Here is a 56,310-nt window from a genome sequence, read left to right as displayed (position 1 = left end):
GGCGCGGTCGGGTGCGCAGCGCCTCGTCGGCGGCGACCGGAGCCGCATCGAGGCTGGCGAGCAGCGCGGCCTCGGCCGGGCCGAGGCCCGGTGCCTCGGCAGGACCCACGCGCAGGAGGAAGCGACCGTCGAGCTCGCCCGGCACCGCCCGGCTCAGCTGGCGTTCCAGCGCCGCCGGCACCGCGGCGCCATGCTCGGCCCCCAGGAGCGCGAGCGGCACCAGCCGGCGCGGCCCAAGCAGGACCGCGGCGCCCGTCTGCCGCTCGTCGAGCGCCACCTCGCTGTCGCCGCCCAGGCCATGCGTGGTCATAGCAACCGCCTCGACCATGGTGCGCAGACCGCCCACCTCGGCCCCCGCGGGGTCGAGGCGGGGCCGGCCGCCATGCAGCACAGCGATGTCGGTGGTGGTGCCGCCGATGTCCGAGACGATGGCATCCCCCAGCCCCGTGAGGAACGAGGCGCCTACGAGGCTCGCGGCGGGGCCCGACAGAATCGTCTCGATCGGCCGGAGCCGCGCGAACTCGGCCGAGACCAGCGCGCCGTCGCCGCGCACCACCATCAGGGGCGCCGCGATGCCGCGCGCCGCCATCATCGCCTCGGCCGAGGCGACCAGCCCCGCGATCATGCCGACGAGCCGCGCGTTCAAGAGCGCTGTGAGCGCGCGCCGCGGCCCGCCGACCTGCGCCGAAAGCTCGTGCGAGCAGGTCACCGGCAGCCCCGTCAGGGCGCGCACGATGTCGCGCGCCGCAAGCTCGTGCGCCGGGTTCCGGACGCCGAAATGGCCGCAGATCGCGACCGCCTCGACCGCGAGGCCGTCGAGCGCGGCCGCTAGCCCCTCGCGGTCCAGCGGCGCGCGCTCGGTGCCATGCGGGTCGTGGCCGCCGGCGACGGCGATGAGGGGGTCCTGCCCGATCGCCTCGGCGAGGCCCTGCCGGCCGAGATCGGCGGGATCGAAGCCGATCATGATCAGCGCCGCGCGTCCCCCCTGCCCTTCGACGAGGGCGTTCGTGGCCAGCGTCGTCGAGAGCGAGACGAGCCCGATGCGCCCGGGCGGGACGTGTCCCGCCGCCAGCACCGCGTCGACCGCCGCCGCGATGCCGCGCCCCAGGTCGTCGCGCGTCGTGAGCGCCTTGGCCTTGGCGATGACGGCCGCCGCCCCCTCGGGCAGGCGCGCGGCGTCGAGGAGCGCCGCGTCGGTGTAGGTGCCCCCGGTGTCGACGCCAAGCAGCAGCGCGTCGCCCCCCGCGGGGCGTGGGACGTCAGCCCCCCCTGCGAAGCCTGTGGCGGCAGCGGTCCCGGTCGTCGGCTCGGACATTGATCGCCTCCGGCATGCAATCCGCTCGCGCCGCGCGGACGCGGCGGGCGCGGGCTTCTCGTAGGACGTGACGCACCGACCCGCAACGCGGTTTGCGACGCCGCGCCCGGTTTCCGCGCCGGAAATGGCGGCGGGGGCGATCCGGCCCACCAGGGCCAGCCGGGGATGGCTCAGGCAGCGGCCCGGGCGGCGATGCACATCTCGCGCTTGGCGCCGAAGCCCGGCCGTTTGCCGACCACGAGCCCCGCCGCCGCCAGCGCGCGGCGCACCGCCCCCGCGGCGCTGTAGGTTGCAAGCGTCGCGCCCGGCGCCATCCGGGCGGCCACGGCGGACAGGAGCGCGGGCTCCCACATCTGCGGGTTACGGGAGGGCGCGAAGCCGTCGAGGAACCACGCGTCGGCGCAGCCCGTCCAGCGTGGCACGGTCCGGCGGGCGTCGCCCTCGACGACCTCGAGCGCAAGCCCGCCGAGGTCGAACACCCCGCCCCTGCCGTCCCATACCGCGAGGAGCCGGGCCGCGAGGTCCGACAGCTCGGGGAATGCAGCAAGCGCGCGGGCCATGTCGGCCGGCGCGAGCGGCGCGAGCTCGAACGACGTGACCGTGAGCACGGCCCCAGGCGCGGCCCGCTCTCGCCACAGGTGCCAGGCCGCGAGGACATTGAGGCCAGTCCCGAAGCCCAGCTCGGCGATGCGGAAGGAGCGCAGCCCCCCGTGCCAGCGCCCGGGCAGGCGATTGCCGTCGAGAAAGACGTGGCGGGCTTCGGCGAACCCGTCGGTGCGCGCGTAGAAGGGATCGCCATGGCGGCGCGACACCGGCACCTCGCCGCGCGGCCCCGGCTCCCACAGAAGATCGTCACTGGCCTTCGCGGTCGTCATGTGGTCGGTTCTTGCGCGCCGGCGGTCGGCGATCAAGAGCAGGCGAGGCAAGGAGAACGCGTGGCCGAGACGACGGACGTTCTGGTGATCGGCGCCGGGGTCTTCGGGCTCTGGGCGGCACGCGCCGCGGCGTCGGCCGGCCTGCGCGTGATCGTGGCGGAGGCGTCCGCACCCGGCGCGGGGTCGAGCGGCGGCCTCGTCGGCGCCCTGACCCCGCATCTCCCGACCCGGTGGCGGCCGTTCAAGGCGTTCCAGATGCGGGGGCTCGAGACCCTCGGCGCGCGGCTTGCCGAGCTTGCCGGCGAGACGGGCATCGACGCTGGCCACGCCCGCTGCGGCCGCATCACGCCGATCGCCGACGCCGCGGCACGCGGGCGGGCGCTCGCGCAGGCCGCGGCGGCGCATGACGCCTGGGGCGGCCGCGCAACCTTCGAGGTCCTCGACGCGCCGCCGGGCGAGGCGGATGGGCTGCTCGACCCGGCGGCGGCACCTTTCGGTGTGATCCGCGACACGCTTTCGGGACGGGTCGAGCCGCGCGGGGTAATCGCCGCGCTCGCCGCCTCGGTCGCGGCGCGGGCCGAGCTGCGGACTGGCTGGCGGCTCGCCGGGCTCGACCATCGCCGCATGGTGGCCCGGTTCGACCGTGGCGAGATCACCGCGGGGCATGTGGTCGTCGCGGCGGGCTGGCACAGCCTCGGCCTACTGCCCGCGGGCTGCCTGCCGCCGGGGGCGCTGTCGGGCGCGGGAGTGAAGGGACAGGCTGCGCTGCTGGCCGCGCGCGCCGAAGCAGGTGCGCCACTGGTGCAGGCGGGTGGCCTCTTCATCGTGCCCCACGCTTCGGGCGGGATCGCGGTCGGCTCGACCACCGAGAAGACCTGGGAGGACGAGAGGCCCGATGCCGCCCTCGACGCCGTGATCGCCGAGGCGCGCCGTCTTGCCCCGGCACTTCGCGCCGCGCCGATCCTCGAGCGATGGTCCGGCATCCGCCCGCGGGCACCCGGGCGCGAGCCGCTTGCAGGCCCGCTGCCCGGCGCGCCAAGGCTCCTGCTCGCGACCGGCGGCTACAAGATCGGCTTCAGCGTGGCGCATCTCGTCGGCGACGCGCTTGCCGCCATCGCGACGGGCGCGGATTCCCCCGACCCGCTGCCGGCAAGCTTCGCGCCCGAGGCCCACGGCCTGCGCGCGGACGTCTAGCGAATCTGCCACCCCGCGCCCGCGCCAAGGGCCGCGCGCCGCGGCTCGCCAAGCCCCGTCGAGGCGGCAACCTGCCTCACGACGGCGCCGATCTCATGAAATTTTCGTCAAGACTCGTTAATGTGGTCAAAATATTTTGCCAAACCCTCTCGCCTTTCCCCGTCGCATGGGTATTGTGCCTGCGGCTGGCACGGACGCGGCGCCTCGGCGCGGCGGGGTGCCGGCGAAATCGCCCGCGCCCCCAAAAGCGTTCCGGCGAGCAACGAGAAGTCGCCGGCGGCCCCACGAGGCCGACCAGTCCGACAGATGGCCGAAACGCCCGGCAGCGTGAGACGCCGGGATGTGTTCCAAGGGAGGACCCCAATGAAAGACACAGCCGAGACCAGAACCTCGCGCCGCAAGTTCCTCAAGGGCGGCATCGTGGCCGGCGGCGCCGCCGTCGCGACGCTCGCGGCGCCCCAGGTCAGCCGTGCCCAGACGGTCAAGATCAAGATGCAGGGCGCCTGGCCCGACGCCAACGTGTTCTCCGACTTCGCCAAGCAGTATGTCGAGCGCGTCAACAAGATGTCGGGCGGCCGGATGGAGATCGAGTATCTCCCCGACGGCGCGGTCGTGAAGGCCTTCCAGATCCAGGACGCGGTCAACGACGGCGTGCTCGACGCGGGCCACCACGTCACCGCCTACTGGTACGGCAAGAACAAGGCGGCCTCGCTGTTCGGCACCGGCCCGGTGTTCGGCTCGAACGCGTCGCAGATCCTCGCCTGGATCCACTTCGGCGGCGGCCAGGCGCTCTATCAGGAGCTGATCCAGGACATCCTGGGCCTCAACCTTGTTGGCTTCTTCGCCCTGCCGATGCCGACGCAGCCGCTCGGCTGGTTCAAGAAGAACGTGAACTCGATCGACGACATGAAGGGCCTGAAGTGGCGCACCGTCGGCCTCGCCGCGGACGTCATGCAGGCGGCGGGCGTCAACGTGACCCAGCTTCCGGGCGGCGAGATCGTCCCGGCGCTCGAGCGCGGCGTGATCGACGCCTTCGAGTTCAACAACCCGACCTCGGATCGGCAGTTCGGCGCGCAGGACGTGGTGAAGGACTACTACATGTCCTCGTACCATCAGGCGGCCGAGTTCTTCGAGATCATCTTCAACAAGGATCTCTTCGACAGCCTGTCGCCCGAGCAGCAGGCGATCCTCGAATACGCGGCCGAGGCGGCGAACACCGCCAACTACGGCCTCGCGATGGATCGCTACTCGGCGGATCTCCAGACCCTGATCAACGACGACGGCGTGAAGGTCCACCGCACCGACCCGTCGATCCTCAAGGCTCAGCTTGCGGCCTGGGACACGGTGCTCGAGGACCTCAACAAGGATGCGTTCTTCAAGAAGGTCGTCGACAGCCAGAAGGCGTGGTCCGAGCGGGTTGCCTACTACGACATCCTGAACGCGGCCGATTACAAGCTGGCCTACGACCACTACTTCCCGGGCAAGCTCCCGTTCTGATCCAGCGAGCCCGCGGCAGGGCGTCGCGGGCCCAATGGCACGCCAAGCGGGCGGGGGGGAATCTCCCCGCCCTTGTCGCAGCACCTTCCCCGGACAGGACATGGAACGAACAATCCGCTTCATCGACCGCCTGACCGCCTGGTTCGGCAAGGCGTTCGCATGGTGCATCCTGGGCATGACCTTCGGCATCGCCTACGAGGTGTTCGTGCGCTACGTCCTCAACTCGCCGACCTCGTGGGCCTTCGACATGAGCTACATGATGTATGGCGCGCTCTTCATGATGGGGGGCGCCTACACGTTGAGCCGCAACGGCCATGTGCGCGGCGATTTCGTCTACCGGCTGTGGCGGCCTCGGACGCAGGCGCGGGTCGAACTGACGCTCTACTTCCTGTTCTTCTTCCCCGGCGTGCTGGCGCTGATCTTCGCCGGCGCGAAATATGCCGAGCGCTCGTACCGCTACACCGAGGTGAGCGTCATGAGCCCCGCCGGCGTGCCGATCTTCCAGTTCAAGATGCTGATCGTCGCCGCGGGCATCCTGCTGTTCCTGCAGGGCATCGCGCAGGTGCTGCGCTGCCTCCTGTGCATCCGCACGGGCGAGTGGCCGCGCGCGGACGCCGATGTCGAGGAGATGGAGCAGATCCTCCTGAAACAGGCCGCCGAAGAGAAGGCGAAAAGCGGAGCCTCCGCATCATGACCGACCCGCAGATTGCCATCCTGATGCTGGCGACGTTCATCCTCAGCATCTTCCTCGGCTTCCCGATCGCCTTCACGCTCATGGCGATGGGCGTGGGCTTCGGCTACTATGCGTATTTCGATGCCGGCCGGCAGTGGCGGGCCTACGAGAAGCTGATGGCCTCGGACGACCCCGGCACGTTCGACATCGTCTCGACCTGGTTCGAAGGCTTCTTCAACAACCGCATCTTCGACCTGTTCGTGAACCAGACCTATTCGGTCATGTCGAATGACGTGCTCACGGCGATCCCGCTGTTCCTGTTCATGGGCTATGTCGTCGAGCGCGCGAACATCGTGAACGCGCTGTTCGACACGCTCTATGTGTCGGCCAAGCGGCTGCCGGGCGCCATGGCGGTGGCGGCGCTCACGACCTGCGCGCTGTTCGCCACGGCCACGGGCATCGTCGGCGCCGTGGTGACGCTGATGGGGATGCTCGCCCTGCCTTCGATGCTCAAGGCGCGCTACGACACGTCGTTTGCCTCAGGCGTGATCTGCGCGGGCGGCTGTCTCGGCATCCTGATCCCGCCCTCGATCATGCTGATCGTCTATGCCGCGTCGTCGAACGTCTCGATCGTCAAGCTCTACGCTGGTGCGCTGATCCCGGGCTTCATGCTCGCGGGCCTCTACATGGTCTACGTGGTCACGCGCGCGACGCTGAACCCGCGCCTCGCGCCGAAGCCCACCGTCGACGAGACCGGCCATCTTTCGACGGGAAAGATCGTCGTCATGCTGCTGACGTCGTTCTTCCCGCTGGCGCTGCTGATCCTGTCGGTTCTGGGCGCGATCCTGTTCGGGCTGGCGACGCCCTCCGAGGCGGCGGCGCTCGGCGCGCTGGGCGGGCTCCTGCTCGCGCTGGCCTACCGCTCGCTGACCTGGGACCGCCTTCGCGAGTCGGTCTATCTCACCGTGCGCACCTCGGCGATGGTCTGCTGGATGTTCGTGGGCTCGTGGACCTTCTCGTCGGTGTTCAGCTACCTGGGCGGCGAGTCGGTGGTCGAGGAGTTCGTGCTCGGCCTCGACATGTCGCCGATCATGTTCCTGATCATGGCGCAGATCATCATCTTCCTGCTGGGCTGGCCCCTGGAATGGTCCGAGATCATCATCATCTTCGTGCCGATCTTCCTGCCGCTGCTGCCGCATTTCGGTGTGGACCCGCTGTTCTTCGGCATCCTGATCGCGCTGAACCTGCAGACCTCGTTCCTGACACCGCCGATGGCCATGTCGGCCTACTATCTCAAGGGCGTCTCGCCGCCGGGGGTCGAGCTCACGCACATCTTCTCGGGGGTCATGCCCTATCTGGCGCTGATCCTGATCGCGATGGTCATGATCTACGTCTTCCCGTCGCTCGTGTTCTACCTGCCGGAGCTGGTCTATGGCTGATGCCATGGCGCAGACGTCCGGCAGGGGAAACCCGGCCGATCTCGGCGCCCGCGACGCCGCGCGGGCGGTGGCCGAGGGCGATGTGACCGCGACCGCGCTGGTCGAGGCCTGCATCGCCCGCATCGACGCGGCCGACGGCGAGATCGGCGCCTGGGCCCATGTCGACCGCGAGGGGGCACTGGCCACGGCCGAGGCGCTCGACGCGCACCGGCGCAAAGGGCTGCCCTGCGGCCCGCTGCACGGCGTGCCGGTGGGGGTGAAGGACATCATCGACGTGGCCGGAATGCCTGGCGAGAACGGCGCGTCCTCGGATCGCGGGCGGCGCCCGCGCGAGGATGCGACCGTCGTGCGGCGCCTGCGGCGTGCCGGGGCGATCATCCTCGGCAAGACCGTGACGACGCCGCTCGCGCAGGGCGCGCCAGCCGCGGCCACGCGCAACCCGCACGATCTCGGGCGCTCGCCCGGCGGCTCGTCGGCCGGCTCGGCGGCGGCGGTCGCGGCCGGGATGGTACCGATCGCGCTCGGCACGCAGACCAACGGCTCGGTGATCCGGCCGTCGAGCTTCTGTGGCGTCGTCGGCTTCAAGCCCTCGTTCGGCGCGATACCCCGCAGCGGCATCCTGCCGGTCGCGCCGTCGCTCGATCATGTCGGCCTGATGGGGCGCAGCGTCGAGGACATGGCGCTCGCCGCGCTGCTGATGGGCGAGGACGGGCGCGACCCCGACTGCCGTGGCTTCCGCGGGCCGCTCGCCGAGGTCGCGGCAGGCCGCCCGCCGGTGCGCCCGGCGCTTTGCTGCATCATGGGACCCGCCGAGCCCGAAGCCGCCACGCGCGAGGCCTTTGCCGAGCTTTGCACGGCGCTGGCCCCGGTCGACGAGATTGCTCTGCCCGAGGTGTTCGCCGAGGCGTTCCGCTGGACGCGGACGCTGATGGCGGCCGAGGGCGCGCATCACCTCGGCGGCTATCTCGACCGGATGCCCGACGCGGATCCGGACCTGCGTGCCCTGATCGAGGAGGGCCGCGCGACGCCCGCCCCCGACTACCTGATGGCGCGCCGGATGCGCGCCTCGCTCGCGGCGGGCCTGGCCGAGCTCACGTCGCGCTACGACGCCATCCTGACCCCCGCCGCACCCGGCGAGGCGCCGGCCTTCGGCAGCACCGGGGACCCCGCCTTCTGCACTTTGTGGTCCTACACGGGCCTGCCGTCGCTCACCCTTCCGCTCCTGACCGGTGGCGCGGGGCTGCCGCTGGGCGTGCAGGTCGTGGGCGCCGCCGATGACGACGCGCGCCTTCTGCGCACCGCGCGCTGGATCGTCTCCACCCTGTCCGAGCATGGAGAAACCGAATGAGCGACTGGATCATCGCCTTCCTGGCAGTCGGAACCCTCGCGGCGTTTCTCGGCATTATCGCGGTCTTCGTCCCCGTGCCCGACCTGATGATCGTGCTGGTGGCGGTGGTCGTCTTCGCCGCGATCGACTTCCTCCGCGACCTCCGTAACGGCACGACGAACGGCAAGTAAGCCGTGCCGGTGCCGGGCGGGCGAAGACGGAAGGACTGACGAAATGAAGCCGGTGGTGCTGGTGACGCGGCGGCTGACCGATGCCGTCCACGAGCGGGTGAGCCGCGACTACGACGCGATCCTCAATCCCGAGGACCGCGTCTTCACCCGCGACGAGCTGATCGAGGCCTGCCAGTCCGTCGACGCGGTGCTGCCCTGCCATTCCGAGATCTTCTCGGCCGAGGTGATCGCCCGCCTGCCGGCGCGGCTCAAGGTGATCGCGAACCATTCCGTGGGGGTCGATCATGTCGACCTCGCAGCGGCGAAGGCGCGCGGGATCGTCGTCACCAACACGCCCGACGTCCTGTCGGACGCGACGGCCGAGATCGCGATCCTGTGCATGCTGGGCGCCGCGCGGCGCGGCTCGGAAGGCGACCGCATGGTGCGCGAGGGGCGCTGGACCTTCTGGAGCCCGGCCTTCATGGTCGGCCGGCAGGTCAGCGGCAAGCGCTTCGGGGTCGTCGGCATGGGCCGCGTCGGACAGGTGACGGCCGAGCGCGCGCGCGGCTTCGGCATGGAGATCCACTACCACAACCGCCGGCGGCTGGAGCCGGCGCTCGAGAAGGGCGCGATCTTCCACGAGACGCTCGAGAGCCTGCTCGGCGCGGCGGACGTCGTCTCGCTGCACTGCCCGTCGACGTCCGACACCACCGGCATGATGAACGATGCGGCCTTTGCCCGGATGAAGCCCGGCGCGATCCTCGTCAACACCGCACGCGGCGCGCTGGTCGACGAGGAGGCGCTGGTGCGGGCGCTGACCTCGGGGAGGCTGTTCGCCGCCGGCCTCGACGTCTTCCGCACCGAACCGGGCGGCAATCCCGCGCTCGCCGCGCTCGACAACGTCTTCCTGCTGCCCCATATCGGCTCGGCGACCACCGAGACGCGCGACGCGATGGGCTTTCGCGCGCTCGACAACATCGACGCGGTCTTCGCGGGGCGCGAGCCGGGCGACCGCGTCGCCTGAGCCGGGAGGCGCCCCATGCGGATCGGACGGCGGCAGTTCCTCGCGGGCATGGGCGCCGGAGCGGCGGCGGTGGCCGGACCGTGGCGCATTGCGGCGGCGGCCGGGACGCCGATCGTCCTCTCGGCGGCGCCGGGCCGGGCGCAGCTCGCACCCCCGGACATGGCGCCGACCGCCGTCTGGGCCTATTCCGGCACGACGCCCGGCCCGGTGATCCGCGTGCCGCAAGGCGGCCGGGTGAGGGCGCTCCTGCGCAACGGCCTCGCGCAGCCGACCACCATCCACTGGCACGGCATCCGCATCGCTCATGCAATGGACGGCGTGCCCGGCGTCTCGCAGCCGCCCGTCGAGCCGGGGGCCGAGTTCCTCTACGACTTCACCGTCCCGGATGCGGGCACCTACTGGTATCACCCCCATCGGCAGAGCTGGGAGCAGCAGGCCCGCGGTCTTGCCGGCGCGCTCATCGTCGAGGAGCCCGAGCCGCCCGCGGTCGACCACGACATGCCGGTGCTGCTCCAGGACTGGCGGCTGGACGAGACCGGGGCCTTCGACGCCCGCGGCCTCGGCTCGATGCACGATTTCAGCCATGCCGGGCGGATGGGGAACTGGACCACCGTGAATGGCGAGGGCGAGGCGACATGGGCCGTCCGCCGCCACGAGCGCCTGCGCCTGCGCCTGATCAACGCCGCGACGGCGCGGATCTACACCCTGGCCGTGGACGGGCTTGAGGGCTGGATCATCGCTGAAGACGGGATGCCGTTCGCGCCACAGCCGTTGCCGCCGCGGCTGGTGCTCGGGCCCGCGCAGCGGATCGACCTGATCGTGGACGTGACTGCCCCCGAGGGCGAGGACGCGGCGCTCGCGATTCTCGATCGGCAGGGCGCCTATGCGGCGGTGCTGATGCCGGTCTCGGGCGTCGCGCGCCCGGCCCCTGCCCTGGCGCCGACCGCGCTCGCGCCGAACCCCGTCAACCTGCCCGGCTCGCTCGCCGGCGCCGCCACCGCGCGCCTGCGCATGGAGGGCGGCGCGATGGGCGGGCTTTCAAAGGCGCGCCTGGGCGAGCAGACGCTCGACATCCGCGAACTGGTCGCGCAGGGCATGGCCTGGGCGATGAACGGCGTTGCCGGCATGCCCATGGAGCCCCTTCTCGCGCTCGAACGCGGGCGCACCGCGCGCATCGCGCTGGTCAACGACACCGCGTGGCCGCACGCCATGCACCTGCACGGCCACCACTTCCAGGAGGTCCGGGACGGCCGGACCGGCGGCCCCCTGCGCGACACGCTGCTGATCGGGCCGCGCGAGTCGGCCGAGATCGCCTTCGTCGCCGACAATCCCGGCGACTGGATGCTGCATTGTCACATGGCCGAGCACATGGCCGCGGGCATGATGAGCTGGATCCGGGTCGCCTGACCAGCGCGAGCGCGCCGCGCGCCGCCGGACTGCGCCCCGTCAGCCGTCGCGATCGGGTGCGTTCTCGGCGCCGCAGGGCTTGATGGTCAGCCCTTCCGGCAGCCGCGTCGCCGCGTCGCCGCAGGCAAGATCGAGCCGCCCCTGATCGAGCTTCTTCACCCCGGAGAGATCCGCGCCCGACAGGTTCGTGCGGCGCAGATAGGCGTCCTCGAGATCCGCGCCGGTCAGGTCGGCGCCCGTGAGGTCCGCGCTGGCCAGCCGCACCGAGCGAAGATCGGCCCCGCGGAAGATGGCGCCGGGCGCCTTTACGCGGTCGAGATCGGCCCCGCTGAGCCGGGCGCCGGTGAAGTCGGCGCCGTCGAGGGTCATCCGCTCGAGGTCCGCGACCTCGAGCTTCGCGTCGCGGAACACCGCCCCCTTGGCCGAGCCGCGGCGCAGCAGCGCCGAGCGCAGATCCGCGTCCCGCAGATCGGCGCCGTCCAGAACCGTGTCGGCAAGGTCCGCCTCGCGCAGGTCGGCCGATACGAGGATGGCGCCGCCGAGATCGGATTTCTCGAGATCGACGCCCCGCATGTTCGCCCTGGTGAAATCGCCGCGCGGGAGCGTCGTGTTCTCCATCTCGGTGCGGCGCAGGTCGGCCTTGGCGAAACGGGCATCGGGAAGGGTGGCGTATTTCAGGTCCGCCTCGCGCAACACCGTGCCGGTGAAGTCGGCGCCTTCGATCTGGATCGAGCGCAGCGTGGCCAGCCGAAGGTCGCAGCCAGGGCAGCCGCCACGCGCAACCAGCTCGGCAACATCGTCAGCCGCCGGCGCCACGCCGCTCCAACCGCCGGCGATGAGCGCCGCGGCCAGAATCCAGCGCGCGCGGGCGGCGCTCAGGGGTATCAGGCGAACGGTCGGAATCAGAGCTTCGGGCATGGCGATCCCTCCGGGTGACACGGTCGGCCGGCTCCACCTTAGGCGCGGCGCCGGCGCGACGCCAGAGCGGCGCAGCCCTCCAGCGCTCAGCCGCGCCGCGATGTGGCATAGCGCTCCGACGCCTCGTAATAGGCATCGAAGCCGATCCGGCGGCGCAGTTCGGCGAAGTCCATCAGGTGATGGTCGCGCGGCACCCCGCGGCTCAGGCAGTCGAGCGTCTCGACCATCGCCTTCATGGCCGCCGCCATCAGGCTGAGCGGATAGGCGGCGATCCGGTAGCCGATCTCCTCGAGCCGGGCGGGCGGCAGGTCGGGCGTCTCGCCGCCCTCGACGATGTTCGCCATGTTCGGCAGCGGCAGCTCGGCGCAGATCGTCCGCATCTCGGCCTCGGTCTTCGGGGCCTCGACGAACAGGATGTCGGCGCCAAGCTCGGCAAAGCGCGCGGCGCGGGCGATCGCCTCGGAAAGGCCCAGCGTATGGCGCGCATCGGTCCGGGCGAGGATCAGGATATCGGCGCCCTCCTCGCGCGCATCGACAGCGGCGCGGATGCGGTCGAACGCCTCCTCGCGGCCCACCACGTCCTTGCCGGGGGTATGGCCGCAGCGCTTGGGCGCAAGCTGGTCCTCGATCATCACCGCGGCGGCGCCCGCGCGCGCCATGCCGGTCACCGTGCGGCGCACGTTCATCGCGTTGCCATAGCCGGTGTCGCCGTCGGCGATCAGCGGAATGGTGATCGCGCCCGCGATGTTGCGGGCCTGGTCGAGCACCTCCGCATAACTCATCAGCCCGAGGTCGGGCGCCCCGATCCGGCTGGCCGAGGCCGCGAAGCCCGACATGAAGGTGAGATCGAAGCCTGCCTGCTGGATCAGCTTCGCGCTGAGCGCGTCGAAGCAGCAGGGCATGGTGAGCAGGCGTTCCTCGGCGAGCAGCGCCCGCAGGCGGTTGGCGGGGGTCATTCGGTCCTCCGGTCGGCTTCCGGCCATCACAGCCGGAACGGGATGTAGAGCGCGAGATCCGGCCAGATGTAGATCAGCGCCACCGTCAGGAACATCAGCGCGAGGAACGGCAGCACTCCGCGCGCGACATCGGCCAGCGCAACCCGCGCGACGGCCTGAATGACATAGAGATTGAGCCCGACCGGCGGGGTGATCAGAGCGCATTCCACCATGATGACCATGAACACGCCGAACCAGATGGGATCGAGGCCAAGGTGCTGCGCGGCCGGCAGCAGGACCGGCGTCATGATCAGCACCATAGACAGCGCCTCGAACACCAGCCCCATCAGCAGCAGCACCGCCGCGACGAGCACGATGAAGGCAAGCGGCGTCTCGACCGCCTGCCCGATGAAGGCCGAGATTTCCTGCGGCAGGCGATAGAGCGCGATGGCCTTGCCGAAGATCTTCGCCCCCGCGACGATCAGCAGGATCGCCGCCGTGGTGGCCATCGACTCGACCGCCGCCTCGCGCAAGCCCTTCCATGTCAGCGTGCGCAGCAGCGGGCCGGTGATCACCAGCGACGCGGCGAAGCCGATCGCCGCCGCCTCGGTCGGCGTGGCCGCGCCCGAGTAGATGGCGCCGATCACGATGACCGCGAGCAGGATCGACGGCAGCGCGCGGATCGTCGTCGCCCGACGCTCCGCCCAGCCCGCCGCCTCGGCCCGCGCCATGCCGCGGATGCCCGCGTAGAGCATCGAGTAGACGATGAAGAAGCCCACCAGCGCGAGCCCCGGCCCTACGCCCGCGAGGAACAGCGCGATCACCGATTCCTCGGTCACGAAGCCGTAGACGATCATCGGGATCGACGGCGGGATCAGGATGCCCAGCGTCCCCCCCGCGGCCAGCAGGCCGTAGACGAAGCGCCGCTCGTAGCCGCGCGCCAGCATCTCGGGGATCGCGACGGTGCCGATCGTCGCGGCCGTCGCGACCGACGAGCCCGAGATCGCCGCGAAGATCCCGCAACTCAGGATCGTCGCCACGGCAAGCCCCCCCGGCCAGTGGCCCACCCAGGCCTGCACCGCCGCGAACAGGTCGCGCCCTACGCCGCCTTTCAGGAGGATGTTGGACATCAGCAGGAACAGCGGCACCGCCAGCAAGATGAAGCCGTCGAGCGTGGACAGCACCGCCTGCGGCGCCATCAGGGACGAGAAGCCGCCCGCGATCAGCATCCCGAGCCCCAGCCCGCCCAGCGCGAAGGCCACCGGCACCCCGGCGAGCAGCAGCGCGAACAGTGCCGCGAGGATCAGCGCCACCGTCATTCGCCATGCGCTCCTTCAGCCCGAAGCTCGCCGCGCAGCGCGCCCAGCGCCTCGATCAGCGCCTGCGCGGCCAGCAGCGCGAAGCCCGCGGGTACCGCCGCCTCGGACAGCGCTGCGGGAAGGTCGAGCATGGTCCCGCTGGTCCGCCCGCGGGAGAAGCTGTCCCAGAAGATCTCCCACCCCTTCCACGTCACCACGACCGCGAAGCCGGCGACCGCCAGCATCGCGCCTGCCTCGGCCAGCCGCTGCCCGCCCTCGCGCATGAGGCCGGTGAGTGCCGTGATGCGGATGTGGCGCCGCTCTCGCAGGCACCAGGCCATCGCCATCAGGGTGCCCCAGATCAGGCAGAGCTGGCTCAGCTCGGCCGCCCAGATGGTGGGGCGCGTGAAGAAATAGCGCGCGGCGACCTCCCAGCTCAGCATCGCGCCGGCGGCCACGTAGAGCACGGCCGCAAGCATCGCGAGCGAGGTGACGAGGAAAGCGAAGGCGCGCATGTCTGCCCTGGGCTCGCGCCCGCCCGCCGCGAGGCCGGTGGCGCATGGGGAAAGCGGGGAGGGGATGAAGCGAAGGGCGCCGCCGCCCTTCGCGGGGTTCGGATGCGGCGCGTCAGTACGCCGAGGCCGCCTCGACCAGCTTCGCGCCCAGCTCGCCCGTTTTCGCAAGATAGGCGTCATAGACCGGTTGCGCCGCGGCCTTCCAGACCGCGATCTCGTCGGCCGTGGGCTCGTAGACGGTCATCCCGTTCTCCTTCGCCGCCGCATAGGCGTCGGCCTCGATCTGGGACATCCGGCCGCGCACGTCGAGCTCGGCCTTGCGCGCGGCATCGACCATGATGCGCCGCTGCTCGTCGGTGAGGCCGTTCCACCATTCGGTGTTCGCGATGACGAGGAACTCGATATCGGCGTTGTTGGTCACGGTGATCGTGTCCATCACCTCCCAGAGCTTGCGGCTCTGCACGCCCGACACGCCGGTCATGCCGATGTCGACGGTCCCGCGCTGGTAGGCGAGATACTGCTCCGAGCCCGACACCATGGTCGCGGCGCCCCCGGTCGCCTCGACGAAATCGCCCAGCGTCTTTCCGAAGACGCGGACCTTCTTGCCCTTCATGTCCTCGGGCGTTCGGATCGGGCCGCCCTTCGAGAGGAAGACCGACCCGCCATAGGCCTGCCACCAGAGCACTGTCGAGCCGGTGCCGGCGATCGCCTCGTCGATCGGCGCGCGCACCGCGCTGCCGGGCTCGACGGCCTTGCGCACCTTCTCCTCGGTGTTGAAGAGGAAGGGCAGGTAGAAGACGTCCACCGCCGGGATGTCGCCGACATAGCGCGTGAGCGAGGCCACGCCCATCTCGATCGCGCCCGAGCCCACGGCCTGAGGGACTTCCTTGTCCTGGTAGAGCTGGGCCGAGTCGTAGATCTCGACCGCGATCGTGCCGTTCGAGTTCTTCTCGACCTCCTCCTTGAACAGCAGGAGGTTCTGGCCGAGATGGCTCTTGAGCGGCAGTTGCAGCGTGATCCTGGCAGTCAGATCCGCCGCCTGGACCTGGGCGACCGCGGCAAGCAAAAGGGCCGCGCCCGCAAGCAATGCGGTTGGCTTCATGGTTGCTCCTCCCCTGGAACTGTTCTGATTGACGAACAGCTTGCATCGCAGGCGCGCCGCGTCAAGCAAAGGCGATCCAGGCGCCACGCCGGGCGTGCCGAAAGGTGCATCCCTATCCGCTTGTTATGTCGCGGTTTCGGCACGCAAACGGGACTCCACATTCGCGCAAAACCCTCTAGCATCGGCGCGACGCGCACCGAGGGAGGCGGCGATGGGCCATGTGATCCTGCTGGCGCAGCAGAAAGGCGGCGCAGGCAAGACAACCCTGCTCACCCAGCTTGCGGCCGAGCGGGCGGCCGCGGGCGCGAACGTCGCGATCCTCGACCTCGACCCGCAGCGCTCGACCACCGGCTGGTTCCGCGAGCGGCTCGCGCGGCGCGGCGACGGTGGCGGCATCGCGCTTCTGGAGAGCGCGGAGTGGCGCGCCCGCAGCGACATCGACAAGGCCGCGAAATCGGCGGACTGGGTGTTCGTCGACGCCCCCGGCTCGGCCGACACTCTGGGGCGCATCGCGATGCGCGCGGCCGATCTCGCGCTCATACCCTGCCAGCCCTCGATGGCCGATGTCTGGGCGAGCGAGGCGACGCTGGAGATGGCGCGGCGCGAAAAGCTCGCGCATGCCGTCGTGCTGAACCGGGTGCCCCCGCGCGGCCGGGCGGCGGACGAGGCGGCGGCGCGGCTCGCCCGCTCGGGCGCGCCGATGATCGATGCGCGGCTGGGCCAGCGCTCGGCCTTCGTCGAGGCGTTCATGCGCGGCGCAGGCGTGAACGAGCTGGCGCGCGCCGGCAAGGCGGCGGCCGAGGTCACGGCGCTGGCGCGGGCCGTCGAGGCCCTGCTCGCGCCGCGGTGAACTGCGGCCGCGCCGGCGGCCGGATGCGGCAAGAGGGAGGACCGGAGATGAGCTTTTCCGACAGGCACGACAGGGTCAGCCGAATTCTCCGGCTTTCGGCGCCCCCGGCCGAGGTCTGGGCGGCGGTCGGCGACTTCGGCGCGCTGGCGGACTGGCACCCGGTGGTCGCGAAATGCGAGATCGACGAGATCGACGGCGACACCTACCGGGTGCTCACGACCGCGGACGGCGGGCGGCTGCTCGAGCGGCTGATCGAAACCGGCCCGCACCACTACACCTACCGCATCGAAGAGAGCCCGCTTCCGGTCGACGACTACCGCGCGACGCTGAGCGTGGTGGCCGAGCCCGATGGCGGCTGCCATGTCTACTGGGGCTCGACCTTCGAGCCGCTCGACCCGTCGGCCGACGACGTGGTCGGCGGGATCTACGACGCGGGCCTCGAGGCGCTGCGCGCCCGCTTCGGCTAGGGCGGGGACGCGGCCCGCTCAGGGGGCGACGAGGATCGAGCCCGCGACCTCGACCCCGCCCCCCGGCAGCCGGTGGACGACGACGATCTCGCCCGACCGCGGCACCCGGCCGGTGAGCGCGGTGATGTTTACCTGATGGGTGACGAGGATCAGCCGCGCGCCGGTCGGCTGGGCGGCGATGAAGGCCGCAAGCGCCGCCGTCTGCGCATCGCGCCGGCCGCGCTCGGCGAAGAACGAGTCGAGCGCGGGCAGGTCCTCGACCTGGCCGAGGGCGAGGAGTTCGGCGGTCTCGCGCGCCCGGCACCAACGGCTGGTGAAGACGCCCTCGATCTCGATCCCGCGCGCGCGGATCGCCGCGCCCGCAGCGCGGGCCTGCGCCCGTCCGCGCGCGTCGAGATTGCGCTGGGTCGCGCAGTCGTCCAGCCGGAAGCCGGGCGGGTCGCCCGTGCCGGGCGCGATGGCGTGGCGCATCAGCCCGACGGCGCCGGGTTGGCGCAACGCCTCCCAGCCATCGGCGGCGGCCTGCGGCGCGGGCATGGCGACGACCACCGCCAGGGCAAGCGCCGCGCACAGGCGCCGAGCAAGCCGGCCGAGCGCGGACCGCCGCAACGGGGACCAAGTGGCCGCCGCGCCAGTCCCGCCGCAAGGCGCAGGACCCCATGAAGGGGGGTGTCCCGGCTCCGGCGGCGCAGCCGCGGCGCAATCCGTCATCGTCACCTCCTCGTGCACCGCAACGTCGAACCGGGCTCCCGCGGCATTCGTCCCCACCAACGGAAAGCCGTTCGCGCGAAGTGGCAGGTAGACCCGGACCGCGGGCGGGCGAGCCCCCATGCGCCGGATTTCGCACCTCGGCAGGCGCTTTCACGACATGGACCGCGAGGCCGAATGCCCTGCCCCACCCACACGCTTTGCCTTGCCCGCGCGATCGGCTATGCACGATCCCCATCCGGCCGGCCGGGCCGGAGGTCATCCGAGGTGGAACGATGAGCGACAGGCTGCCGCACGAGAAGGGGTTTCACGTGTCGTGGGAGCAGATGCACCGCGACAGCCGGGCGCTGGCCTGGCGGCTCGACAAGCACGGGCCCGGGCCGGATGGCGCATGGAAGGCGGTCGTGGCGGTCACGCGCGGCGGCATGGTCCCCGCCTGCATCCTCGCGCGCGAGCTCAACATCCGCATCGTCGACACGATCAGCGTGAAGTCCTACGACCATCAGAGCCAGCTCGACGCCAAGGTGCTGAAGGCCCCCGACGCCGACCTGATGGGCGACGGCGAGGGGGTGCTGGTGATCGACGACCTCGTGGACACCGGCCGCACGCTCGACGTGATCCGCCGGCTCTACCCCAAGGCGCATTTCGCCACCGTCTATGCCAAGCCCAAGGGAAAGCCGATGGTCCAGACCTATGTGACCGAGGTGAGCCAGGACACCTGGATCTTCTTCCCCTGGGACATGGCGCTCATGTATGTCGAGCCCTATCGCGGCACGAGCTGAGCGGCGGGCAGCTGAGGGGCGGGCATGGCCTATGTGGACGGCTTCATTCTGGCGGTGCCGCTGGAGAACCTCGACGCCTACAAGCGGATCGCGCGGAAGGCCGGCAAGCTGTGGATCGAGCACGGCGCGCTCACTTACGTCGAATGCCGGGCCGAGGACACGCCACATGGCAAGACGACCTCGTTCCCGCGCGCGGTCAAGCTCAAGGCCGACGAGACCGTCATCCTCGCCTGGATCACCTACCGCAACCGCCGCCATCGCGACGCCGTGGTCAAGAAGGTGATGGAGGACCCGCGCATGGCCAGGATCATGGAGAGCGAGGCCATGCCCTTCGACGGCCGGCGCATGATCTTCGGCGGCTTCACCACCATGATCGAGATGACCTCGGCGTGATCGCGGCGCGCGGGGCTTGCGGGCCGGCGGGCGGCGCGCTTTCATGGCCCGTCCGTGCCCGATGGATGGAATGGCGCGTCCGCGCCGCGGGGGGCCGCCGCCGATGACCGATGCCGCAGTGCCGCTTCTCGAGGCGCGGGGGATCACCCGGCTGTTCGGGAGCTTTGCCGCGAACCGCGACGTGAGCCTCGCCATCCGGGCGGGCGAGCGGCACGCGCTCCTGGGCGAGAACGGGGCGGGCAAATCGACCCTCGTGAAGATGATCTACGGCGTGCTGGCCCCAAGCGCGGGCGAGTTCCGCTGGGAGGGGCGCGCGGTCGAGATCGCCTCGCCCGCCGCCGCGCGCGACATGGGCATCGGCATGGTGTTCCAGCATTTCAACCTGTTCGACGCGCTCACGGTGGCCGAGAACATCGCGCTGGCATTGCCGGGCGAGAGGATGCGGGGCCTCGGCGCCCGGATCGCCGAGGTGTCGCGCGCCTATGGGCTGGCGATCGACCCGAACCGCGCTGTGCATTCGCTCTCGGCCGGCGAGAAGCAGCGGGTCGAGATCATCCGCTGCCTCTTGCAGGCGCCCCGACTTCTGATCATGGACGAGCCCACCTCGGTGCTGACGCCGCAGGAGGGCGCGCTTCTGTTCGCCACGCTGAGGCGCCTCTCGGACGAGGGGGTGGCGATCCTCTACATCTCCCACAAGCTCGACGAGGTGCGCGCGCTCTGCGAGGCCGCGACGGTGCTGCGCGCGGGCGAGGTGGTGGCCGAATGCGACCCGCGCGCGGTCAGCTCGGCCGAGATCGCGGCGCTGATGGTCGGGCGCGACGTGGCGCAGGTGGGGCGCGCGGACGGGGCGGCGGCGGGGCCGGTGCGGCTCGCGATCCGATCCTTGAGCCTGCCCGCCCCCTCGCAGTTCGGCACGGCGCTGCATGAGGTGAGCCTCGACGTGCGGGGCGGCGAGATCCTCGGCATCGCGGGCGTCGCGGGCGAGGGACAGTCGGAGCTGATGCAGGCGCTGATCGGCGAGCGCCGCGCGCCCCGACCCGAGGCGATCGCCGTGGACGGCCGCGCGGTCGGGCATCTCGGCCCCGACGCGCGGCGGCTGGCGGGTGCCGCCTTCGTGCCCGAGGAGCGCGCGGGCCACGCCGCGGTGCCCGAGATGGGGCTGCCCGAGAACGTGCTGCTCTCGCACCACCGCGCCGAGCGGCTGTCGGGGCCCGCGGGCTGGATCAGGGCCGGGCGAACGGCGGCGTGGGCCGCGCGGGTGCGGACGGCGTTCGATGTCCGCGCGGGCGGGGCGCATCCCCGGGCGGGCTCGCTCTCGGGTGGCAATCTCCAGAAGTTCGTGGTCGGCCGCGAGATCCTGCGCGAGCCGGGCGTGCTGGTGGTCAACCAGCCGACATGGGGGGTGGACCCGGGGGCGGCGGTGGTGATCCGGCAGGCATTGATCGACCTCGCTCGGCGGGGTGCGGCGGTGCTTGTCATCAGCCAGGATCTGGAGGAACTGTTCGCCATCGCCGACCGGGTCGCGGTGATCCACACCGGGCGGCTGTCGGCCCCGCGGCCGGTGGGCGAGCTCGACGCCGAGACGGTGGGCCTGCTGATGGGTGGCGCCGACCCGGGCGCCGACCGCGACGACCGCCATCCCGCGGAGGCGCACGCATGATCCCCCGGCTGGAGGCGCGCGCCGAGCCCTCGGCGCTGATGACGCTGGCCTCGCCGGTGATCGCGATCGGGCTCACGCTGGTGGCGGGCGCGGTCATGTTCGCGCTGATGGGGCGTGATCCGGCCGAGGCGCTGTGGGTCTATTTCGTCTCGCCCTTCATGGATGGCTATTCGCGGGCCGAGCTGGTGGTGAAGGCGGTGCCGCTCGCGCTGATCGGCGCGGGGCTCGCGGTCTCGTTCCGGGCGAATGTGTGGAACATCGGCGCGGCGGGGCAATACGTGGCGGGCGCGATGGCGGGGGGCCTGGTCGCGCTGGGCGCGCCTGAGGCCACGGGGACGGCATGGTTCCTGCTCTACCTTGCGGCGGGCGTGACCGGGGGCCTCGTCTGGGCGGCCGTGCCGGCGCTGTTGCGGACGCGCTTCAACGCGAACGAGATCCTGGTGTCGCTGATGCTGACCTATGTCGCGGCGCTCATGCTGGACTGGGCGGTGCGCGGGCCCTGGCGCGACCCGCTGGGCTTCGGCTTTCCGCAGAGCCGGGATTTCACGGCGACCTTCCAGATGCCGGTGATCCTCGAGGGCACGCGGCTGCATGCCGGGGTGATCGTGGCGGTCGTCGTGGCGGTCGCGCTGATGCTGATGATGGGCCGCACGATGCGCGGCTTCGAGCTCAGGGTGATCGGCGCGGCGCCGCGCGCCGGGGCCTTCGCGGGGTTCTCGCAAGCGGGCGCGGTGTGGTTCGCGCTGCTGCTCTCGGGCGGGCTCGCGGGGCTTGCGGGCGCCATCGAGGTCTCGGCGACTGTGCACCAGCTGCAGCCCGACATCTCGGCGGGCTATGGCTTCGTCGCGATCATCGCGGCGTTCCTTGGGCGGCTCAACCCTGCGGGTGCGCTGTTCGGCGGGCTGGTGCTGGCGGTCAGCTACATCGGCGGCGAGAACGCGCAGATCCTGCTGAAGCTGCCCAAGAACGTGACCGGCATCTTCCAGGGCATGCTGCTGTTCTTCCTCTTGGGCTGCGACACGCTGATCCGGCACCGCATCATCTGGCGAAGGAGGGCCGCGGCATGACCGCGAAGATCGCACTGGGCGAGAAGTTCGGGCTGATCGCCGAACACTGGCGGCCCAAGGTGGTGGCCGAACTGAACGGGCAGGAGGTCAAGCTCGCCAAGCTGAAGGGCGCCTTCCCGTGGCACCGCCACGACGAGGTGGACGAGATGTTCCTGGTCTGGCGCGGCACCATCCGGCTGGAGTTCCGCGACCATGCGGTGACGCTGGGGCCCGGCGAGGCGCTGGTGGTGCCGAAGGGTGTCGAGCACCGCCCGGTCGCCGCGGAGGAAGCCGAGGTCCTGCTGTTCGAGCCCGCGGGCGTGAAGAACACCGGGAATGTGGACGACCCCGACTTCACCGCGCCGCAGGGCGTGCGGATCTGACAGGCGGCGCAGCGCGATGGAAGCCTTCCTCATCTCGGTCCTGATCGCGGCCACGCCCTTCCTGCTGGCGGGGCTGGGCGAGCTGGTGGCCGAGCGCGCAGGCGTGCTCAACCTCGGCGTCGAGGGGATGATGCTGATGGGGGCGGTCGCGGCCTTCGCGGTGGCCTTCTCGACCGGCTCGTCCGCGGCGGGAATGGTGGCGGGGGCGGCGGCGGGGGCGGCGCTCGCGGCCGTCTTTGCGCTGGTGGCGCTGGGCCTGCTCGCGAACCAGGCGGCCACGGGGCTCGCGCTCACGATTTTCGGGGTCGGAGCGTCAGGGCTGATCGGACAGGGCTTCGTCGGCCAGACGATCCGGCCGCTGGGGAAATTCGGCATCCCCGGCGTCAGCGACACCACCATGCTGGGGCGCATCCTGCTGGGGCACGACGCGATGGTGTACCTGGCGCTCGCGCTCGCGGCGGCGGTCGCGTGGTTCCTGGGGCGGACGCGTGCGGGCCTGATGCTGCGCGCGGTCGGCGACAACCCCGAGGGCGCGCATGCGCTGGGCTTCCACGTCGTGCGGGTGCGGGTGCTCGCGACCCTCTTCGGCGGTGCCTGCGCGGGGCTCGGCGGCGCGTATCTGAGCCTCGCCTACACGCCGATGTGGGGCGAGAACATGACCGCGGGGCGCGGCTGGATCGCGCTGGCGCTGGTGGTGTTCGCGACCTGGCGGCCGGGACGGCTGGTGGCGGGGGCCTACCTGTTCGCCGCGGTCACGCAGTTGCAGTTCTACGGGCAGGACTGGGGCATCCGACTGCCCTCGCAGATGCTGGCGATGGCGCCCTATCTCGCCACGATCGTGGCACTGGTCGTCATCTCGCGCGACGTGAACCTCACCCGCGCCAACGCCCCGGCCGCGATCGGCCGGCCCTTCCGCGCCGAGCGCTGAGCGCCCGGCGCGGCCGGCGCGCTGGGGGATGCGCGCCGAGAACGCGGGATGCGTGGCCCGTTCCGGGCTCCGGCACCCCGCCCCCGCCGTGCGCCGCGTTTCCGTGGCGCGCGCGGCGGGGAGCCCGCTGTCCCTCGTTCGGGCCGGATCAGGCGTTGGCGATCAGCTCGACCGCCTGCTCGGTGGTCCAGACGGCGTTGGCCATGTAGCGGAAGTTCACCAGCGCCGCGAGGTAGCCATCGCCCTCGGGCAGCATCGCCGCAGCGGTCGCGTCCTTGACCACGGCAACCTCGAAGCCCTGCTCGAGGAACTCGCGCATGTGCGATTCCGTGCACAGGTTGGCCGACATGCCAGCCAGGATGATCTGGTCCACCTTCTGCTTGCGAAGCTGGAGGATCATGTCGTTCGATTCCGGCCCATAGACCTTGTGCGGCGAGGTGACGATCGTCTTGCCGTCGTTGATGTAGGGCTTGTAGAGCTCGAGGAAGTCGGCGCCCGAGCCCTCGAAGCCCTCGAGGCTCAGCGCCCCCTTGCGGTCGAACATGCCGATCTTGTGCATCAGCTTCTCGAGCGCGCCCTCGAACTTCCAGCCGTGATCGGTCGGGTAATAGTAGTGCGGCGAGACCGCGACGGTCATGTCGCGCGCCTTGGCTGCCTTGAACAGCTTCTCGATGTTCGCGACCGTGTTGTGCTTCTCGACCGAGGGGCCGACCACGCCCCAGGTCACGCCGTTCGGGCTAAGGAAGTCGTTCTGCGGGTCGGTCACCACGAGTGCCGCCCGGCTGAGGTCAAGCTTCATGTCGCTGGGCGGCAGCGCGGGCTCGGCCGGGTCGGCGTAAGGATCGGCGGCCTGGGCCATTGCAGGCCGGGCGGCGGCAACGGCCGCAGCGGCGGCCGCAACACCGCCGGTCAGCGCCGCGCGGCGGCTGATGCCGTGGTTGCAGCAATCATCACTCATCGTCGTCTCCTCCGTGGATCGGGTGCCCGCCGGGGCTTTCCCCGGGGCTTCCCCCAAGCCGGACGATGGGCGATACGATGTGCCCTTGCGTCTCAAATATGGCCTTGAAGGGGGAGAATTGGTATCCGATCGCCACTCGGGCCGGCAGGATGGCAGCATGTCGTTCGAGCATGTCTTCGATGCCATGGAGCTGGGGGCCGAGCCCTTCGCGCTCTGCACCCTGCACGGGCGCTGCACCCTGCCGCTGGGCCGCCCGGCGGGCACGACGCTGCAATACATCCTGGGCGGGCGGGGCGAAATCCGAATCCCCGACCGACCTGCGCTTCGAGTTGGCCCCGGCAGCCTCGTGCTGATGCCGGCGCTGATGCCCCACGCGCTCCACGGCGCGGGCGAACCGGGGCCGCCACTGCCGGACTGCCGGCCCGCCGAGGTCGAGCTGGTCGAGCACATCGGCGGCGAGCCGGCCGACGCCGGCGCGGGCAGCCTGCGCGCGATCTGCAGCCATGTTCAGGTGGCGCTCAGGGGCACCTCGGGGCTCGTGGACCTGATCCGCCAGCCGATCGTGCTGGACGTGGCCGAGGACGCGGTGGTGGCGGGGACGGTCGAGCGGCTGCTCGCCGAGCTTGCCGCGCCGGGGCTCGGCAGCCGGGCGATGATCCGGGCCCTGCTGCTGCAATGCATGATCCAGCTGATCCGCCGTCGCCTCGCCGCGCGCGACCGGGCGCTCGAGTGGATGGCGGCATTGGCCGACGAGCGGCTCTGGGCGGCGCTGAGGCGCATGCTCGACGCGCCGGGCGCCGCGCACAGCGTCGAGGGCCTGGCGCGCGAGGCCGGGATGAGCCGCGCCTCCTTCGCCCGGCATTTCGCCGCGGCCTATGGCAGCGGGCCGATGGAGCTGCTGCGCGAGCTCAGGATGCGTCACGCGGCCGACCTGCTCGCCAACAGCGGACTGCCGGTGAAGCGGATCGCCGAGCAGGCGGGCTTCGCCAGCCGCAGCGCCTTCGCGCGCGCCTTCACGCAGCACAGCGGAGTCTCGCCGCGCGGGTTTCGCGGCGGCATCGACGGGGAGGCCGGCTGAAGCCTCGCAAGGCGTGGACTTTTCACGCAATCCGCGAAACATGGGCGCGAGAGGAGGCATGCCCGACTCGCCGGGCGGGCCGCACACAACTGGCGCATGACCACGAACAGGGAGTCTCCGATGATCCGCAGAACATTCCTCGCCCTCGGCGCGCTGGCGCTGGCCGGGCTCGGCCTGCCCGCCCAGGCGCAGGACAAGCTGAAGGTGGGCTTCATCTATGTCGGACCGATCGGCGACTTCGGCTGGAGCTATCAGCACGACCAGGGGCGGCTCGCCATCGAGAAGGAGTTCGGGGACAAGGTCGAGACGACCTATGTCGAAAGCGTCTCGGAGGGCCCGGACGCCGAGCGGGTGATCCGCCAGCTTGCCGCCTCGGGGCACGGGCTGATCTTCACCACCTCGTTCGGCTTCATGGACCCCACGCTGAAGGTGGCCGAGCAGTTCCCCGACGTGAAGTTCGAGCACGCGACCGGCTACAAGCGGGCGCCGAACCTCTCGACGTACTCGGCCCGGTTCTACGAGGGGCGCCACGTGATCGGCACCATCGCCGGGCACATGACGAAGACCAACAAGATCGGCTACATCGCCTCGGTCCCGATCCCCGAGGTGGTGCGCGGCATCAACGCGGCCACGCTGGCGGCGCGCGCGGTGAACCCGGACATTACCACGCAGGTGATCTGGGTGAACTCGTGGTACGACCCGGGCCGCGAGGCGGACGCGGCCAAGGCGCTGATCGCGCAGGGCGCCGACATCATCATGCAGCACACCGACAGCCCGGCCCCCGTGCAGGTGGCCGAGGAGACGGGGGTCAAGGCCTTCGGGCAGGCGTCCGACATGGCCAAGTTCGGACCGAACGCGCAGCTGACCGCGATCATCGACGACTGGGCGCCGTATTACATCGAACGCACCCGCGCAGTGCTGGAAGGCACCTGGGAGAGCCAGGATTCGTGGAAGGGCCTTGCCGCCGGCGAAGTGGTGATGGCGCCCTACGCGAACATGCCCGACGACGTGGTGGCCGCCGCCAAGGCCGCCGAGGCCGCCGTGGCCTCGGGCGCCGTGCACCCCTTCACCGGGCCGATCAAGGACCGTGACGGGGTCGAGCGCATCGCCGCGGGCGCCGTGGCCGACGATGGCATGCTACTGGGCATGGATTGGTTCGTAGAGGGCGTCGAGGGCGACCTGCCGAAGTGAACCCAACGCAACTCGGGCAATGCGCTTGGCGTGGCGATGCGCGAGGAATGACGCCGGCCCCCTACAGGGCCGGCGTTCGCGCCCGAACCGATCAGAAGCTGAGGATGCGGGTGTTCTCCTTCAGCAGTTCGGCCGCCATCGCGTCGGGTCTGGCGGCGGTAACGCCCTCGATCAGCGCCTCGGGGCCCACGCCCTTGCCCGGCAGGTAGATCGCGCAGACCTCGACCGGGGCGCCGGTCTCCATGATCTTCCTCATCAGGCCCTGCGGGCTCATGTCGCGCGGCGGCTGGGGCGCGGTGGCGCCCGCAGGCGCATGCTTCAGCGCGATGTCTCCCGCCGGGCCGCAGAGCAGGATGCGCGCCCGTGCGCCCTGCTGGACCGCCTGCATGGTCAGCACCATGGCCATGAGTTGGGTCTGCGGCTCGGGCGCGGTGAGGATGGTCACGAGCCGCGCCATATCGTCGGCCGCAGCGGGAAGCGCGGGCAGGGCGAGGGCGGTTGCGGCGGCGAGGGCGAGGGCGGTCTTGCGCATGGGGCTTCTCCTTTTCGTCGCGGAACGGGCCAGAGCGCGAGCCATGCGGCTCGGCCTGCAGCACGCGCCTGTGTTCTCCCGATCCTTGCATCGGGCCGCCGGGTGCGTCTGTGACGAGGTCACCGAAGGCTGCGAGCAGGCGCGCGGCATCCGCGCGCAGGCGGCGCCCGCCGAGCAAAGCGGCGTGCGCAAGGTGACGGTAAAAGGGCTGGCGGCAGACTGCGCCGGTGCTAGGGTCTGGACGCGGGCGCTGACGCCGCACCCGTTCGCGTCGGATCAGCCGGAGAAGGATCATGAGCCGCTTCAACCAGCCCTTGGGCGGCAACGAGATGCCGCGCTTCGCCGGACCTGCCACGATGATGCGCCTGCCCGCGGCAGTCACCGCCGCGGGGCTCGATGCCTGCTTCGTCGGCGTGCCGCTCGATATCGGCACCTCGAACCGGCCCGGCACGCGGCTGGGGCCGCGCCAGATCCGGGCCGAGAGCTGCATGATCCGGCCCTACAACATGGCGACCGGTGCCGCGCCCTTCGACAGCCTTCAGGTCGCCGACGTGGGCGACGTGGCGATCAACACCTTCGATCTGAAGAAGTCGGTCGGGATCATCGAGGCGGCCTTCGACGCGATCCTCGGCGCAGGCGCGATCCCGCTGACGCTGGGCGGCGACCACACGCTGACGCTGCCGATCCTTAGGGCAATGGCAAGAAAGCACGGCCCCGTCGCGATGGTCCATGTCGATGCCCATGCCGACATCAACGAGCACATGTTCGGCGAGGCGATCGCCCACGGCACCCCCTTCCGCCGCGCGGTCGAGGAGGGGTTGCTCGCCACCAACAAGGTGTTCCAGATCGGCTTGCGCGGCTCGGGCTACAGCCCCGAGGACTTCGACTGGCCGCGCAAGCAGGGCTTCACGGTGGTCACGGCCGAGGAGTGCTGGCACCGCTCGCTCACACCGCTGATGGCCGAGGTGCGTGCGAAGATCGGTGGCCACCCGGTGTACCTGACCTACGACATCGACAGCCTCGACCCCGCCTTCGCGCCGGGGACGGGGACGGTGGAAGTGGGCGGGCTTAGCACCTGGCAGGCGCTCGAGATCGTGCGGGGGATGCGGGGGCTCAACCTCGTCGGCGGCGACCTCGTCGAGGTGAGCCCCCCTTACGACCCGTCGGGCAACACCGCGCTCATCGGCGCGAACCTGCTCTACGAGATGCTGTGCGTGCTGCCGGGGGTGGCCTATCCCCACGGGGCGCGCTGACAAGACAGGGAGAGAGACATGCGCACCATCCTGCTCGCCACCGTCGCAGCCCTTGCCGTCACCGGCGCGCGCGCGGCTGAGTTGAACGCCCTCGTCTGGTGCGACCACACCGACCCCGCGCTGATCGAGCCCTTCGAGAAGGCGCATGGCGTCAAGGTCAACCTCAAGGAATACGAGGGCACGGGCACCGCTCTGTCGCTGGTGGAACAGAGCCGCCCCGGCGACTGGGACGTGTTCGTGATCGACGGCATCGACGTGCCGCGCGCGATCGATGCGGGGCTGCTGGCCCCCCTGCCCGAGGCCGAACTGCCGATGGCCGACATCTTCCCCGAGCTGGTGATGGCCGAGAACCACACCCGCGACGGCAAGACCTACGCGGTGACCGAGAAGTTCGGCTACAACACGATCTCCTACAACAAGGCGAAGGTCGATGCGGCCGCGCTCGCCGACGTCACCGCGCTCTGGACCGACGAGGCGTTCGAGGGCCGGATCGCGATCTACGACTATTACCTGCCGGTCATCGGCCTCGTGGCGATGGGGCTGGGGAAGGAGACCGCGGAGCTGACCGCGGACGACCTGCCCGCCATCCGCGAGGCGCTGATCGCCATGAAGAGGAACGCCCGCAGCGTGGTGGACGTGGTCTCGTCGCAGACCGTGCTCGCCACCGGCGAGGTGGATGTGCTGGTCGGCGGCGGCGAGTGGGTGACGGCGATCCTCGCCGCCGAGCAGCCCGAACTCGACTGGATGATCCCCGAGCAGGGCGCGGTGCGCTGGTCGCAGTCGATCGGGATATTCGCGGACAGCGAGAAGAAGGACCTCGCGCTGGAGTTCGTGAAATACATCCTGAGCCCCGAGGGTCAGGCACGGCTGGCCACCTCGTCCTGCTACTGGGCGATGCCGGCGAACGCGAAGGCGGGCGCGGTGCTGAGCGACCAGCAGAAGGCGGCGCTTCGCTGGGACGATCAGGCCGAATACCTCAAGCGCGCGCAGCTCTACCCCGCCCCCGACGGCGATCTCGACGCCGCGATGCAGGACGTCTGGACCGAGATGCTGCAGCAGTGACCCGCCGGCGCCGGGGCATCGGATGAGCGCCGAGCGGGCCGAGCGGCGCCGGGCCTGGGCCGCCGTGGCCCCAGCGCTGGTCTGGACCTGCGCCTTCTTCGTCGTGCCCTTCGCGATCATGGCGGCGATGAGCCTGTGGCAGCGGCAGGGGCGCGAGGTGGTGCGCGTCTGGGACCTGTCGAACTACCACGCCTTCTTCTCGAAGCCGCATCTGGTGGGGGCACTGTGGAATTCGCTGGAGATCACGCTCGCTGTGACGGCGATCTCGGTGGCGCTGGCGTACCCATTGGCATGGATCATCGCCGAGCTTGTGCCGCGCCGGTTCCAGCGGCTGGCGCTCATGCTGGCGGTGCTGCCGTTCTGGACGTCCTATGTCGTGCGCTCCTACGCTTGGACGCTGGTGCTGGCGAAGAACGGGGTGCTCAATCAGGTGCTTCTCGGCATGGGCGCGATTGCCGAGCCGCTGGAGATTTCCGCCACGCGCACGGCAACGGTGATCGGCTTCGTGCATTTCTTCGTCATGCTGCTGACGCTGACGATCTATGCGAACCTCTTGCAACTGCCGCCGAACTACCGACGCGCGGCGGCCGACCTGGGGGCCGGGCCCTTGCGGGTGTTCTGGCACATCACCCTGCCGCTGACGCTTCCGGGGGTGATGGTGGGGGCTTTCCTGACCTTCGTGCTGTGCATCGGCGACTACATCACACCCCAGATACTGGGCGGGAACTCCGAACTGGTGCTGCCGCAGGTGATCATGCTGCAACTGGGGCGGGGGGCCGACCTGCCGATGGCGGCGGCGCTGTCGATCGTCTTGATGGCGGTGGTGACGCTGGCGTGGCTGGGCTGCGCGCGGTGGCTGAGGCTCGAGCGGGCATGAGCGGGATGCAGTCATCGCCCGCTGCCCCGGCCCCCGAGCCGGGGCCTCCCGGGGCCGGGAAACGCACCCCGTCGAGCGAGGTTCCGGGTCGAGCCCGGGACAGCGGCGGGGACGGGCGGCGGAGGGCGGTTGCATGAACCGGCTGCTGCCCGTCGCTGCCTGGGGCTATGCGCTCGCGCTCTACGGCTTCATCTTCCTGCCGGTGGCGGTGCTGGTGCTGTTCAGCTTCCAGGACGGGCGGTTGCCGATCCCGCCCTTCGACGGGCCCAGCCTCAAGTGGTATTCGCAGGTCTGGGGCGATCGCAAGCTGATGGCGGCGCTGGGGAATTCGCTCGCGGTGGCGATGCTGTCATCGGGCGTCGCGGTGGCGCTGGGCTTCCTCGCCGCCTGGGGGCTGGCGCGCGGGCGGCTGTGGGGGACGCGGGCGATGCAGGGGCTGATAACGGCGCCGCTGACGGTCAGCTACCTGCTGATCGGGCTGGGACTCATGATCTCGTTCAACCTCTCCGGCATCGGGCCGTCACTCGTCACCGTGGGCATCGGGCACGCGGTGATCAACACACCCTTGTGCTTTGCGATCTGCTTCGCCTCGATGGGCGACCATCAGGTGAACATCGAGCGGGCGGCGCGCGACCTTGGCGCGCGCGAATGGCAGGTGCTGGGACTGGTGACGGCGCCGATGCTGATGCCCGCAATCCTCGCGGCCTTCGCGCTCAGCGTCACCTTCTCGTGGGACGAATTCATTATCGCCTTCCTGCTCAGCCGCTTCGACGTGACGCTGCCGGTCGAGATCTGGAGCCTGTTGCGCTCGGGCCTCAATCCCAAGACGAATGCGGCGGGGTCGGTGGTGTTCCTGATCTCGGTCGCCGTGGTGCTGGTGGCCGAGATCGTCGTGGCCCGCAGGCGCGCATGACCGCGCCGGTCGAGATCCGCGCGGTGAGCCGCCGCTTCGGCACGACGCTGGCGCTCGACAGCGTGACGCTCAATCTCAAGGCGGGCGAGTTCGCGGTGCTGCTGGGGCCGTCGGGCTGCGGCAAGACCACGCTTCTCAACATCCTGGGCGGGTTCCTCGCGCCCAGCGCGGGCGCGGTGCTGATCGGCGGGCAGGATGTCACCGCCCTGCCCTCGGCGCGGCGGCCGACGACGACGGTGTTTCAGGACTATGCACTGTTCCCGCACATGAGCGTCGCCGACAACGTGGCCTTCGGGCCGAGGATGCGCGGCATCGGGCGCGCTGCGCGGCGGGCGCGGGCGGACGAGATGCTGGCGCTGGTGGGGCTGGAAGGCGCGGGCGGGCGGCGGCCGCACGAGCTTTCGGGCGGGCAGCGCCAGCGGGTGGCGCTGGCGCGCGCGCTGGCGGTCGAGCCCGACGTGCTGCTGCTGGACGAGCCGCTTGGCGCGCTCGACCTCAAGCTCAGGCGCCAGATGCAGGATGAGCTCAAGGCCATCCAGCGCCGGGTGGGCACGACCTTCGTCCACGTCACCCACGACCAGGAGGAGGCGATGGCCATCGCCGACCGCATCGTGGTGATGAACGCGGGCCGCATCGAGGACGAGGGCCGGCCCGAGCGGGTTTATCTGCGGCCCCGCAGCCGCTTCGCCGCGGCCTTCATGGGCGAGATCAACCTGATCCCGGCGCGGGTGGGCGGCGCCGAGAATGGGCACCTCCTGCTCGACACGGCGCTGGGGCCGGTGCGGCTCGCGCTCAGGGGGGACCTCTCGGCGGTCGCGCCGGGGACGCGGCTGGCGCTGGGGGTGCGGCCCGAGCATCTGCGCCCGGACGCCGAGGGCCTGCGCATTCCCGCGATCGTCACCGAGGCGGCCTTCTTCGGCACGCATCACCGCATCCATGCCCGCCCGCGCCCGGCTGGGCCGGAACTGGTCGCGCACCTGCCGCAGGCGGCGCGGGTCGCGCCGGGGGACGAGGTCGTGCTGAGCTTCGCGCCCGCATCCGCCATCCTGCTGCCGGAGGACTGAGATGGACCGCGCACGCCCCGAAGACTGGTACGAGACCATCAGATTCGCGGACGACATCACGCTGATCCACGAGCCGCTGATCCACCCCTTCTTCCGCTGCAACATCTGGCACGTCCGCGGGCGCGAGCGCGACCTGATGGTGGACAGCGGCATGGGCGTGGTCTCGTTGCGCGAATGGGTGCCGCTGGTGACCGAACGCCCGCTGACGGCGGTGGCCTCCCACACCCATTTCGACCATATCGGCTGCCACCATGAATTCGCCGACCGCTGCGTCCACCGCGCCGAGGCGGCGCTGCTGGCGCATCCCACCCGCGCCAACACGCTGGCCGAGCCCTACGTGACCGACGCGATCTTCGAGAAGCTGCCGCCCCTGCCCTACCAATCCGCCACCTACGCGGTGAAGGCCGCGCCCGCGACGCGGCTCCTGGAGGACGGCGACGTGCTGACCACCGGAGACCGGGCCTTCGAGGTGATCCACACATCCGGCCACTCTCCCGGCGGCATCGCGCTGTGGGAGAAGGCCACCGGCACGCTGATCGCGGGCGACATCCTCTATGACGGGGAACTCATCACCGGCACCTACCACTCGGACATCGGCGATTATGTCCGCTCGATGAAGCGGCTTCTCGACCTGCCCGTGCGGATCGTTCATGCAGGCCACTTCCCCAGCTTCGGCGCCGCGCGGCACCGGGCGCTGATCCGGGACTTCCTCGCGCGGCACGATGGCTGAAATCTGACCACGACAGGGACGCAACGGGCAGTTTCGTCCTGATTTCGGTCAATATTGGCCGATAGCTTGCGCGCGTGGGAGGATGGCACGCGGCGGGACCGGCAACGGCCTTGGCGCGTGAGAGTGGGGAAGAAGGCAATGAACTCAACCTGTTGGCGAAGGGCGGCAAGGACCGGCGGGCTCACGGCGCTGCTCGCCGCGGCTGCCGTCGCGCTGACCGCGCCGGGGGCGGCGGCGCAGAGCACGCAGATCGCCTGCGGCGGCGAGCCCTACACGATCCAGTCGGGCGACACGCTGCGCGCCATCGCCATCCGAGCCCATGGGCAGGGGAACTTCTCGGCCATCTTCGAGGCGAACCGCGGCACCCTCTCGAACCCCTCGCTGCTGCGGGTGGGTCAGCGGATTGCGATCCCGTGCCTCGGCGATACGCCGGCAAGCCCGCTGGCGCGGGTCGATGCCGGCACCTCGCTTGCCGCCGCGCCAGCGACGGCCGAGCCCGCGCGCCCCTCGATCGCCTTCCAGCCCGCACTTGCCCCCGCGGCGAGCAGCGGCGCGACGGGCACGCCTGCGGGCGCTGAGGGCAGAGCGGACCTGCGCCTCCTCGCGGCTGTCGATTTCGCGCCCTTCGTCGGCGCCGGCCGGCCCGGCGGCGGCATGCTGACCGAGCTTCTTACCGCCGCGCTCCAGCGCGCCGGCATCGGGCGCGCCGACCCCGTGACCTTCGACGGCGACCGCGCCGCGCATCTCACGCAGATGCTGCCGCAGGGCGAGCACGACATCGCGTATCCCTGGCCCCGGCCCGACTGCGCGCGCGCGGTCTCGCTCGACCGCGAGACGAAATGGCAGTGCAGCGACTTCGTCTTCAGCGCCCCGCTCTACGAGCTGCGCTTTGGCTACTACTTCCGCGCGGGCGACGAAACCGCGCTCGCCTCCGATCCGGGCGTGCTGTTCGGACGCCGGCTATGCCGGCCCGCGGGCGCCTATGACGCCGACCTGGAAGCCGAGGCGCTGGTCGCGCCGAATGTCGAGCGCGTGGCCCCCCCGAGCGCGGCCGAGTGCTTCGCGCTGCTGGCAGCAGGCCGCGTGGACGCAGTGTCGGTGAGCACCGCCGTGGCCGAGGCCGAGATCACGGCCGCCGGACTGGGCGAGCGTGTGGTCGAGGCCGAGATGCTGGGCACCGAGTTGACCCTGCACGCGGTGGCGCTCGAGACGAACGAGACCGCCGTGGCGGCGCTGCGCGCGATCGACGCGGCGCTGGTCGAGATGCGGACGGACGGGGCCTGGGCCGCCATCGTGGCCCGGCACGCCGAGATCGAGCGGCTGGCCGCGCGCTGACGCGGCGGGCCAAGGGTGGGCACCGGGCCGGGGGGCTTGATGGTGGTACGCACCTATCGCGCCGGGCAATCTCCGGGCGCGGCGGGCCGCTCGGGCCGGGCAGCGGGGGTCATCAGCCCCCCTGCCCGGCTTTCTCCCATCCCGCCGCGCGCCGGGCGACCACGCCGATCCACCGGCACAGCACGTAGAAGAGCGGTGTGAAGATCAGGCCGAAGCCGGTTACCCCAAGCATGCCCGAGAACACCGCCGTCCCCAGCGCCTGGCGCATCTCGGCGCCCGCGCCGGTCGCGATCACCAGCGGCACGACGCCCAGGATGAAGGCAAAGGCGGTCATCAGGATCGGCCGCAGGCGCAGCCGCGCGGCCTCGACGGCGGCGTCGACCCGGCCGAGGCCGCGGTCCTCCTCGGCCTGCCGGGCGAACTCGACGATCAGGATCGCGTTCTTGGCGGCAAGGCCCACCAGCACGACAAGGCCCACCTGCGTGAGGATGTTGTTGTCCATCCCCCGATAGGTGACTCCCGTGATCGCCGCGAGCAGGCACATCGGCACGATCAGGATCACCGCGAGCGGCAGCAGCCAGCTTTCGTACTGCGCGGCCAGCGCGAGGAACACGAATACCACGGCAAGGATGAAGATGAGGGCGATCGAGCCCGAGGCCATCTTCTCCTGCAGCGACAGCTCGGTCCACTCGAAGCCGAAGCCCGCTGGCAGGACGCGCCCGGCCAGTTCCTCGGCACGGTCGAGCGCCTCGCCTGTCGAGGTTCCGGGCGCAGCACCCCCCTGCACGGCCGCGGCCGGAAACAGGTTGTAGCGCGCAACCCGCCATGGCCCGGTGGTCTCGGACAGCGTGGCGACCGCGCCGATAGGCGTCATCGCGCCCGCCGCCGAGCGGGTGCGCAGGTCGGCGATGTCGCCCGGATCGTCGCGGAACGGGCCATCGGCCTGCGCCGTCACCCTGTAGGTCTGGCCGAGGAAGTTGAAGTCGTTGACGAAGGCCGAGCCGAGATAGATCTCGAGCGTCTGGTTCACCGCCTCGGGGCTCACGCCGATGAGTTCCGCCTTCACCCGGTCGATGTCGGCGAAGATGCGCGGCGTGCGTGTGTTGAACAGCGAGAAGACGCCCTGCAGCCCCTCGGTCTGGTTGCCCTCGATCATCATCGCGGTGGCGGCTTCCTCGAGCGCCGCGAGGCCGCGCCCGCGGCGGTCCTGGACATACATCTTCCAGCCGCCGGTCGAGCCCACGCCGCGCACCGAGGGCGGCTGGACGATGAAGATATTCGCCTCGGCGATCTGGTAGAGCTGGCCCATCAGCTCGCCCTGGATGCGCCCGGCGGTCCAGCCGTTCTCGGCGCGCCACTTGAACGCCTTCAGCGGCAGGAAGATCGCGGCCGCGTTCGGCGCGTTGGTGAAGGTCGCGCCGTCGAGCCCGACGATCGGCACCGCATGGGCGACGCCCGGATGCTGGAGCGCGATGTCCGCCGCACGCCGTGCCACCGCGTCGGTGCGCGAGATCGAGGCCCCCGCGGGAAGCTGCACCACCGTGATCAGATAGCCCTGATCCTGCGGCGGGATGAAGCCGGTCGGCGCCGACTGGAAGCGGTCGATCGCGAGGTAGATCAGTCCGCAATAGGCCACCAGCATCACCACGATGATGCGCATGAGCCGCCGCACCAGCCAGGCATAGCCGCCCGCGACCCGCTCGAAGCCCCAGTTGAAGGCGGCGCCAGCCTGGCGGAAGGGCCATGTCAGCAGGCTCCACAGCCGCGTCAGCACCCCGCCCCGGTCCCCCCGGTGCTTGGGCCGCATCAAGAGCGCCGCGAGGGCGGGCGAGAGCGTGAGCGAGACCATGCCCGAAATCGACACGGCCGCCGAGATGGTCAGCGCGAACTGCCGGAAGAACTGGCCCGAGATGCCCTCGATCGCCGCGACCGGCACGAACACCGCGAGCATGACGAGGACGCTGGCGATCAGCGCGGTGCCGACCTCGTCCATGGTCTTGTGCGCGGCCTCGCGGGGCGAGAAGCCTTCCTCGAGATACCGCTCGACGTTCTCGACCACGATGATCGCATCGTCCACGACGATGCCGATGGCGAGCACGAGGCCGAACAGGGAGAGCGTGTTCAGCGAGAAGCCGAAGGCCTGCATGAACACGAAGGTGCCGATCAGCGACACCGGGATCGCGACGATGGGGATGATGGCGGTCCTGAGCGACTGCAGGAACACCACGATCACCAGCGTCACCAGCACGACCGCCTCGAGCAGCGTGGTGATGACGGCGTCGATCGACGCCTGGATGAACTCGGTCGGGTTGTAGACGACGGTGTATTCCACGCCCGGCGGGAAGCTCGCCGACAGCTCCTCCATCTTGGCGAGCACCGCCTCCGAGGTCTCGAGCGCGTTCGACCCGGGGCGCTGGAAGACGCCGATCGGCAGCGCCACGTCGCGGTCCAGATAGCCGTTGATCGCGTAGTCCTGGGCGCCCAGCTCGACCCGCCCGATGTCGCGCACACGCACGAGGCCGCCTTCGGGCGTGCTGGCGACGACCACGTCGGCGAACTGCTCGGGGCGCGCGAGCCGGCCCTCGGTGGTGACCTGCAGCTCCCAGGCGGACTGCGTCTCGAGAGGCTGGCGGTTGATGATGCCCGAGGCCACCTGAACGTTGTTCTGGCGCAGCGCGCGCACGACCTCGGACGCGGTGAGCCCGCGCGCGGCGACGAGGTCGGGGTCGAGCCAGACCCGCATCGAATAGGCGCGCTCGGCGAACACGGTCGCGCGGCCCACGCCCTCGATCCGGGCGAGCTGGTCCACCACCTGGCTGCGCGCGTAGTTCGAGATGTAGAGCTGATCGCGCGAGCCGTCGGGCGACAGCATGTGGATGACCATCATCAGGTCGGGCGACGACTTCTGCGTGGTCACTCCGAGGCGGCGCACCTCCTCGGGCAGGCGGGCGGTGGCGGCGGCCACGCGGTTCTGCACCAGGACCTGCGCGGTGTCGATGTCGGTGCCGAGCGCGAACACGATCGAGAGCGATATGTTGCCGTCGCCGGTCGACTGGCTGAGCATGTAGAGCATGCCCTCGACGCCGTTCACCTCCTGCTCGATCACCGAGGCCACCGTGTCCGCGACCGTCTCGGCCGAGGCGCCGGGGAACGAGGCGCGGACCTGGATGGTCGGCGGCGTGATCTCGGGATACTGGGCGACCGGCAGCGTGGTGTAGCTGACCAGCCCCATCAGCACCGCGACGATCGACAGCACCGTCGCGAAGATCGGCCGGTCGATGAAGAAATGCGAGAAGCGCATCTCACTCGTCTCCCGGCGCCAGGGTGATCTCGGTGGGTGTCACGGTCTGGCCCGGGCGGGCGCGCTGGACGCCCGTGACCACCACGCGGTCCTCGGCCGTGAGGCCCTCGCGGATCACCCTGAGCCCGCGGTGGAGCTGGCCGGGGACGACCGCCTTGGGCACGACCGTGCCCTCGACGTCGACGGTCATGACGATCTTGCGCGCCTGGTCCGACAGGATCGCCTCGTCGGGCACGAGGAGCGCGTCGTATTCCTGCGAGGCCGGGATGCGCACGCGCCCGAAGATGCCCGGAAGGATAACGCGCTGCGGGTTCTCGACCAGCGCGCGGCCGATCAGGGTGCCCGAGTTGGGATCGAGCTCGTTGGCGATGAAGTTCAGCACGCCCGGATGGCGGTAGCTCTCCTCGTTCATCAGGCGGATCGCGACCGCGATCGGCGGCAGGTCCGACGCGGCACCCGCGGCCACGCGGGTGCCGCGCGGGTAGCGCAGGTAGTCGGCCTCGGACGAGGTGAACACGAAATGGATCGGGTCGATGCTGACCAGGGTCGCAAGCAGCGTCGCCTGCGTCGTGCCGCCGACGATCAGGTTGCCGGGGTCGACCTCGCGGGCCGAGATGCGGCCGGCGAAGGGCGCGCGGATCTCGGTGAAGTCGAGGTCGAGCTTCGCCGATCGCAGCTCGGCCTCGGCGATGCCGACATCGGCATCGGCCTGCGCCAGCGTCGCGCGGGTGCGGTCGACCTCCTGCACCGTGCCGACATTGCGCTGGGCAAGCTGGGTCGCGCGGTCGAGTTCGAGGACTGCAAGTTCGCGCGCGGCCTTCGCCGAGGCGAGCGAGGCCTCGGCGCGGGCGACCGCGGCCTCGAAGGGACGGCGGTCGATGGTGAAGAGGAGCTGGTCCTTCTCGACCGTCGAGCCGTCCTCGAAGCCCACGCTCTCGAGATAGCCCGACACGCGGGCGCGCAGCTCGACCCGGTCGAGCGCCTCGAACCGCCCGGTGTAGACGGTGTAGTCGATCACGCGGTCGCTCAGCGGCCGCGCGACCTCGACGGGCGGGCTCGCGGGCATCTGCGCCCGCGCGGGGAGGCACGCGAGCGCGAGCAGGATGACAGGCGCGATGCGCCAGACCGGGCTTGAGCGGCCCTTGCGGAAGGCCGGACGGCCGGGGACGGACATGGACGGAGCCTCCCATCGCGAGAGCGTGGGCAGCCGTGGGAGACGGCCGCCCTCGGGTCGGAATCGGCGCGGACCATAGCCGACGTGCGTGAAGCTGTCGCGGGTCGACGCAACGTCAAGTTTCCGTGCCGGGCGCATAGGTGCATTGCAACAAAGGCATGCCGCAAGAGCGAACGCCGCCTGAAGCCCGCCTGGCAGGGAGGCTTCGGGCTCAGAAATCCTTGCGCCAGTTCAGGCCGATGGACGAGCCGTGCTCCTCGCCCACCTCGCCGTCCACGCTGAAATCGTCGAACACCTCGACCTCGACCTGCACGGTGGCCGAGCCGCCGTCGATCGGCTGCTTGGCGCCGACGAAGACGCCATCGGCGACATTCTTGCCCACCGTCACCGAGGCGCCGTCGCCGTCGTCGTCGATCCGCAGGACGTCGATGCCGGCGGCCCCGTGCAGGCTGTCGACCACGCCGCCCGAGCCGCTGAGCAGCGTGGCGAGCGCGTTCGCGAGCTGGATCGCCTCGGTCGGGCTCAGCGACTGGCGCGAGCGGCCGAACAAGGTGCGGGGCAGCACCTCCTCCTCGGGCACCTGCGGATCCGAGGTGAAGCCGATCTGCGGGTTCGAGGCGTTGCCGCGCACCTCGATCCGGCCGATGAAGCCGTCGCGCTCATGCGCCAGCACCACCGCGAGGATGGGGTCGATCTCGGTCCCGCCAGTGAAGCGGACCTCGCCGGTCTCGAGCTCGAAGTCGCGCCCCAGCAGGTCGAGCTGGCCGCGGATGCGCTCGACCGCACCGGTGATGCGCGGCGCGGCGGCGGTGCCTGCAACGTCGAGACCGAGGCGCCATTCGCTGTCGAGGCCGCGGCCGCGGACGAAGATGTTGCGCGGCCCCTCGACCTTCAGATCGAGCGTGACGGCGTCACCGGCGGGCTCGACGGGCTCCGGAACGGGGTCGCCCTTGAAGCGGACCTCGCCGAGATCGGCGACCGATGGCGGCGTCGCGTTCACCAGCCGCAGCTCGGCGCGGTCCACATTGATGCGGCCGGTGACGGCAGGGCCCGCAAGCGGCCCCCTGGCCGCGATGTCTGCCGAGATTTGCGCCCGCACGTCGTCGCGACGCACCAGCACCGCCTCGCGGGCGGTCAGCGTCGCGTCCACCGCCTCGGCGTCGAGCGCGACGCGGGCCTCGACCGTGCCGTTGGCTCCGTCGCGGGCTTCGAGGTCGAGCACGATTCCGCCCTGACCGTCGAGGCTCGAGCCGAGCGTCAGATTCGTGAGGATCGTGCCGGTCTCGAGGTTCTGGTATTGCCCGTCCGTCATCGCGACCGATCCGCCGATGGCGGGCGAGCCCACCGGGCCCGACACCGCGAGGTCGATGTCGAGATTGCCGTCCAGGATGTGGTCGGGCACCGGCACGAGCGCCCAGAGATCGCCGAGCCGCCCCTGCCAGCGCAGGGAGCCGTCGATCTCGCCGCCGCGCGGGATCTGGGGAACGATCCCCGGGGTCGGCCGCAGCGGCAGGGCGGCGGTCGCACGCACCGGGTCGCCGAACGGGCCCGACAGCGCTGCCTCGGCCTCGGCCCGGCGGCCGTCCCAGCGGGCCTGGGCGTCGAGGCCGAGGCCGCCGATGTCGGCGATCGCCTTGTCGAGGAGCAGGTCGCGCCCGGTGACGCTGGCGTCCGCGCGGGCGGCGCCTGGGCGGGTGTCGAAGGCCGCGCGCGCATCGACGCGGCCCCCGGCCAGCGGCAGCGCGATGTCGAGATCGCCGAGCGCCGCCGCCAGCGCCGCGAGGTCGTCCATCAGCAGCACGAGTTCGCCGCCGAGCCCGGCCGGATGGACCGCGAGCGCCCCCGTGAGCCCGCCGCCCGGCAGGCCGAGGTCGATGCCCCGGAGCCGCGTGACGCCCCCCGCGACGCCGATGGCGAGCGGCGCGCGCAGCGCCATTTCGGCCTCGCCGACGCGGGCGCGGGCCTCCGAGACGCGCGCGCTCAGGTCCGGGGTGGCGGCGTTCGCGGTGACGCGCAGGATGAGCGAGGCGGGCTTCGGATCGCCCCGGCCCAGCGCCGCCTCGCCGCTCGCATCGGCGGCGATGGCGAGGGCGCCGAGCGGGCCGCGCAGGCTGGCGGTCACCGGCGCGAGGGCAAGCGGCGCGGCCTCGGCACGGGCGGCGCGGGCGCGGACGTCGAGGACCGGCGCCTCGCCCAGCGCGTCGCCGATGCGGGCCGTCACCTCGGCGCCCGAAACCGCAAGGCCGTCGCCAGCGACGGAGGGCGCCGCGAGGCGGGCGTCGAGCGTCCCGGCGGCATCGAGGCTGGCCGCGAGGTCGGCTGCGCGCACGGCGATGCCGCCCGCCTCGACCCGCTGCGCCGAGGCGTCGAGCCGGCCGGTGGGCGTCGTGGTCACGCCCGCGAAGCTGCCCTGCCCCGTGATGGCGGCGACACTGGCGGCGCCGGCGGCGTCGAGCCCCTCGGCCCGGAACTCGACACGGCCCGAGGGATCGGCGGCAAGGTCGGCAAGATCCGCAGTGCCGGTGAGCCGCGCGAGGCTGGCGGTGCCCGGCGCCTCGATGCCGTCGAGCGCGAAGGTCACGCGGCCCGCTGGCGCGGCAACGAGGTCGGTGAGCTCGGCGGTGACCTCGCCCGTCGCGAGGCTCGCCTGAGGGTGGCGCGCGTCCGACAGCGTCAGTGTCACGTCGGCCTCGGGCGCACCCAGCGCGTCGCGCATACCGCCGCGGATGCCGAGCCGGGCAAGGCGCGCCTCGAACCCCGCGAAGTCGCGCAGCCGCAGGTCGAGCCCGGCATCCTGCCGCCCGCCGGGCGCCGCGAGCGTGACCCGGCCGTCGAGCGCGCCCGCGAGCCGCTGGCCCGCCAGCTGCTCGGTCAGCGGCGCCAGTGTCCCGAGATCTGGCACGGCGAGGTCGAGCGCGCCCTCGGCCAGCGTGGTGGCGAGATCGACGGTCGCCTCGCCTCGCGCCGTCAGGCCCAGCGCCCGCGCGGTCATCGACTCGAGCGCCAGGGTCTGGCCGGCGAGGAGGAAGTCGGTCGCGACCTCGGCCGGGCCGTAGCGCGAGCCGTCGGCCGTCACCGCCACGCGGCCCGCGACGCTGCCTTCGGGCGCCGCGGCGCCGGGGGCGGGGGGCGGGGGGCTGACCACGGTCACGTCGTGGTCGAGCGTGACGGTGCCATAGCCCTCGCCCTCGAACACCAGATCGGCGAGGCGGGCGAAGCCCTTGATGCCGATCGCCTCGAACGGCCCCTCGACCCGGCCCTCGACATCCAGCCCGCCGGAGGCCACGACGTCATAGGCGCGCGCGACCGGGCCAAGCTCGGGCGCGCGCAACGCATAGTCGAGCGCGGCGCGGCCCGCGCCCGTGTCGGCCTGCCCGCGCGCCTCCAGAGCGAGCAGCGGTGAGTCGAGCGCGAGCGCCTCGAGCGTGAGCACGCCCGCGTCGAAGGCCCCCGCCGCGCGCAGGCCGGTCTCGCCCAGCAGGTCGGACGTCAGCCGGTCTAGCCTGAGCCCGGCCACGCCCCCATCGACGTCGAAGCCCACGCGCTCGCCCGCCATCGAGACCGTGGTGGCGAGGCGCGCGCGGCCGACATCGGCGGGCTCGGTTTCCAGCCCGTCGAGGCTGAGCGCGCCCTCGGCGGTGAAGTCGCCCGGCACGACGCCAGCGACGCGGCCCTCGAAGCCGAAGCCGCCGAAATCGACGCCCTCGACCAGCACGGCGAGACCGGGGCCGCCGCGCAGGTTCACCGCGAGATCGGCCGCGCCGGTCGGCAGGGCATAGGTGCCCGAGGCGTCGAGCGTCAGGTGCGGCGACGACAGGCTGCCGCGCTCGACCCGGATCAGGCCGCTGCCGTCCTCGGCCTCGGCGACGCGGAAGGCAAGCTCGGCCCGCTCGCCCAGCACGCTCGCCGCGGCCGGGTCGATGGCGGGGCCGGGCACCAGCACGAAATCGCCGTCGACCAGAAGCCTCCCGCTGGCCTCGACCACCGCCCGACCGTCGAGCTCGAACACCTGCTCGGCCGCCGCATCGACCGAAAGCCGCCAGTCGGTCAGGGGGCCGTCGGCGGCCACGCTCACGCGGCTCGCGCTGCCCGGCGGGAAGCCTGCAAGCTCGGCCACAAGCCCGCCCGCCGCCTCCTCGGCCGCGAGGTCGAGTTTCAGCGTGTTCGCCTCGAAGGTGCGCAGGTAGTCGAGCGCGATGCGGCCGGCCACCGCGTCGGCGCGCTGAAGCTGGAGCCGCAGCGACTGCTCGTCGCCCTCGTCCCGCAGCGCGCCCGTGGCGTCGAAGGCGAGCGACTGGCCCGCGATCACGCCTTCGGCCACCCGAACGCGGTCGAGCCGCATCTCGCGCAGGTGCAGCGTCAGCGGCGCGCGCGGCCATTCGAACAGGCCGCGCTCCTCGGCCGGGACCGCGTCCTCCTTGACCTCGGGCGTCGCGCCGGGGCGGCGCAGGACCTCGACATCGGCGGCCACGATGCTCTCGATGTCGAGCTCGCCCCGCAGGATACGCCGCGGGTTCCACCTGAGCGAGAGCGCGCCGATGCGCATCCAGACGCCGTCGGCGTCGGCGAAGGCCACGCCCACCAGCGCGGTCGAGCCGTCCTCGCTCTCCTCGACGCCGGCCGCGGTGATCTCGAGCTCGCCCGGCACCGAGATGCGCTCGAGCGCGAACTGCACGAGGCTGTTCTTGAGCCCGAGCAGCGAGAACTGCGCCAGCGCCGGCGCCCCCGCCAGCACGAGCGCCACGCCGAGAACCGCGATGAGAGCCCGCGCGCGCATCAGAATGCCTGCCCGATCGAGATGTAGACCTGGAAACTGTCGTCCGCGTCCCGCTTGTTCAGCGGCACGCCGACATCGAGCCGGATGGGCCCGACCGGCGAGGCGTAGCGGATGCCGCCGCCCGTGCCGACCTGCACCCCCTCCTCGAGGCTCGGGATCGTGCCGGTCGAGACGCTGCCCGCCTCGACGAAGGCCGCGAGCCACAGATCGCCCCAGACCCGGCCGCGCAGCTCGCCCCCCGCCTCGAGCACCGAGCGCCCGCCGACCGGGTCGCCCGCGGCGTCGAGCGGGCCCACGAAATCCTCGGCATAGCCGCGGACCGAGCCGCCGCCGCCCGAGTAGAGCCGCCGGGTCTGCGGCACGTCCGACAGCGCATCGGCGATGATTGAGCCCACGCGCCCGCGCACGGCCGCCACCACGTCGCCCTCGGCGGTGAGCCGCCGGTAGGCCGAGGCCCGCGCATCGATCGTGAGGAATGTCACCGGGTCGTTCGCGAAGATGCCGCCGAAGGGCGTGAGGTCAACCCGCAACCGCTCGCCGGTCTTGGGGTCGAGCAGGTCGTCCGACCCATCATAGGCGGCGAACAGCGGGATGCCGCCCAGTAAGGCATCGTCGGTGACGCCCTGGTCGGTGATCGAGCTGTATTCGGCCAGCCCCCCCGCGCCGACGGTCCAGTGCTCCCCAAGCCTGCGCTCGAGGCCCGCCGTGACGGTGCCGCCCAGCTCGTCATAGGCGTCTTCCTCGACCCGGCGCAGCTCGATGCCGGCGATGAGGTCCTGCAACGGGCGCAGGTATTGCGGCTTGCGGAAGGTGGTGGTGAGGCGCTGCACGTCCAGCGAGGCGTCGGCCAACACCTCGACCTGCTCGTTCGCGCCGAAGAGGTTGCGGTGTTCGATGCCCGCGCGGACGCCCGGGCCTTCATCGGTGTTGTAGCGCACGCCGGCCCGGACGGTGCGGAAGGGGGCCTGTTCGAGGGCGACGGTCACCTGCGCGGCCTCGCCCGGCGGCGGCGCGTCCGGCAGCGTCACGGTGCCTGCACGGAACAGCCGCGTGCCCATCAGCCGGCGCTGGAACGCGGCGAGCAGCGCCGTATCGACCACGTCGCCCTCGGCCCAAGGCAGGTAGGTGCGAAGGTATTCCTCGTCCACGTCGGGCGCCCCGGTGAACGAGATGGGGCCAAACACGTGGTGCGGCCCTGCCGAGATCCGGCTGTCGACCTCGAGCGTCGCGGCCTCGCGGTCGGCGACCGCCTCGCGCCCGCGGCCCGCGGCATAGGGCCGGCCCGTGCCGCGCAGGCGCGCGACCATGGCCCGCTCGGCCTCGAGGATCGCGGCGGCCTCGGCGGGGCCGCCGACCGGCGAGCCGAAGCTCGCGGCCGGGCCGAGCTCGGGCGCCGGGCCCGCGCCGGTGTCGGAAAGGATCACGTCGTGGCGCACCAGCGTGAAGGGCGTGCCCGCGTCGATCGCGATCTCGGCGATTGCGGCCGCCGGCGCGGGCTCGCCGCCCTCGGCGGCGGGTGACGTATTGCCGCCCTGGCCGGCGGGCGGGGCGACCTCGCTCACCCGCGCCTCGACGCTGGCCCCGTAATAGCCGTAGGAGCGCAGGATCTTCTGCGCCGTGGGGATGTCGCCTTCGGCCCGGCGGCGCAGGAAGGCCACGCTCTGCGCGCCCTGGTCCTGCCGGCGGAAGATAAGGAGCGATTCCTCCATCAGCGCGGCGATCTCTTCGCTGGGCGCGCCGCTCACGACGGGGGTGTAGTCGATCCCGGTCTCGGGGCGATCGAAGGCGAAGGGATCGGCCAGCGGGTCCGAGGCGCAACCCGAAAGGACGGCCGAGAGCCCGCCGGCAAGGGCGAGCGCCCATGCGGCGCGGAGGATGCGTCTTGGCTCGGTCACTCGCCCAGGTCCGATTCCCGCTCGCGGCGCCGTGTGGCGCGGCGCGATCACGGAACAGTTAACCCAGCCCGCCGGAGAAGCAAACCGCCCGATCGGCCGCGGCGGGCGGGATCAGAGGAGCACGATGCCCCCCGGCGCGCCCGCGTCGATTACCGCGAGGCGCGTGCCGCGGGCAGCGAGGGGCGCGAGCTGGGCCGCGATCTCGTCCTTCAGGTTCCACGGCAGGATCACCACCCGGTCCGGCGCCACGGCGATCAGCGCCTCGGGCGAGACGATCGGGATGTGAGAGCCGGGAAGGAGGCGCCCCTGCTTCTGCGGGTTGCGGTCGGCGACGGCCATGATATCGGCCCGGCCCACGCCGCAGAAGTTGAGGAAGGTGTTGCCCTTGGCCGCCGCGCCATAGGCCGCGACCGTCAGCCCCGCGGCCCGCGCCCGGCCGAGGAAGTCGAGGAAGCCCGACCGCAGCGCCCCGGCCCGGGCCGCGAAGCCGGCATAGGGCGCGGGGCTGGCGAGCCCCGCCGCCGCCTCGCGCGCCCGCACGGCGGCGAGGCCGGGGCGTTCGGCATGCGCCGCGGCCCGGTGGCAGGCGAAGACCCTGAGCGAGCCCCCATGCGTCGGCAATTCCTCGACGTCGAAGACGCGCAAGCCCGCCGAGGCCAGCACCGCCTCGACCGCCAGAAGCGAGAGGTAGCTGTAGTGCTCGTGATAGATCGTGTCGAACTGCACGCGCTCGATCAGGTTCAGGAGGTGCGGGAACTCGAAGGTAGCGACGCCCTCGCGCGCCAGCACCAGCGGGAAGCCAGCGACGAAGCCGCGGATGTCGAGGACATGCGCCAGCACGTTGTTGGCCGCGATCAGGTCGGCCGAGATGCCCTCGGCGACAAGCCCCGCCGCGGTCGTGGCGTTGAAGAAGGCCACCCTGGTCTCGACCCCGCGGCCGCGCGCGACCTCGGCGGCATGGCCGGCGGGCTCTATGCCCAGCACCGGGACGCCGGCCTTCACGAAATGCTGAAGCAGGTAGCCGTCGTTCGAGGCCACCTCGATCACACGGCTTTGCGTCCCGAGCCCGAGCCGCGCCGCCATGGCCTCGGCATAGCGCGCGGCATGGGCGACCCAGGATTCCTAGTAGCTCGAGAGATAGGCATAGTCGTGGGCGAAGATGCTCTCGGCCGGCGCGTCGTGGTCGAGCTGCACGAGCCAGCAGGACTGGCAGACCCGCGCGTGCAGCGGAAAGCGCTGCTCGGCGGCCACCGCGGCCGGATCGTCGGGCAGGTAGGAATTGGCAAGCGGCTGGTCGCCAAGGTCGATCAGCGAGAGCGAAAGCCCCGCGCCGCAGAAGCGGCAGGCCGTGCGCGCGCCTCGATCCGTCATGTTCCGCCCTCCACCGATGCCTGCACGGCGCCCGTGATAGCCAAGGCGCGGGGGGCGCGCGATCGCGCCCGGTTGCGCGCCCGCGCCGCGCGCCCTATCACGGGGGCGTCAGGCGACGGGGGGACCAGCGATGAAGGCAGTGCTTCTGGAGGGCGGGCTGGGGACGCGCATCGCAGAGGAATCGGACCATCGCCCCAAGCCGATGATCGAGCTCGGCGGCCGCCCGATCCTGTGGCACATCATGAAGATCTACGCCCATCACGGCATCACCGACTTCATCGTGTGCTGCGGCTACAGGGGCTACATGATCAAGGAATATTTCGCCAATTACCGGATGCACAACTCGGACCTGACGGTCGACCTCGCGGACGGCAGCGTCAGCTGGCACGCGACCGCCGCCGAGCCCTGGCGGGTCACGCTGGTGGACACGGGGCTGGAGACCATGACCGGCGGGCGGCTGAGGCGCATCGCGGGGTTCCTCGATCCCGACGAGCCCTTCTGCATGACCTATGGCGACGGCGTGGCCGACATCGACATCACGCGGCTGGTGGCCTTTCACCGCGCGCATGGCCGGGCCGCCACGCTGACCGCCGTGGTGCCTCCCGGCCGCTATGGCGCGCTGGAATTCGAGGGCGAGCGCGTCGCGCGCTTCATCGAGAAGCCGCCCGGCGACAACGCGCTGATCAATGGCGGTTTCTTCGTGCTCCACCCGTCGGTCATCGGCCGCATCACTGCGGACGACACGCCCTTCGAGGCCGCGCCGCTGACGGGCCTTGCCGCGGATGGTGAGCTGATGGCCTTCCGACATACCGGGTTCTGGCGCCCGATGGACACGCTCAGGGACAAGCGCCAGCTCGAGGAGTTGTGGGAGCGCGGCGGCGCGCCCTGGAAGGTCTGGGCATGAGCCGCCTGCCAGATCCGGCCTTCTGGGAGGGCAAGCGCGTGCTGCTGACCGGGCAGACCGGCTTCAAGGGGTCGTGGGCGGCGCTGTGGCTCGCGTCGATGGGGGCGAAGGTGCAGGGCCTCGCGCTCGCGCCCGAGACCGATCCCAGCCACTTCGACCTCGCCGGCGTCGGCAGCGAGATCGACAATCGGCTGGCCAACCTGCGCGGCCCCGACGAGGTGGCCGATGCCGTGATCGCGGCGAGGCCCGACCTCGTGCTGCACATGGGCGCACAGGCGCTGGTTCGCCGGTCGCTGCGCGAGCCGGTCGAGACCTGGAAGACCAATGTCTCGGGCACCGCGAACCTCCTCTTCGCGCTGCGCGCCCATGCGCCGGGCGCGGCGGTGCTGGTGGTGACCTCGGACAAGGTCTACCGCAACGACGACACCGGGCGGCCCTTCACCGAGGCCGACCCGCTGGGCGGCAAGGACCCCTACTCGGCCTCGAAGGCCGCTTGCGAGATCCTGGTGGCCTCGTGGCGCGCGAGCTTCCCCGGCGCGCCGCTTGCCTCCGTGCGGGCGGGCAACGTGATCGGCGGGGGCGACTTTGCCGAGAGCCGGATCGTGCCCGACATCGTGCGCGCGGTGGCGGCCGGCGAGGAGGTGGTGCTGCGCCACCCTGAGGCGACGCGGCCCTGGCAGCATGTTCTCGACTGCCTCGCGGGGTATTTCCTGCATCTCGAGGAACTGGCGGGCGGCGCCGAACTGCCCGCGCTCAATATCGGCCCCGCGCCTGAGGCGGTGACGACGGTCGCGCAGGCGGCCGAGACGATCTCGGGCCTACTTGGGGGCATGGGCTGGCGGCACGAGCCGGTTCCGGGCTCGGTCGAGGCGCGGGCGCTGGCGCTCGACAGCGCGCTCGCGCGCCGCGCGCTGGGCTGGGCCGAGCGGCTGCCGGGGCGCAAGGGTCTGGAATGGACGGCCGAGTGGTACCGCGCCTGGCTGAGGGGCGCCGATATGGGCGCGGTGAGCCGTGGCCAGATCGCGGCCTATATGGCAGGCGGGGACTGAGATGCGAGTCCTGCCGCAATCGATCCCCGATGTCGCGGTGGTCGAGACGGACGCGGCCGGCGACGCCCGCGGCTGGTTCGCGCGGCTGTGGTGCGCCGAGACCTTTGCCACCGCCGGCATCGACTTCCGCCCCTGCCAGATCAGCCAGTCGATGAATGCCGAGGCCGGCACGCTGCGCGGCCTGCACTTCCAGCACCCGCCCCATGCCGAGGCCAAGCTGGTGCGCTGCCTGCGCGGCCGGGTCTGGGACGTGGCAGTGGACCTGCGCGCCGGCAGCCCCACCCGCCTGCGTTGGGTGGGGGTGGAATTGTCGGGCGAGAACCGGCGCGCGGTACTGATCCCGAAGGGCTTCGCGCATGGCTTCCTGACGCTCGAGCCCGGAAGCGAGCTTCTCTACATCACCGACCACCCCTGGACGCCGGGCGCCGAGGGCGGGCTCAGGTGGGACGACCCGACGCTGGGCATCGACTGGCCGGCGGAACCGCGCATCCTGTCGGAGCGCGACCGGCGGCACCCGCTGATTGGCGCGGAGGGACAGGCATGACCGAGACCGAGTCGCTGCTGGCGCGGCTGATCGCCTTTCCCACGGTGTCGCGCGACCCCAACCGGGCGCTGATCGACTGGGTGGCGGGGCAACTGCGTGAGGCCGGGATCGAGGTCCGCATCATCCCCTCGCCATGCGGGCACAAGGCGAACCTGTTGGCGACCGTCGGCCCAGCCGACCGCCCCGGCGTGATGCTGTCGGGACACACGGACGTCGTGCCGGTGGACGGGCAGGACTGGACCCGCCCGCCCTTCGAGCTGACCGAAGGCGGCGGCCTGATCTACGGTCGCGGCACGGCGGACATGAAGGGCTTCGTCGCGTCTGCGCTGGCGGCGGCGCGGCGGGCAGCGGGGCGCAGGCTGGCCTCGCCCCTGCACCTCGCCTTTTCCTATGACGAGGAGTTGGGCTGCCTCGGCGTCCACAGCCTCGTGGACATGCTGGCGGCGGCGCCCGTCAAGCCTGCCTTCTGCATCGTTGGCGAGCCGACCTCGATGACCGTCGCGACCGGGCACAAGGGCAAGGTCGCGATCCGCGCCACCTGTCGCGGGCGCGAGGCGCATTCGGCGCTGGCGCCGACCGGACTCAACGCCATCCACCTCGCCTGCGACCTCGTCGCCGCGATCCGGGCCGAGCAGGCGCGCATCGAGGCGGAAGGGACGCGCGACGGCGACTACGACATCGCCTACACCACACTCCATGCCGGGCGGATCGAGGGCGGCGTCGCACTCAACATCGTGCCGAACCGGGCGGTGCTGGACTGGGAGGTGCGCAACCTCGCCGAGGATGACGCGGCCGAGATCGTGGGCCGCATCCGGGCAGCGGCCGACGCCATCGTGGACGAGGCGCGCACCCAGGCCCCCGAGGCCGCGATCGAGTTCGAGGAGCTGTTCTCCTACCCCGGCCTCGGCACCGACCGGCAGGCCGAGGTGGTGCGCTTTGTCCAATCCCTGACCGGGGGGAACGCCACGATCAAGGTGGCCTTCGGCACCGAGGGGGGCCTGTTTTCGGCCCGCCTCGGCGTGCCCACGGCGATCTGCGGGCCGGGCTCGATGAGCCAGGGCCACAAGCCCGACGAGTTCGTGAGCCGCGACCAGCTCGCCCGCTGCGACGCGATGCTGGAACGGTTGGTGGAGAGGCTGGAAGCGGGGTTGTGAGGCTGCCGGGTGCGCGCGGTCGACGGCGTGGTCCGACCCCGCGCTTGATCCCTCGGTCAGCTTGGAGAATGATCGATGGGGCGTGTCCGCGCGCCCGTTTCTCCGACACACCGAACGGACCCTCGACGCGACATGCTCGACTGGATCAGCCTTGCCATCCTGATCGGCGCGGGCCTGATCGCCGCCAGCGCGCTGACAAGCCTTGCCTCGCAGCGGCTGGGCGCGCCGTTGCTGCTGGTGTTCCTGGGAATCGGCCTGCTCGCGGGCGAGGACGGGCTTCTGGGCATCGACTTCGACAGCGGGCCGACCGCCTATTTCATCGGGTCGCTTGCGCTTGCCATCATCCTGTTCGACAGCGGCTTCGAGACGCCGCTGCGCAGCTACCGCATCGCGGCGGCCCCCGCGATCGTGCTCTCGACGCTGGGGGTGGTGCTGACGACGGGGCTGGTGGGCGTCGGTGCGCGCCTCCTGCTGGGGCTCGGCTGGATCGAGTCGCTCATGCTGGGGGCAATCGCCGCCTCGACCGACGCGGCGGCGGTGTTCTTCCTGCTGCGCGTGGGCGGGATCACGCTGCGCGACCGGGTGAAATCGACGCTCGAAATCGAGTCGGGCACGAACGACCCGATGGCGATCTTCCTGACCATTACGCTGTCGGGCCTCGCCGCGACAGGGGCGGGATTCGAGGCGGCGGGGCTCGAACTGGCCTCGGCCTTCGCCCGGCAGATGGGGATCGGCGCAGCCGCAGGTGTCGCGGGCGGCTTCTTCATCGCCTGGCTGCTGAACCGGCTGGGCGATCTCGAGCCCGGCCTCTACCCGATCACGGCGCTGAGCGTGGCACTGATGGTCTTTGCCGCGACGGGGATGCTGGGGGGAAGCGGGTTCCTCGCCGCCTATCTGGCCGGGCTGGTGGCGGGCAACAGCCGGGTGCGGCGCGCGGCGAGTCTGAGACGCTTCCAGATCGGCATGACCTGGCTTGCGCAGATCGGCATGTTCCTCACGCTCGGTCTGCTGGCGACGCCGAGCGAGTTCGGCGCCGTCGCGCTGCCTGCGGTGGCGCTGGGGCTCTATCTCATCTTCGTCGCACGGCCGCTGATGGTGTGGCTGTGCCTGATGCCCTTCCGGTTCACGGGGCGCGAGATCGCCTTCACGGGCTGGGTGGGGCTGAGGGGCGCGGTGTCGATTCTGCTCGCGATCCTGCCCTCGCTCTCGGGCCTGCCGCAGGGGCAGCTCGTGTTCAACGTGGTGTTCATGATGGTGCTGGCCTCGCTGATCGTGCAGGGCTGGACCATCCGCGCGGCAGCGCGGCGGCTCAAGCTGCTGGTGCCGCCGCCGGCGGGGCTGGTGGACCGGATCGAGCTGGACCTGCCGGGCAAGGCCGATGTCGAACTGGTGGGCTATCGCATCCACCCCGACAACATGCTGACGCGCGGCGCACGAATCCCGCGCTGGGCGCGCCCGCTGGTCATCCTGCGCGGCGAGCGGACCCATTCGGTGCACGACGCGGGCCCGCTCCAGGGCGACGACCGTGTCTATCTCTTCGCCTCGCACGGGCAGGTCGATCTGCTCGACAGGGTCTATGGCAGCCCGGCCGGGCCCGAGGAGCTGGCCGAACTGGGCGATTTCGTGCTAACCCAGGAGGCCACGCTTGGCGAGCTGGCCGCGCTCTACGCCCCCGCCGTCGAGGTCGAGACACCCGCCATCACGCTGGGCGAGATGCTGGCAAACGAGTTCAACAACCAACCGGCGATCGGCGACCGCATGCGTTTCGGGCCAATCGAGCTGGTGGTGCGCAAGCTGGGCGGGGACGACCGGGTCGCCGAGATCGGCGTGGTGCTGGAGCCCGACGCTCCGGCGGGCCGCGGCTGGCTCGACCGGCTGCTGGCGAGGCTGGGCTGAGCGCGCCGCCTCACCCCTCGGGCGCCATGATCTCGACCTCCCGGCCCTCGCGGATCGCCGTGAAGAAGCAGGCGCGGCGGTTGGTGTGGCAGGCGGGTCCGGTCTGCTCGACCAGCATGAGCAGGCAGTCGCGGTCGCAGTCCACCCGCATCTCCACCAGCCGCTGGACATGGCCCGAGCTCTCGCCCTTGCGCCAGAACGACTGGCGCGAGCGCGACCAGTAGGTGACGCGGCCCGTGGCCAGCGTCTCGGCCACGGCCTCGGCGTTCATCCAGGCCAGCATCAGCACCTCGCCCGAGCCCGCGTCCTGCGCGATGGCGGGGATCAGGCCGCGCGCGTCGTAGCTGAGCGTCACGGGGTCGAAGGGAACCTGCGCGGTGTCGGTCTCGGTCATCGGGCATCCCTTCCTGCGGCTTCGCGGGGGCTTTTACACCGGGCGGCGAGGCGCTATCTAGCCCCGGTAAGACCTGGAGCCTGCCCATGACCGCCGTCACCTCGGACCTGATGAAGCTCTACTCCGACCGGATCCTCGCGCTTGCGGCCGAGATCCCGCATGTCGGCCGGCTCGACGCGCCCGACGGCACGGCGTCGAAACGCTCGCCGCTCTGCGGCTCGACGGTCACGGTCGACGTGACGATGGCGGACGGGCGGATCGCGACGTTCGCGCAGGACGTGAAGGCCTGCGCGCTGGGCCAGTCCTCGGCCTCGGTGCTGGGGGCGGCTGCGGTGGGGCGCACGCGGACCGAGATCGCGCGCGGCCGCGAGCAGCTCCATGCCATGCTCAAGGAAGGCGGGCCGGTGCCGGACGCGCCCTTCGACGGGCTCGAGGCGCTGTTACCCGCCCGCGACTACAAGAACCGCCACGCCTCGATCCTTCTGGCCTGGGACGCGACGCTGGCGGCGATCGACGCGGCCTGCGCGGCCTGACCCACTTCTGATCCCGGAACGACGGCGCCGGCATGGTGCGCGCCGTGCCCGAGCGGCGCGGCGCGTCACCCTAGACGCTGGACAGCCCCCACCGCGCGGCTTATCCAAGTTGCGGCCCGGCACCGAACGACCGGGCGCGCGAGGCAGGATCCGGGGGCAAGCGACCGACCCCCATGGCCGCGTTCGCGACCACAATCACCGCATGTCCGGGACGAAACAACAGCAAGGGACGATCATGGCCTCAAGCGCACTCATGCCCCTGCCGCCCCTCCTCGGGGTGGTCGGGCTCGGCTTCGCCTACCTCCTCTTCACGATGGTCATGAAGTACCCGGAGGGCGAGGACCGCATCAAGAAGATCGCCGACCAGATTCACCTGGGCGCCATGGTGTTCATGAAGCGCGAGTATTCCATCCTCGTGTTCTTCGTGGCCGCGATCGTCGCGCTGGCATGGATTTTCCTTGGCGTGTCCACCGCCATCGCGGTGATCACCGGGGCGCTGTCGTCCTCGATCGCCGGCTGGCTGGGCATGTATGCCGCGACCAAGGCGAACGTGCGCACCGCCACCGCCGCGAAGGGCGAGGGCGCGGCGAGCGCGCTGACGGTGGCCTTCTTCGGCGGCTCGATCATGGGGCTATGCGTGGCCTCGCTGGGCCTGCTGGGCCTCGGCGGGCTGTTCTGGTTCCTGGGCGGCGAGGTGCACTCGCTCGAGGGCTTCGGCGTGGGCGCCTCCAGCGTCGCGCTGTTCTCGCGCGTCGGCGGCGGCATCTTCACCAAGAGCGCCGACGTGGGCGCCGATCTCGTCGGCAAGATCGAGGCCGGCATCCCCGAGGACGACCCGCGCAACCCCGGCGTGATCGCCGACAACGTGGGCGACAACGTGGGCGACGTGGCCGGCATGGGCTCGGACATCTTCGAATCCTATTGCGGCGCGATGATCGCGACCATGGCCATCGCCGGCACCATGGCCGGGGTGGCCGGGCAGGCCGAGCTTCTGATCCTGCCGCTGATCCTGGCGAGCGTGGGACTGCTTGCATCCATCGCCATGATCTTCGTGGTCCGCAAGCGGTCGGACGCGGCGCCCGCGGCGGCGCTGAGAACCGGAACGCTGGGCGCGCCGGTGATCTTCGTGGCGCTGGCCTTCGTCGTCATCAAGGCGCTGGGCCTGGGGACCGAGATCTGGCTCGCGGTGGTCTCGGGCGCCGTGGGCGGCGTGATCGTCGGCCTCGTGACCGAGCACTACACGGGCGGATCGCCGGTGGTGAAGATCGCCCGTTCGGGCGAGACCGGGCCTGCCACGGTGATGATCACCGGGCTTGCCGTCGGCATGCAGTCGGTGGTGCTGCCGCTGCTGGCCATCGCCGGGATCGTCTATGTCTCGACCTCGCTCGCGGGCCTCTACGGGGTCGGTATCGCCGCCGTGGGCATGCTGGCGACGGTCGGCATCACGATGGCGATCGACGCCTACGGGCCCGTCGCCGACAACGCCGGCGGCATCGCCGAGATGGGCGGCATGGGCAAGGAGGTGCGCGCCATCACCGACTCGCTGGACGAGCTGGGCAACACCACCGCCGCCATCGGCAAGGGCTTCGCCATCGGCGCGGCCGCGCTGGCGGCGCTGGCGATCATCGCGGCCTTCGTCGAGACGGTCTCGCACCACAAGGAGGGCTTCGAGCTCGAACTGTCCAACCCGCAGGTGATCGTGGGCCTGTTCATCGGCGGCACCATCCCGCTGCTGATCGCCTCGCTGACCATGACGGCGGTGGGCGATGCCGCCTTCGACATGATCAACGAGATCCGCCGGCAGTTCCGCGAGATCCCCGGGCTGCTGGAAGGCAAGGCCGAGCCCGACACGGCGAAATGCGTGGACATCGCCACGCAGGCGGCGCTCAAGCGCATGGTCCTGCCGGGCACCATCGCAGTCCTGATGCCGCCGGCGGTGGGCTTCCTGATCAGCCCCGAGGCGTTGGGCGGCATGCTGGCGGGTGGCCTTCTGGGCTGCGTGCTGATGGCGCTGATGATGGCCAATGCCGGCGGCGCCTGGGACAACGCCAAGAAGCATGTCGAGAAGGGCAACCTCGGCGGCAAGGGCAGCCCGACCCATGCCGCGACGGTCGTCGGTGACACCGTGGGCGATCCCTTCAAGGACACCTCGGGCCCGTCGATGAACATCCTCATCAACGTGATGGCCATCGTGAGCCTGGTGATCGCGCCGCTGCTCTGACGGCCTGACGCACGAGCCGGGGCCCGGGCCAAGCCCGGGCCCCTCGCATTTGGCGCGGCGCCGCTGCGACCTGATTGTGCATTGCAACATGGCCGCGCCGCACCTATAAGCGCGGCCAGTCGGCCATCAACCTGCGGATCAGGACAGATATCATGAGACTCGACGCCATTCCCGTCGGCAAGAACCCCCCGGAAGAGATCAACGTCATCATCGAGGTGCCGGTCGGCGGCGAGCCGATCAAGTACGAGATGGACAAGGAGTCGGGCACGCTGTTCGTCGACCGCTTCCTCTACACGCCGATGCGCTATCCGGGGAACTACGGCTTCGTGCCCCACACCCTGTCCGAGGATGGCGACCCGATCGACGTGCTGGTCGCCAACACCCGTCCGCTGGTGCCGGGCTGCGTCATCTCGTGCCGCCCGATCGGCGTCCTTGTGATGGAGGACGAGAAGGGCAAGGACGAGAAGATCGTCGCGGTGCCTTCCTCCAAGATCACCCGGCGCTGGGAGAAGGTGCACGACTTCTCGGACCTGCCCGAGATCACGCGCGAGCAGATCAACCACTTCTTCGAGCATTACAAGGACCTCGAGCCCGGCAAGTGGGTGAAGGTCGAGACCTGGGGCGACGCCGCCCGCGCGCGCAAGATGATCCAGGAAGCGATCGACCGCGCCAAGGCCGCGAAGTAAGCCGCGCCGAACCCGAACCCGAAGCCCCGGCCCCCGCGCCAGGGCTTTTCGCGTCCTTGCAAGGTGCGCGCGCGCCTGCTCCACTGGGCGCGGAGGTGGCGCGATGGACGACAGGACGGCTCACGGGTTCCGCGAGAAGCTCGAGGCCATGCGCGCCGCGCTGGCAGCGGAGGAGGCCGCGACCGAGAGCGACCGCGCGCCGGTCGAGCTGGACCAGCAATCGGTCGGACGGCTCAGCCGCATGGACGCGATGCAGGTCCAGGCGATGGCGCTTGGTCAGTCGCGCCGCCGCGCCGCGCAGATGAAGCGCATCGACGCGGCGCTGGCGCGGATCGAAGGCGGCGATTTCGGATGGTGCCTCGACTGCGGCGAGGAAATCGGGCTGAGACGGCTGCAGCTCGACCCGGCGGCGCCCTACTGCGTGCATTGCGCCGGAACCCGCTGAGGCCCGCGCTTGGCAAGGCCCGCGCCGCCCGCTAGAGACGGAGCCGCAACGCGCGGGGGCGAGCCAT

At 71.3% G+C, this 56,310-nt stretch carries 51 protein-coding genes and 1 pseudogene (2 of these 52 only partly in view); 35 read left to right on the top strand and 17 right to left on the bottom strand.

From position 1 onward, the window contains the following. Positions 1-1,315 carry the 5' portion of a hydantoinase/oxoprolinase family protein gene (locus tag M1105_RS10515; protein ID WP_249580323.1) on the bottom strand. The gene continues 809 nt to the left of window position 1, outside the view, so the window shows 1,315 of its 2,124 coding nt (coding positions 1-1,315); its start codon is at positions 1,313-1,315; its stop codon lies off the left edge, out of view. Positions 1,316-1,485: 170 nt separating this feature from the next. Next, complete coding sequence (gene mnmD / locus M1105_RS10510; RefSeq protein WP_249580322.1) at positions 1,486-2,190, bottom strand: tRNA (5-methylaminomethyl-2-thiouridine)(34)-methyltransferase MnmD; 705 nt, start codon at positions 2,188-2,190, stop codon at positions 1,486-1,488. Between the two features lie 60 nt (positions 2,191-2,250). Between mnmD and M1105_RS10505 the strand changes: the two genes are divergently transcribed. The 8 genes from M1105_RS10505 to M1105_RS10470 all read left to right on the top strand — a co-directional run bounded on the left by M1105_RS10505 (position 2,251) and on the right by M1105_RS10470 (position 10,921). Continuing rightward, on the top strand, positions 2,251-3,384 hold the full coding sequence (locus M1105_RS10505) for an NAD(P)/FAD-dependent oxidoreductase (RefSeq protein WP_249580321.1): 1,134 nt from the start codon (positions 2,251-2,253) through the stop codon (positions 3,382-3,384). 363 nt (positions 3,385-3,747) lie between these two features. After that, on the top strand, positions 3,748-4,881 hold the full coding sequence (locus M1105_RS10500; RefSeq protein WP_249580320.1) for a TRAP transporter substrate-binding protein: 1,134 nt from the start codon (positions 3,748-3,750) through the stop codon (positions 4,879-4,881). A 100-nt stretch (positions 4,882-4,981) separates the two neighbouring features. Further along, the gene (locus M1105_RS10495) at positions 4,982-5,575 is read left to right on the top strand and encodes a TRAP transporter small permease subunit (RefSeq protein WP_249580319.1); all 594 of its coding nucleotides are present in this window, start codon (positions 4,982-4,984) and stop codon (positions 5,573-5,575) included. Continuing rightward, positions 5,572-6,993 carry a TRAP transporter large permease gene (locus M1105_RS10490; protein WP_249580318.1) on the top strand — a complete coding sequence of 474 codons (1,422 nt, stop codon included), beginning with the start codon at positions 5,572-5,574 and terminating at the stop codon, positions 6,991-6,993. The genes M1105_RS10495 and M1105_RS10490 overlap by 4 nt, the downstream gene beginning before the upstream one ends. Beyond that, a complete protein-coding gene (locus M1105_RS10485; protein ID WP_249580317.1) occupies positions 6,986-8,341 on the top strand; it encodes an amidase in 1,356 nt (451 codons plus the stop codon). The genes M1105_RS10490 and M1105_RS10485 overlap by 8 nt, the downstream gene beginning before the upstream one ends. Beyond that, positions 8,338-8,511 (top strand): hypothetical protein, encoded by a 174-nt coding sequence (locus tag M1105_RS10480; RefSeq protein ID WP_249580316.1) that lies wholly within the window; start codon positions 8,338-8,340, stop codon positions 8,509-8,511. The genes M1105_RS10485 and M1105_RS10480 overlap by 4 nt, the downstream gene beginning before the upstream one ends. Before the next feature lie 43 nt (positions 8,512-8,554). Then, positions 8,555-9,514 (top strand): 2-hydroxyacid dehydrogenase, encoded by a 960-nt coding sequence (locus tag M1105_RS10475; RefSeq protein ID WP_249580315.1) that lies wholly within the window; start codon positions 8,555-8,557, stop codon positions 9,512-9,514. Positions 9,515-9,529: 15 nt separating this feature from the next. Further along, the gene (locus M1105_RS10470) at positions 9,530-10,921 is read left to right on the top strand and encodes a multicopper oxidase family protein (RefSeq protein ID WP_249580314.1); all 1,392 of its coding nucleotides are present in this window, start codon (positions 9,530-9,532) and stop codon (positions 10,919-10,921) included. 39 nt (positions 10,922-10,960) lie between these two features. Here the strand turns inward: M1105_RS10470 and M1105_RS10465 are convergent, their stop codons facing one another. From M1105_RS10465 to M1105_RS10445, 5 genes are all read right to left on the bottom strand, one after another. Continuing rightward, complete coding sequence (locus M1105_RS10465; protein ID WP_249580313.1) at positions 10,961-11,839, bottom strand: pentapeptide repeat-containing protein; 879 nt, start codon at positions 11,837-11,839, stop codon at positions 10,961-10,963. An 86-nt stretch (positions 11,840-11,925) separates the two neighbouring features. Further along, positions 11,926-12,795, bottom strand: coding sequence for an isocitrate lyase/PEP mutase family protein (locus M1105_RS10460; RefSeq protein ID WP_249580312.1), 870 nt, complete (start codon positions 12,793-12,795; stop codon positions 11,926-11,928). A gap of 26 nt (positions 12,796-12,821) precedes the next feature. Continuing rightward, entirely contained in the window at positions 12,822-14,093 is a 1,272-nt protein-coding gene (locus M1105_RS10455) for a TRAP transporter large permease (RefSeq protein WP_249580311.1), read from the bottom strand. Continuing rightward, positions 14,090-14,587 (bottom strand): TRAP transporter small permease, encoded by a 498-nt coding sequence (locus tag M1105_RS10450; protein WP_249580310.1) that lies wholly within the window; start codon positions 14,585-14,587, stop codon positions 14,090-14,092. Before M1105_RS10450 ends, M1105_RS10455 begins: the two co-directional genes overlap by 4 nt. A gap of 112 nt (positions 14,588-14,699) precedes the next feature. Further along, on the bottom strand, positions 14,700-15,689 hold the full coding sequence (locus M1105_RS10445) for a TRAP transporter substrate-binding protein (RefSeq protein ID WP_249580309.1): 990 nt from the start codon (positions 15,687-15,689) through the stop codon (positions 14,700-14,702). Between the two features lie 211 nt (positions 15,690-15,900). On the opposite strand from M1105_RS10445, the gene parA reads away from it, so the two are divergent. Then, entirely contained in the window at positions 15,901-16,539 is a 639-nt protein-coding gene (gene parA / locus M1105_RS10440; protein ID WP_249580308.1) for a ParA family partition ATPase, read from the top strand. Positions 16,540-16,586: 47 nt separating this feature from the next. Beyond that, positions 16,587-17,006 carry an SRPBCC family protein gene (locus tag M1105_RS10435; protein WP_249580307.1) on the top strand — a complete coding sequence of 140 codons (420 nt, stop codon included), beginning with the start codon at positions 16,587-16,589 and terminating at the stop codon, positions 17,004-17,006. Positions 17,007-17,024: 18 nt separating this feature from the next. Here M1105_RS10435 and M1105_RS10430 read toward each other — a convergent pair whose 3' ends face one another. Beyond that, a complete protein-coding gene (locus tag M1105_RS10430) occupies positions 17,025-17,543 on the bottom strand; it encodes a histidine phosphatase family protein (RefSeq protein ID WP_249580306.1) in 519 nt (172 codons plus the stop codon). Positions 17,544-17,989: 446 nt separating this feature from the next. On the opposite strand from M1105_RS10430, the gene gpt reads away from it, so the two are divergent. The 6 genes from gpt (at position 17,990) to M1105_RS10400 (ending at position 22,906) form a co-directional block, all read left to right on the top strand. Then, complete coding sequence (gene gpt, locus M1105_RS10425; protein ID WP_249580305.1) at positions 17,990-18,496, top strand: xanthine phosphoribosyltransferase; 507 nt, start codon at positions 17,990-17,992, stop codon at positions 18,494-18,496. A 24-nt stretch (positions 18,497-18,520) separates the two neighbouring features. Next, a complete protein-coding gene (locus M1105_RS10420) occupies positions 18,521-18,889 on the top strand; it encodes a DUF1428 domain-containing protein (RefSeq protein WP_249580304.1) in 369 nt (122 codons plus the stop codon). Between the two features lie 103 nt (positions 18,890-18,992). Continuing rightward, a complete protein-coding gene (locus M1105_RS10415; RefSeq protein WP_249580303.1) occupies positions 18,993-20,549 on the top strand; it encodes an ABC transporter ATP-binding protein in 1,557 nt (518 codons plus the stop codon). Continuing rightward, positions 20,546-21,616 (top strand): ABC transporter permease, encoded by a 1,071-nt coding sequence (locus tag M1105_RS10410; RefSeq protein ID WP_249580302.1) that lies wholly within the window; start codon positions 20,546-20,548, stop codon positions 21,614-21,616. Before M1105_RS10415 ends, M1105_RS10410 begins: the two co-directional genes overlap by 4 nt. Next, positions 21,613-21,978, top strand: a complete 366-nt coding sequence (locus tag M1105_RS10405) for a cupin domain-containing protein (protein WP_249580301.1) — start codon at positions 21,613-21,615, stop codon at positions 21,976-21,978. Before M1105_RS10410 ends, M1105_RS10405 begins: the two co-directional genes overlap by 4 nt. 16 nt (positions 21,979-21,994) lie before the next feature. Further along, a complete protein-coding gene (locus M1105_RS10400) occupies positions 21,995-22,906 on the top strand; it encodes an ABC transporter permease (RefSeq protein WP_249580300.1) in 912 nt (303 codons plus the stop codon). A gap of 148 nt (positions 22,907-23,054) precedes the next feature. Here the strand turns inward: M1105_RS10400 and M1105_RS10395 are convergent, their stop codons facing one another. Next, positions 23,055-23,864, bottom strand: coding sequence for a cysteine hydrolase (locus M1105_RS10395; RefSeq protein WP_249580299.1), 810 nt, complete (start codon positions 23,862-23,864; stop codon positions 23,055-23,057). A gap of 157 nt (positions 23,865-24,021) precedes the next feature. Here M1105_RS10395 and M1105_RS10390 point away from each other — a divergent pair, with 157 nt between their 5' ends. After that, positions 24,022-24,942: an AraC family transcriptional regulator gene (locus M1105_RS10390; protein ID WP_249580298.1), complete on the top strand. Its 921-nt coding sequence runs from the start codon at positions 24,022-24,024 to the stop codon at positions 24,940-24,942. 120 nt (positions 24,943-25,062) lie between these two features. Continuing rightward, on the top strand, positions 25,063-26,133 hold the full coding sequence (locus M1105_RS10385; protein ID WP_249580297.1) for a BMP family ABC transporter substrate-binding protein: 1,071 nt from the start codon (positions 25,063-25,065) through the stop codon (positions 26,131-26,133). 91 nt (positions 26,134-26,224) lie between these two features. Here the strand turns inward: M1105_RS10385 and M1105_RS10380 are convergent, their stop codons facing one another. Further along, complete coding sequence (locus M1105_RS10380) at positions 26,225-26,665, bottom strand: hypothetical protein (RefSeq protein WP_249580296.1); 441 nt, start codon at positions 26,663-26,665, stop codon at positions 26,225-26,227. A 293-nt stretch (positions 26,666-26,958) separates the two neighbouring features. Between M1105_RS10380 and speB the strand changes: the two genes are divergently transcribed. From speB to M1105_RS10340, 7 genes are all read left to right on the top strand, one after another. Beyond that, a complete protein-coding gene (gene speB, locus M1105_RS10375) occupies positions 26,959-27,918 on the top strand; it encodes an agmatinase (RefSeq protein WP_249580295.1) in 960 nt (319 codons plus the stop codon). 18 nt (positions 27,919-27,936) lie between these two features. Then, positions 27,937-28,980 (top strand): ABC transporter substrate-binding protein, encoded by a 1,044-nt coding sequence (locus M1105_RS10370; protein WP_249580294.1) that lies wholly within the window; start codon positions 27,937-27,939, stop codon positions 28,978-28,980. 22 nt (positions 28,981-29,002) lie between these two features. Continuing rightward, on the top strand, positions 29,003-29,857 hold the full coding sequence (locus M1105_RS10365; RefSeq protein WP_249580293.1) for an ABC transporter permease: 855 nt from the start codon (positions 29,003-29,005) through the stop codon (positions 29,855-29,857). A 133-nt stretch (positions 29,858-29,990) separates the two neighbouring features. Continuing rightward, positions 29,991-30,770: an ABC transporter permease gene (locus tag M1105_RS10360; RefSeq protein ID WP_249580292.1), complete on the top strand. Its 780-nt coding sequence runs from the start codon at positions 29,991-29,993 to the stop codon at positions 30,768-30,770. Next, entirely contained in the window at positions 30,767-31,834 is a 1,068-nt protein-coding gene (locus tag M1105_RS20955) for an ABC transporter ATP-binding protein (protein WP_406600615.1), read from the top strand. Before M1105_RS10360 ends, M1105_RS20955 begins: the two co-directional genes overlap by 4 nt. 1 nt (position 31,835) lies before the next feature. After that, positions 31,836-32,564 (top strand): MBL fold metallo-hydrolase, encoded by a 729-nt coding sequence (locus tag M1105_RS10345; protein ID WP_249580291.1) that lies wholly within the window; start codon positions 31,836-31,838, stop codon positions 32,562-32,564. Between the two features lie 138 nt (positions 32,565-32,702). Beyond that, positions 32,703-33,899, top strand: a complete 1,197-nt coding sequence (locus M1105_RS10340) for a LysM peptidoglycan-binding domain-containing protein (RefSeq protein ID WP_249580290.1) — start codon at positions 32,703-32,705, stop codon at positions 33,897-33,899. Positions 33,900-34,011: 112 nt separating this feature from the next. Here M1105_RS10340 and M1105_RS10335 read toward each other — a convergent pair whose 3' ends face one another. The 6 genes and pseudogenes from M1105_RS10335 to M1105_RS10310 form a co-directional block, all read right to left on the bottom strand. Continuing rightward, positions 34,012-37,200: an efflux RND transporter permease subunit gene (locus M1105_RS10335; protein ID WP_249580289.1), complete on the bottom strand. Its 3,189-nt coding sequence runs from the start codon at positions 37,198-37,200 to the stop codon at positions 34,012-34,014. Between the two features lies 1 nt (position 37,201). Then, positions 37,202-38,374 carry an efflux RND transporter periplasmic adaptor subunit gene (locus tag M1105_RS10330; protein WP_249580288.1) on the bottom strand — a complete coding sequence of 391 codons (1,173 nt, stop codon included), beginning with the start codon at positions 38,372-38,374 and terminating at the stop codon, positions 37,202-37,204. Positions 38,375-38,585: 211 nt separating this feature from the next. Further along, positions 38,586-43,151: a translocation/assembly module TamB domain-containing protein gene (locus M1105_RS10325; protein WP_249580287.1), complete on the bottom strand. Its 4,566-nt coding sequence runs from the start codon at positions 43,149-43,151 to the stop codon at positions 38,586-38,588. Continuing rightward, on the bottom strand, positions 43,151-45,046 hold the full coding sequence (locus tag M1105_RS20835; protein WP_249580286.1) for an autotransporter assembly complex protein TamA: 1,896 nt from the start codon (positions 45,044-45,046) through the stop codon (positions 43,151-43,153). Before M1105_RS20835 ends, M1105_RS10325 begins: the two co-directional genes overlap by 1 nt. 111 nt (positions 45,047-45,157) lie before the next feature. Continuing rightward, positions 45,158-46,132: pseudogene (locus tag M1105_RS10315) on the bottom strand (methyltransferase domain-containing protein); the annotation flags it as partial. 36 nt (positions 46,133-46,168) lie between these two features. Continuing rightward, on the bottom strand, positions 46,169-46,417 hold the full coding sequence (locus M1105_RS10310) for a class I SAM-dependent methyltransferase (RefSeq protein ID WP_249580284.1): 249 nt from the start codon (positions 46,415-46,417) through the stop codon (positions 46,169-46,171). 130 nt (positions 46,418-46,547) lie between these two features. Here M1105_RS10310 and rfbF point away from each other — a divergent pair, with 130 nt between their 5' ends. The 5 genes from rfbF (at position 46,548) to M1105_RS10285 (ending at position 51,964) form a co-directional block, all read left to right on the top strand. Continuing rightward, a complete protein-coding gene (gene rfbF / locus M1105_RS10305; RefSeq protein WP_249580283.1) occupies positions 46,548-47,321 on the top strand; it encodes a glucose-1-phosphate cytidylyltransferase in 774 nt (257 codons plus the stop codon). Then, the gene (gene rfbG, locus M1105_RS10300) at positions 47,318-48,370 is read left to right on the top strand and encodes a CDP-glucose 4,6-dehydratase (RefSeq protein WP_249580282.1); all 1,053 of its coding nucleotides are present in this window, start codon (positions 47,318-47,320) and stop codon (positions 48,368-48,370) included. The genes rfbF and rfbG overlap by 4 nt, the downstream gene beginning before the upstream one ends. A gap of 1 nt (position 48,371) precedes the next feature. Then, positions 48,372-48,914: a dTDP-4-dehydrorhamnose 3,5-epimerase gene (rfbC, locus tag M1105_RS10295; protein ID WP_249580281.1), complete on the top strand. Its 543-nt coding sequence runs from the start codon at positions 48,372-48,374 to the stop codon at positions 48,912-48,914. After that, positions 48,911-50,068: an acetylornithine deacetylase gene (gene argE / locus M1105_RS10290; RefSeq protein ID WP_249580280.1), complete on the top strand. Its 1,158-nt coding sequence runs from the start codon at positions 48,911-48,913 to the stop codon at positions 50,066-50,068. The genes rfbC and argE overlap by 4 nt, the downstream gene beginning before the upstream one ends. 132 nt (positions 50,069-50,200) lie before the next feature. Next, positions 50,201-51,964: a potassium/proton antiporter gene (locus M1105_RS10285; protein ID WP_249580279.1), complete on the top strand. Its 1,764-nt coding sequence runs from the start codon at positions 50,201-50,203 to the stop codon at positions 51,962-51,964. A gap of 10 nt (positions 51,965-51,974) precedes the next feature. On the opposite strand, the gene hisI is transcribed toward M1105_RS10285, so the two are convergent. Beyond that, on the bottom strand, positions 51,975-52,358 hold the full coding sequence (gene hisI, locus M1105_RS10280) for a phosphoribosyl-AMP cyclohydrolase (protein ID WP_249580278.1): 384 nt from the start codon (positions 52,356-52,358) through the stop codon (positions 51,975-51,977). An 86-nt stretch (positions 52,359-52,444) separates the two neighbouring features. Between hisI and M1105_RS10275 the strand changes: the two genes are divergently transcribed. The 5 genes from M1105_RS10275 to M1105_RS10255 all read left to right on the top strand — a co-directional run. Next, a complete protein-coding gene (locus M1105_RS10275) occupies positions 52,445-52,891 on the top strand; it encodes an iron-sulfur cluster assembly scaffold protein (RefSeq protein ID WP_249580277.1) in 447 nt (148 codons plus the stop codon). Between the two features lie 235 nt (positions 52,892-53,126). Beyond that, on the top strand, positions 53,127-55,112 hold the full coding sequence (locus M1105_RS10270) for a sodium-translocating pyrophosphatase (RefSeq protein WP_249580276.1): 1,986 nt from the start codon (positions 53,127-53,129) through the stop codon (positions 55,110-55,112). A 152-nt stretch (positions 55,113-55,264) separates the two neighbouring features. Continuing rightward, positions 55,265-55,798, top strand: a complete 534-nt coding sequence (ppa, locus tag M1105_RS10265) for an inorganic diphosphatase (protein WP_249580275.1) — start codon at positions 55,265-55,267, stop codon at positions 55,796-55,798. A 103-nt stretch (positions 55,799-55,901) separates the two neighbouring features. Continuing rightward, positions 55,902-56,243, top strand: coding sequence for a TraR/DksA family transcriptional regulator (locus M1105_RS10260; RefSeq protein ID WP_249580274.1), 342 nt, complete (start codon positions 55,902-55,904; stop codon positions 56,241-56,243). A 65-nt stretch (positions 56,244-56,308) separates the two neighbouring features. After that, positions 56,309-56,310: a 2-nt sliver of an ATPase gene (locus tag M1105_RS10255; RefSeq protein WP_249580273.1), read on the top strand. Its footprint extends 862 nt past the window's final position; just 2 of its 864 coding nucleotides fall inside the window; the start codon is cut by the window's right edge — 2 of its three bases fall inside, at positions 56,309-56,310; its stop codon lies off the right edge, out of view.

The sequence above is a fragment of the Thermohalobaculum sediminis genome, assembly GCF_023487995.1.
Lineage (GTDB): Bacteria > Pseudomonadota > Alphaproteobacteria > Rhodobacterales > Rhodobacteraceae > Thermohalobaculum > Thermohalobaculum sediminis.
Note: the sequence above shows the minus strand (reverse complement) of the source record. Positions and strands in the feature narration are given on the sequence as shown.

Coding starts and splice junctions, on each gene's coding strand:
- mnmD (WP_249580322.1), bottom strand. CDS start 2,190: ATGACGACCGCGAAGGCCAGTGACGATCTTCTGTGGGAGCCGGGGCCG.
- M1105_RS10500 (WP_249580320.1), top strand. CDS start 3,748: ATGAAAGACACAGCCGAGACCAGAACCTCGCGCCGCAAGTTCCTCAAG.
- M1105_RS10495 (WP_249580319.1), top strand. CDS start 4,982: ATGGAACGAACAATCCGCTTCATCGACCGCCTGACCGCCTGGTTCGGC.
- M1105_RS10490 (WP_249580318.1), top strand. CDS start 5,572: ATGACCGACCCGCAGATTGCCATCCTGATGCTGGCGACGTTCATCCTC.
- M1105_RS10485 (WP_249580317.1), top strand. CDS start 6,986: ATGGCTGATGCCATGGCGCAGACGTCCGGCAGGGGAAACCCGGCCGAT.
- M1105_RS10480 (WP_249580316.1), top strand. CDS start 8,338: ATGAGCGACTGGATCATCGCCTTCCTGGCAGTCGGAACCCTCGCGGCG.
- M1105_RS10475 (WP_249580315.1), top strand. CDS start 8,555: ATGAAGCCGGTGGTGCTGGTGACGCGGCGGCTGACCGATGCCGTCCAC.
- M1105_RS10470 (WP_249580314.1), top strand. CDS start 9,530: ATGCGGATCGGACGGCGGCAGTTCCTCGCGGGCATGGGCGCCGGAGCG.
- M1105_RS10465 (WP_249580313.1), bottom strand. CDS start 11,839: ATGCCCGAAGCTCTGATTCCGACCGTTCGCCTGATACCCCTGAGCGCC.
- M1105_RS10460 (WP_249580312.1), bottom strand. CDS start 12,795: ATGACCCCCGCCAACCGCCTGCGGGCGCTGCTCGCCGAGGAACGCCTG.
- M1105_RS10455 (WP_249580311.1), bottom strand. CDS start 14,093: ATGACGGTGGCGCTGATCCTCGCGGCACTGTTCGCGCTGCTGCTCGCC.
- M1105_RS10450 (WP_249580310.1), bottom strand. CDS start 14,587: ATGCGCGCCTTCGCTTTCCTCGTCACCTCGCTCGCGATGCTTGCGGCC.
- M1105_RS10445 (WP_249580309.1), bottom strand. CDS start 15,689: ATGAAGCCAACCGCATTGCTTGCGGGCGCGGCCCTTTTGCTTGCCGCG.
- parA (WP_249580308.1), top strand. CDS start 15,901: ATGGGCCATGTGATCCTGCTGGCGCAGCAGAAAGGCGGCGCAGGCAAG.
- M1105_RS10435 (WP_249580307.1), top strand. CDS start 16,587: ATGAGCTTTTCCGACAGGCACGACAGGGTCAGCCGAATTCTCCGGCTT.
- M1105_RS10430 (WP_249580306.1), bottom strand. CDS start 17,543: ATGCCCGCGCCGCAGGCCGCCGCCGATGGCTGGGAGGCGTTGCGCCAA.
- gpt (WP_249580305.1), top strand. CDS start 17,990: ATGAGCGACAGGCTGCCGCACGAGAAGGGGTTTCACGTGTCGTGGGAG.
- M1105_RS10420 (WP_249580304.1), top strand. CDS start 18,521: ATGGCCTATGTGGACGGCTTCATTCTGGCGGTGCCGCTGGAGAACCTC.
- M1105_RS10415 (WP_249580303.1), top strand. CDS start 18,993: ATGACCGATGCCGCAGTGCCGCTTCTCGAGGCGCGGGGGATCACCCGG.
- M1105_RS10410 (WP_249580302.1), top strand. CDS start 20,546: ATGATCCCCCGGCTGGAGGCGCGCGCCGAGCCCTCGGCGCTGATGACG.
- M1105_RS10405 (WP_249580301.1), top strand. CDS start 21,613: ATGACCGCGAAGATCGCACTGGGCGAGAAGTTCGGGCTGATCGCCGAA.
- M1105_RS10400 (WP_249580300.1), top strand. CDS start 21,995: ATGGAAGCCTTCCTCATCTCGGTCCTGATCGCGGCCACGCCCTTCCTG.
- M1105_RS10395 (WP_249580299.1), bottom strand. CDS start 23,864: ATGAGTGATGATTGCTGCAACCACGGCATCAGCCGCCGCGCGGCGCTG.
- M1105_RS10390 (WP_249580298.1), top strand. CDS start 24,022: ATGTCGTTCGAGCATGTCTTCGATGCCATGGAGCTGGGGGCCGAGCCC.
- M1105_RS10385 (WP_249580297.1), top strand. CDS start 25,063: ATGATCCGCAGAACATTCCTCGCCCTCGGCGCGCTGGCGCTGGCCGGG.
- M1105_RS10380 (WP_249580296.1), bottom strand. CDS start 26,665: ATGCGCAAGACCGCCCTCGCCCTCGCCGCCGCAACCGCCCTCGCCCTG.
- speB (WP_249580295.1), top strand. CDS start 26,959: ATGAGCCGCTTCAACCAGCCCTTGGGCGGCAACGAGATGCCGCGCTTC.
- M1105_RS10370 (WP_249580294.1), top strand. CDS start 27,937: ATGCGCACCATCCTGCTCGCCACCGTCGCAGCCCTTGCCGTCACCGGC.
- M1105_RS10365 (WP_249580293.1), top strand. CDS start 29,003: ATGAGCGCCGAGCGGGCCGAGCGGCGCCGGGCCTGGGCCGCCGTGGCC.
- M1105_RS10360 (WP_249580292.1), top strand. CDS start 29,991: ATGAACCGGCTGCTGCCCGTCGCTGCCTGGGGCTATGCGCTCGCGCTC.
- M1105_RS20955 (WP_406600615.1), top strand. CDS start 30,767: ATGACCGCGCCGGTCGAGATCCGCGCGGTGAGCCGCCGCTTCGGCACG.
- M1105_RS10345 (WP_249580291.1), top strand. CDS start 31,836: ATGGACCGCGCACGCCCCGAAGACTGGTACGAGACCATCAGATTCGCG.
- M1105_RS10340 (WP_249580290.1), top strand. CDS start 32,703: ATGAACTCAACCTGTTGGCGAAGGGCGGCAAGGACCGGCGGGCTCACG.
- M1105_RS10335 (WP_249580289.1), bottom strand. CDS start 37,200: ATGCGCTTCTCGCATTTCTTCATCGACCGGCCGATCTTCGCGACGGTG.
- M1105_RS10330 (WP_249580288.1), bottom strand. CDS start 38,374: ATGTCCGTCCCCGGCCGTCCGGCCTTCCGCAAGGGCCGCTCAAGCCCG.
- M1105_RS10325 (WP_249580287.1), bottom strand. CDS start 43,151: ATGCGCGCGCGGGCTCTCATCGCGGTTCTCGGCGTGGCGCTCGTGCTG.
- M1105_RS10310 (WP_249580284.1), bottom strand. CDS start 46,417: ATGACGGATCGAGGCGCGCGCACGGCCTGCCGCTTCTGCGGCGCGGGG.
- rfbF (WP_249580283.1), top strand. CDS start 46,548: ATGAAGGCAGTGCTTCTGGAGGGCGGGCTGGGGACGCGCATCGCAGAG.
- rfbG (WP_249580282.1), top strand. CDS start 47,318: ATGAGCCGCCTGCCAGATCCGGCCTTCTGGGAGGGCAAGCGCGTGCTG.
- rfbC (WP_249580281.1), top strand. CDS start 48,372: ATGCGAGTCCTGCCGCAATCGATCCCCGATGTCGCGGTGGTCGAGACG.
- argE (WP_249580280.1), top strand. CDS start 48,911: ATGACCGAGACCGAGTCGCTGCTGGCGCGGCTGATCGCCTTTCCCACG.
- M1105_RS10285 (WP_249580279.1), top strand. CDS start 50,201: ATGCTCGACTGGATCAGCCTTGCCATCCTGATCGGCGCGGGCCTGATC.
- hisI (WP_249580278.1), bottom strand. CDS start 52,358: ATGACCGAGACCGACACCGCGCAGGTTCCCTTCGACCCCGTGACGCTC.
- M1105_RS10275 (WP_249580277.1), top strand. CDS start 52,445: ATGACCGCCGTCACCTCGGACCTGATGAAGCTCTACTCCGACCGGATC.
- M1105_RS10270 (WP_249580276.1), top strand. CDS start 53,127: ATGGCCTCAAGCGCACTCATGCCCCTGCCGCCCCTCCTCGGGGTGGTC.
- ppa (WP_249580275.1), top strand. CDS start 55,265: ATGAGACTCGACGCCATTCCCGTCGGCAAGAACCCCCCGGAAGAGATC.
- M1105_RS10260 (WP_249580274.1), top strand. CDS start 55,902: ATGGACGACAGGACGGCTCACGGGTTCCGCGAGAAGCTCGAGGCCATG.